The organism is Pseudomonas sp. GW821-FHT01E10, assembly GCF_059422365.1.
On sequence record NZ_JBWKWT010000002.1, the window covers coordinates 232979 to 290649 of the forward strand.

At 60.0% G+C, this 57671-nt stretch carries 38 protein-coding genes and 3 pseudogenes (2 of these 41 running past the window's edge); 10 read left to right on the forward strand and 31 right to left on the reverse strand.

Annotation, left to right across the window (positions count from 1 at the left end):
* The 4 genes from hldE to msbA form a co-directional block, all read right to left on the reverse strand.
* On the reverse strand, positions 1-500 hold the start of the coding sequence (hldE, locus tag AC07V0_RS04820; RefSeq protein WP_086944092.1) for a bifunctional D-glycero-beta-D-manno-heptose-7-phosphate kinase/D-glycero-beta-D-manno-heptose 1-phosphate adenylyltransferase HldE. 931 nt of this gene lie to the left of the window's left edge; the window shows 500 of its 1431 coding nt (coding positions 1-500); the start codon lies at positions 498-500; the stop codon falls past the left edge of the window.
* Between the two features lie 102 nt (positions 501-602).
* Complete coding sequence (gene cysC / locus AC07V0_RS04825; RefSeq protein ID WP_495019452.1) at positions 603-1208, reverse strand: adenylyl-sulfate kinase; 606 nt, start codon at positions 1206-1208, stop codon at positions 603-605.
* Positions 1201-1905: a sulfotransferase family 2 domain-containing protein gene (locus AC07V0_RS04830; protein ID WP_495019453.1), complete on the reverse strand. Its 705-nt coding sequence runs from the start codon at positions 1903-1905 to the stop codon at positions 1201-1203. Before AC07V0_RS04830 ends, cysC begins: the two co-directional genes overlap by 8 nt.
* 185 nt (positions 1906-2090) lie before the next feature.
* Complete coding sequence (gene msbA, locus AC07V0_RS04835; RefSeq protein WP_019020918.1) at positions 2091-3893, reverse strand: lipid A export permease/ATP-binding protein MsbA; 1803 nt, start codon at positions 3891-3893, stop codon at positions 2091-2093.
* Positions 3894-4049: 156 nt separating this feature from the next.
* Here msbA and AC07V0_RS04840 point away from each other — a divergent pair, with 156 nt between their 5' ends.
* The gene (locus tag AC07V0_RS04840; RefSeq protein WP_495019454.1) at positions 4050-5915 is read left to right on the forward strand and encodes an O-antigen ligase family protein; all 1866 of its coding nucleotides are present in this window, start codon (positions 4050-4052) and stop codon (positions 5913-5915) included.
* Between the two features lie 136 nt (positions 5916-6051).
* Here AC07V0_RS04840 and AC07V0_RS04845 read toward each other — a convergent pair whose 3' ends face one another.
* The 16 genes from AC07V0_RS04845 to glnE all read right to left on the reverse strand — a co-directional run bounded on the left by AC07V0_RS04845 (position 6052) and on the right by glnE (position 25113).
* Complete coding sequence (locus AC07V0_RS04845) at positions 6052-6936, reverse strand: glycosyltransferase (RefSeq protein ID WP_064615991.1); 885 nt, start codon at positions 6934-6936, stop codon at positions 6052-6054.
* Positions 6933-8087, reverse strand: a complete 1155-nt coding sequence (locus tag AC07V0_RS04850) for a glycosyltransferase family 4 protein (RefSeq protein WP_064615990.1) — start codon at positions 8085-8087, stop codon at positions 6933-6935. The genes AC07V0_RS04845 and AC07V0_RS04850 overlap by 4 nt, the downstream gene beginning before the upstream one ends.
* Positions 8084-8968: a DUF6625 family protein gene (locus AC07V0_RS04855; protein ID WP_064615989.1), complete on the reverse strand. Its 885-nt coding sequence runs from the start codon at positions 8966-8968 to the stop codon at positions 8084-8086. The genes AC07V0_RS04850 and AC07V0_RS04855 overlap by 4 nt, the downstream gene beginning before the upstream one ends.
* Before the next feature lie 52 nt (positions 8969-9020).
* On the reverse strand, positions 9021-10454 hold the full coding sequence (locus AC07V0_RS04860) for a PIG-L deacetylase family protein (protein ID WP_064615988.1): 1434 nt from the start codon (positions 10452-10454) through the stop codon (positions 9021-9023).
* Between the two features lie 8 nt (positions 10455-10462).
* Complete coding sequence (locus AC07V0_RS04865) at positions 10463-11359, reverse strand: antimicrobial resistance protein Mig-14 (RefSeq protein ID WP_086944096.1); 897 nt, start codon at positions 11357-11359, stop codon at positions 10463-10465.
* Positions 11359-12489, reverse strand: coding sequence for a glycosyltransferase (locus AC07V0_RS04870; RefSeq protein WP_495019455.1), 1131 nt, complete (start codon positions 12487-12489; stop codon positions 11359-11361). Before AC07V0_RS04870 ends, AC07V0_RS04865 begins: the two co-directional genes overlap by 1 nt.
* A complete protein-coding gene (locus tag AC07V0_RS04875; protein ID WP_018928552.1) occupies positions 12473-14230 on the reverse strand; it encodes a carbamoyltransferase family protein in 1758 nt (585 codons plus the stop codon). The genes AC07V0_RS04870 and AC07V0_RS04875 overlap by 17 nt, the downstream gene beginning before the upstream one ends.
* Before the next feature lie 174 nt (positions 14231-14404).
* Positions 14405-14740: a YceK/YidQ family lipoprotein gene (locus AC07V0_RS04880; RefSeq protein WP_081626544.1), complete on the reverse strand. Its 336-nt coding sequence runs from the start codon at positions 14738-14740 to the stop codon at positions 14405-14407.
* A gap of 168 nt (positions 14741-14908) precedes the next feature.
* Positions 14909-16360 carry a lipopolysaccharide kinase InaA family protein gene (locus tag AC07V0_RS04885; protein ID WP_064615985.1) on the reverse strand — a complete coding sequence of 484 codons (1452 nt, stop codon included), beginning with the start codon at positions 16358-16360 and terminating at the stop codon, positions 14909-14911.
* The gene (locus AC07V0_RS04890) at positions 16360-17112 is read right to left on the reverse strand and encodes a lipopolysaccharide kinase InaA family protein (protein WP_064615984.1); all 753 of its coding nucleotides are present in this window, start codon (positions 17110-17112) and stop codon (positions 16360-16362) included. Before AC07V0_RS04890 ends, AC07V0_RS04885 begins: the two co-directional genes overlap by 1 nt.
* Positions 17109-17843: a lipopolysaccharide kinase InaA family protein gene (locus AC07V0_RS04895; protein ID WP_018928556.1), complete on the reverse strand. Its 735-nt coding sequence runs from the start codon at positions 17841-17843 to the stop codon at positions 17109-17111. The genes AC07V0_RS04890 and AC07V0_RS04895 overlap by 4 nt, the downstream gene beginning before the upstream one ends.
* Positions 17843-18649, reverse strand: coding sequence for a lipopolysaccharide core heptose(I) kinase RfaP (gene rfaP, locus AC07V0_RS04900; protein ID WP_018928557.1), 807 nt, complete (start codon positions 18647-18649; stop codon positions 17843-17845). The genes AC07V0_RS04895 and rfaP overlap by 1 nt, the downstream gene beginning before the upstream one ends.
* A complete protein-coding gene (locus tag AC07V0_RS04905; protein WP_018928558.1) occupies positions 18649-19770 on the reverse strand; it encodes a glycosyltransferase family 4 protein in 1122 nt (373 codons plus the stop codon). Before AC07V0_RS04905 ends, rfaP begins: the two co-directional genes overlap by 1 nt.
* A complete protein-coding gene (gene waaC, locus AC07V0_RS04910) occupies positions 19770-20831 on the reverse strand; it encodes a lipopolysaccharide heptosyltransferase I (protein ID WP_007939663.1) in 1062 nt (353 codons plus the stop codon). The genes AC07V0_RS04905 and waaC overlap by 1 nt, the downstream gene beginning before the upstream one ends.
* A gap of 1 nt (position 20832) precedes the next feature.
* Entirely contained in the window at positions 20833-21867 is a 1035-nt protein-coding gene (gene waaF, locus AC07V0_RS04915) for a lipopolysaccharide heptosyltransferase II (protein ID WP_018928560.1), read from the reverse strand.
* Positions 21868-22173: 306 nt separating this feature from the next.
* Positions 22174-25113 (reverse strand): bifunctional [glutamate--ammonia ligase]-adenylyl-L-tyrosine phosphorylase/[glutamate--ammonia-ligase] adenylyltransferase, encoded by a 2940-nt coding sequence (gene glnE, locus AC07V0_RS04920; RefSeq protein WP_018928561.1) that lies wholly within the window; start codon positions 25111-25113, stop codon positions 22174-22176.
* Positions 25114-25496: 383 nt separating this feature from the next.
* On the opposite strand from glnE, the gene aceE reads away from it, so the two are divergent.
* From aceE to msrA, 5 genes are all read left to right on the forward strand, one after another.
* Positions 25497-28142 (forward strand): pyruvate dehydrogenase (acetyl-transferring), homodimeric type, encoded by a 2646-nt coding sequence (gene aceE / locus AC07V0_RS04925; protein WP_018928562.1) that lies wholly within the window; start codon positions 25497-25499, stop codon positions 28140-28142.
* 11 nt (positions 28143-28153) lie between these two features.
* Complete coding sequence (gene aceF / locus AC07V0_RS04930) at positions 28154-30139, forward strand: dihydrolipoyllysine-residue acetyltransferase (protein WP_495019456.1); 1986 nt, start codon at positions 28154-28156, stop codon at positions 30137-30139.
* 347 nt (positions 30140-30486) lie between these two features.
* Positions 30487-31881: an alkaline phosphatase D family protein gene (locus AC07V0_RS04935; protein WP_495019457.1), complete on the forward strand. Its 1395-nt coding sequence runs from the start codon at positions 30487-30489 to the stop codon at positions 31879-31881.
* Positions 31882-32116: 235 nt separating this feature from the next.
* Positions 32117-34810 (forward strand): putative bifunctional diguanylate cyclase/phosphodiesterase, encoded by a 2694-nt coding sequence (locus AC07V0_RS04940; protein ID WP_018928565.1) that lies wholly within the window; start codon positions 32117-32119, stop codon positions 34808-34810.
* Positions 34811-34878: 68 nt separating this feature from the next.
* Positions 34879-35526, forward strand: a complete 648-nt coding sequence (msrA, locus tag AC07V0_RS04945; protein ID WP_305423978.1) for a peptide-methionine (S)-S-oxide reductase MsrA — start codon at positions 34879-34881, stop codon at positions 35524-35526.
* Positions 35527-35639: 113 nt separating this feature from the next.
* Here msrA and AC07V0_RS04950 read toward each other — a convergent pair whose 3' ends face one another.
* The 7 genes and pseudogenes from AC07V0_RS04950 to putP all read right to left on the reverse strand — a co-directional run bounded on the left by AC07V0_RS04950 (position 35640) and on the right by putP (position 47153).
* Positions 35640-36479 (reverse strand): 23S rRNA (adenine(2030)-N(6))-methyltransferase RlmJ, encoded by an 840-nt coding sequence (locus AC07V0_RS04950; protein ID WP_495019458.1) that lies wholly within the window; start codon positions 36477-36479, stop codon positions 35640-35642.
* 323 nt (positions 36480-36802) lie between these two features.
* Positions 36803-37126, reverse strand: coding sequence for a hypothetical protein (locus AC07V0_RS04955; protein WP_258614406.1), 324 nt, complete (start codon positions 37124-37126; stop codon positions 36803-36805).
* Between the two features lie 406 nt (positions 37127-37532).
* The gene (locus AC07V0_RS04960) at positions 37533-37889 is read right to left on the reverse strand and encodes a hypothetical protein (RefSeq protein WP_028940182.1); all 357 of its coding nucleotides are present in this window, start codon (positions 37887-37889) and stop codon (positions 37533-37535) included.
* A 2-nt stretch (positions 37890-37891) separates the two neighbouring features.
* A pseudogene (locus AC07V0_RS04965) lies at positions 37892-42670 on the reverse strand (RHS repeat-associated core domain-containing protein).
* Complete coding sequence (locus AC07V0_RS04970) at positions 42670-43407, reverse strand: DUF4123 domain-containing protein (RefSeq protein WP_495019459.1); 738 nt, start codon at positions 43405-43407, stop codon at positions 42670-42672. The pseudogene AC07V0_RS04965 and the gene AC07V0_RS04970 overlap by 1 nt, the downstream one beginning before the upstream one ends.
* Complete coding sequence (locus tag AC07V0_RS04975) at positions 43397-45415, reverse strand: type VI secretion system Vgr family protein (RefSeq protein ID WP_495019460.1); 2019 nt, start codon at positions 45413-45415, stop codon at positions 43397-43399. The genes AC07V0_RS04970 and AC07V0_RS04975 overlap by 11 nt, the downstream gene beginning before the upstream one ends.
* A 253-nt stretch (positions 45416-45668) precedes the next feature.
* On the reverse strand, positions 45669-47153 hold the full coding sequence (putP, locus tag AC07V0_RS04980) for a sodium/proline symporter PutP (RefSeq protein WP_018928573.1): 1485 nt from the start codon (positions 47151-47153) through the stop codon (positions 45669-45671).
* Positions 47154-47613: 460 nt separating this feature from the next.
* Between putP and putA the strand changes: the two genes are divergently transcribed.
* Positions 47614-51567: a trifunctional transcriptional regulator/proline dehydrogenase/L-glutamate gamma-semialdehyde dehydrogenase gene (gene putA, locus AC07V0_RS04985; RefSeq protein ID WP_495019461.1), complete on the forward strand. Its 3954-nt coding sequence runs from the start codon at positions 47614-47616 to the stop codon at positions 51565-51567.
* A gap of 145 nt (positions 51568-51712) precedes the next feature.
* Positions 51713-53515 (forward strand): acyl-CoA dehydrogenase, encoded by a 1803-nt coding sequence (locus AC07V0_RS04990; protein ID WP_495019462.1) that lies wholly within the window; start codon positions 51713-51715, stop codon positions 53513-53515.
* Positions 53516-53614: 99 nt separating this feature from the next.
* Here AC07V0_RS04990 and AC07V0_RS04995 read toward each other — a convergent pair whose 3' ends face one another.
* The 4 genes and pseudogenes from AC07V0_RS04995 to AC07V0_RS05010 all read right to left on the reverse strand — a co-directional run bounded on the left by AC07V0_RS04995 (position 53615) and on the right by AC07V0_RS05010 (position 56182).
* On the reverse strand, positions 53615-54460 hold the full coding sequence (locus AC07V0_RS04995) for a methyl-accepting chemotaxis protein (protein ID WP_371924305.1): 846 nt from the start codon (positions 54458-54460) through the stop codon (positions 53615-53617).
* 18 nt (positions 54461-54478) lie between these two features.
* Positions 54479-55597: pseudogene (locus tag AC07V0_RS05000) on the reverse strand (HAMP domain-containing protein); the annotation flags it as partial.
* Between the two features lie 55 nt (positions 55598-55652).
* Complete coding sequence (locus tag AC07V0_RS05005) at positions 55653-55955, reverse strand: cell division protein ZapA (protein ID WP_495019463.1); 303 nt, start codon at positions 55953-55955, stop codon at positions 55653-55655.
* Positions 55952-56182, reverse strand: coding sequence for a hypothetical protein (locus tag AC07V0_RS05010; protein ID WP_018928577.1), 231 nt, complete (start codon positions 56180-56182; stop codon positions 55952-55954). Before AC07V0_RS05010 ends, AC07V0_RS05005 begins: the two co-directional genes overlap by 4 nt.
* Positions 56183-56471: 289 nt before the next feature.
* Here AC07V0_RS05010 and AC07V0_RS05015 point away from each other — a divergent pair.
* Both AC07V0_RS05015 and AC07V0_RS05020 read left to right on the forward strand, forming a co-directional pair.
* Positions 56472-57227, forward strand: a pseudogene (locus AC07V0_RS05015) (MCP four helix bundle domain-containing protein); the annotation flags it as partial.
* A protein-coding gene (locus tag AC07V0_RS05020; protein WP_370741086.1) for a methyl-accepting chemotaxis protein crosses the window boundary here: on the forward strand, positions 57219-57671 show its 5' portion. It continues 411 nt past the right edge of the window; only the first 453 of its 864 coding nucleotides appear in the window; it begins with the start codon at positions 57219-57221; the stop codon falls past the right edge of the window. The pseudogene AC07V0_RS05015 and the gene AC07V0_RS05020, both read left to right, overlap by 9 nt.

Sequence of the window (57671 nt, forward strand, 5' to 3'; positions counted from 1 at the left end):
CGGGCGGCCTGGATCAGCACCTGATGGTTTTTCAGCGCGCCTTTGCCATAGTCGGACAGCACCAACACCTTGATGCCTTCGAGCAATTCGTCGACTTGCTCGCCCAGCGCCAGGGCGTCAGTTGCGAAAGGCTCTTCGAAGTCGATACGCAGCAATTGCTGGTGACGGCTCATGACCCGCAGCTTGACGATGGTCGGCTGGTGCGCAATGCGCTGGAACAATGCCCGCACGCCGGCACCCTTGAGGCTATTGACCAGGCTGTCGGCGGCTTCGTCGTCGCCGGTCACGCCGACCAGCGAGGCCGGCGCACCGAGCGCGGCAATGTTCAAGGCAACGTTGGCGGCACCGCCCGGGCGGTCCTCGATGTGCTCGACCTTGACGACCGGTACCGGCGCCTCAGGGGAGATCCGTGAGGTACCACCATGCCAGTAACGGTCGAGCATGACATCGCCGACCACCAAGACAGGGGCTTGATTGAATCGCGGCATGGACAACTTCATGGAGCAACCCACATACAAAATGAACAGGGGCGCGATATTAACACAGGGTTGGCGCTGGCTTGCGGGGCGGCTGCAACCGGATGAATCGGCAGGGAATTCTGTTCATTTATTGAGCAGAAATTGCGATAAACGATGGCAAGCGTCCTCACGTTGCAGCACCTGGGTGTCGATCTCGCACTCCGCCGTCAGCGGTGCCTCATAAGGGCTGTCGATGCCAGTGAAGTTCTTCATCCGCCCTTGGCGGGCCGCTTGATACAAACCTTTGGGGTCCCGTTGCGCGCACACCGCGAACGGCGTGCTCACATATACCTCGATGAAATCGCCCTCAGCGAACAACCGACGAGCGGCATCACGCTCTGCGCGAAACGGCGAGATCGCCGCAACAATCACAATCAAACCGGCGTCGACCATCAGCCGTGCCACCTCGGCCATGCGCCGGATGTTTTCCCGGCGACACTCAGCACTCATTCCCAAGTCACGACACAGGCCATTGCGCACGTTGTCGCCATCGAGCAGGAACGTGTGCAGCCCGTGCCGATTGAGTTGCAACTCCAGTGCATTGGCCAGGGTCGACTTGCCCGCGCCTGACAGGCCCGTCAACCACAGGCAACGCGGGTGCTGGAATTTGATTGCGGCGCGGTCGCGGTTCGACAGTGACAGATCGTAAGGCCTGATCTCTGGAACAGGTATCGACAGGGTCTCATTCATAACCGAGCATTTCGTAATCGCGCTGGTACACCCGTCGCACCAGCCGACGGGTACGCACCGAGCAGAAATCGCGGGCAAGCATCGGACGCCGCTGTTGCGAGCCGTTGACGTGAGGCAACACCGCCCAGTGACCTACCTGTTCGCAGACCAGGCGAAAATCCCGCTCCAGATGCTCCTGGTAGCCAATGAAGTCCAGGGCCAGATGCCCCAGGGAGTCGGTCAGAAAATCCGTTTGCGCGGCAAAATGCATTTGTCGGCTGATGGTCTCCGAATGCAGCCAGCGAGCGACGAAATCATCGAAGTCGCGGTAGTGGCAGACCAGCCTCTGCGCCGCCTGATCGCGCCGGCCCAACTCATTGCCGCGCAAAAAAGCATAAGCCGAGTAGGCCCTTTCCAGCGGATCACGAACGAAGGCGAACTTGAAACTGGCGGCGAACTGCACGGGAAATTGCTGCTCGTACCAGTACAACGGCAAGTGCCCGGGGCTCCACCCATCGAACATCGCCGCACATACGCTGCTCCCGGCACACTTGGGAACATGAATGAATAGACAGGAACGCTGCTCGAAGGCCCGTGGGAAGCTCAGGCTGGCCGACATCGACTTGTTGATCACCTGACGGTCCACGACCGACAGGCGTCCCAGCAGGAAAGCCCGCTGCGGCTTGGGCCAGAGCTTCCAGAGATAACGTTGCAGCATGGCAGTACCCGCGCGAAAGGGTTGCCCCCCTCGATTGAAGTCAAAGTTCGTTCAGGAACCTTAACAAGCGCGTTGCCGAGATTTATTCCGGTTTGGTCAAGAAGCGTAAAGGTCTGGATACAATCCACCGGACGCGTTGCACGCCGGTGAACGCAAGGGTGAGCAGGGCTCACCCTTGCATCGAATCAGGCGATGTCTTCAGCCGGGGCGTCGAGGCCCATGGCGTTCAGGCGGGCGTAGTAGCCATTCTGCGCCAGAAGCTCGGCATGGGTGCCGCGCTCGACGATCCGGCCCTGATCCATGACCAGAATCAGGTCAGCCTTCTCGATGGTCGACAACCGGTGAGCGATGACCAGCGTCGTTCGACCTTTCATGACCTGATCCAGTGCAGCCTGAATATGCCGCTCGGATTCGGTATCGAGGGCCGAAGTGGCTTCGTCGAGAATCAGCAACGGTGCATTCTTCAGCAAGGCCCGGGCAATTGCCAGACGCTGACGTTGACCGCCGGACAGCAGCACGCCGTTCTCACCGACCTGGGTGTCCAGGCCTTCGGGCAACTGCGCAATGAAGTCCATTGCGTAGGCGTCTCTTGCCGCCTTCTCGATGTCTTCGCGGGGAGCCCCAGCCAGATCGCCATACGCAATGTTGTTGGCCACGGTGTCGCTGAACAGCGTCACATGCTGGGTCACCTGGGCGATGTGCCTGCGCAGGTTCAGCAGCTTGTACTGTTCCACTTCAACGCCATCGATCAGGATCTCGCCCTTGTCGTGGTGATAGAAGCGCGGAATCAGGTTGGCCAATGTCGACTTGCCGCTGCCCGAACGCCCCACCAATGCCACCATTTGCCCCGGCTCGACCGAGAAACTGATGTCATCGAGTACCTGGCGATCGGTGCCCGGGTAAGTGAAGCTCAAGTGACGCACATCCAGACGACCGCTGACGGCATCGCGCTCGATGGTGCCGTTATCGACTTCGGGTTCGACGTCCAGTTGCTCGAAGATACTCTCGGCGCCGGCCACACCTTTCTGGATGGTCGAGCTGACTTCAGACAATTGGCGGATCGGCTTCGGCAGCAGGCCTGCCAGAGTGATGTAGGCCACCATGTCACCGGCGGACGCATCTCCGCGCAGGAACAACACCAGGAACATCAGCACCGCCATGGCGGTGTAGATCACCAGCTGCAACAGCGGCGTATAGATGGCGCCGGTGCGAGTCATGCGCAATTGCTTGTCGGTGTTGCCCTGGCTGGCATTGAAGAAACGCCTTTCTTCATAGACTTCGCCGCCGAAGCTGCGCACCACGCGATAGCCCTGGATCGTTTCCGAGGCCACGTGGGTTACGTCCCCCATGGCAGCCTGGATCTTCTTGCTCTGTTTACGGAATTTCTTGCTGGCGGTGCGCACCATCAAGGCGATCAACGGCAGGATCGCAACCATGACCAGCGTCAGGCGCCAGTTCATGAACAGCAGCGAGGCGAACAGGAACGCCACCGTCATGCCTTCACGGATTACGACCTTGATCGCATCTGTAGCCGCCCCCGTGACCATGGTTACGTTGAAGGTGATGCGCGAAATCAGATGACCCGAGTTATGCTTGTCGAAATAACGGTTGGGCAAGACCAGCAGATTGTTGAACAACTGCACACGCAAGTCGTGGACAAGTCCGAGGGAAACCTTGGCCAGAAAGTAGTTGCCCAGATAAGATCCGAGCCCCTGCCACGCTGCAATCAGGATGATCAGCAAAGGCACGGCCTGCAGCAGTTGCAGATCACGCAGGTACGGTACGGTTGGAAAGAGCGCCGCTTCGGGATTGGACAGGCCGTCGACGAAATACTTGAGGATGTACCCGAGCATTGGCTGAGTCGAAGCGAAAATCAGAAAACCGACAATGCTGATCAGGAACAGGCTGATGTACGGCCGGACATAGCTGAGCAGGCGGAAGTAAATTTTCAAGCTCGATGGGCTTGCGGAGAGACTGGAGTCGGTCATATCACGCGAATGTCGATAAAAAGGACGCTGACTTTAGCACAGCTTCTTCAGGGTTCTGGCAATCGCATAAAGGCTGTTATTGTTAAGCGTCAGAATTCAACATCAAATAGCCATCACCCCAAATGGCCGATCAACTTCAGGATTGAATCTCTCAGCATGCAACTCAGTGGCTTCAACAACACATCCAATCGAGTCTTCGATTTTATTTGCCTCTGGATTCTTCCACTCGGCTACTTCCTGCTGCTGTGCGCGATGTTCTTTCTGCCTGGTCGCAGCCTGCATCACAAGATGTTTTATGGCCTGTTCAGCATCCCATCGTTTATTGTCCTGTGCCTGCGCCCCCGCGAACTCAAAGAGTTGCTGCGCGAACCGATCTTCGTCGCGGTGCTGTTGTTCGCCGCCTGGGCCTTGCTCAGCCTGAGCTGGGGGCCGCCGATGGATCAAAGCGTCACCGGTCAGTTCAAACCCGCTTTGCACACCCTGCTGTTGTTCGCTGGCTGCTACCTGCTGGTGCGCTACCGAAGCGAGATCATCCAGCCCCTGCTGTTCAGTGCCGCAATGGTCGGGCTGATCGCGTCGGCCTACAACCTGTTCATGTTTACCCGCCACTACGAGCCGGGCATGCGCCTGATCGGGAGCGGCGCATTCGACAACCCACTGCTCAGCTCCCACGTATTCGGCTTTTTTTGTACCTACTGGCTGAGCGTGAGCATGACCTGCAAGCGTCGCCAGATGCTCTGGCTGAGCATCCCGGCGATGGCGATCATGTTCGCCACGGTGATCGCCACCGGCTCCAGAACCCCGCTGGTTGCTTTGACACTGGCTGCGTTATGGCTGAGTTTCATCAGCTGGAACCGTCGTTCTTTGATATTGCTGGGTACCCTGTTGATCGGTGGCGCAGCGGTTGCCGTACTGTTTTCGCAGATGATCGTCGAGCGCGGCGACTCCTATCGCTTTGAAATCTGGCAGCTGGCCCTGCAAAAAATTGCCGAGCACCCGTGGATCGGTCATGGCTACAACGCCACCCTGACTCTCGACCCCGGTATCGGCTACACCTTGCAGGAGCCTCATAGCTTCGCCTTGGGGGTGCTCTATTACGTTGGTATTTTCGGCTTGCTGCCGTGGCTGTTCTTCCAGGTCCGGTGCTTGCTGAATAGCTGGCGGTATCGCCTGCAGCCGTTGTTCATCATCGCCTCGACCTGGCTGGTATTCGGCATCGGCGCCGGCCTGACCGAAGGCGGCGGTATCATTTCCCGGCCCAAGGAGCACTGGTTTTTGCTGTGGATTCCGCTGGCGCTGATCGCCGCATTAAGCATCAACCAACGGGCCAGGCGCCTATTGGCAATGCCGATCAGGACCTTGACGCCGGCCGCCCTGCAACAGTTGACCGCCAGTGCCCAGGTGATCGAGGAAGACGGGCTGGGGCCAAAAGTCCTGCGCCTGGTCGATGGCAGCTTCCTCAAGCTGTTCCGCCGCCGTCGCTGGTACACCTCGGGTAGCTTCAACCCCTATTCCGAACGGTTTGCCGCCAACAGCGAGCAATTGCGCAACCTGGGTATCCCGACCCCGCAAATTCTGGACCTGTATCGACTCAAGGACGGTAGCAGTGCCGTACACTATTCGCCGCTGCCGGGCAGCACTTTGCGTCAGGTTCTTCAAGGCATCACCGCGCCCGCGGTGCGTCAGGCGCTGGTTGAGCGTTTCGGCAAGTTCATGGCGCAACTGCATGAACAAGGTGTCTATTTCCGGTCACTGCACCTGGGCAATGTACTGGTACTGGATGACGGTGAGTTCGGCCTGATCGATCTGGCGGACATGCGCATCTATCCGTCATCGCTGAGCCTGTCCCTGCGCAAGCGCAATCTGCGCCATATGCAGCGTTACGCCGTGGATCGACGCTGGCTGTTCGAAGACCACTTTGGCGCGCTACTTCAGGGCTACGCCGTGATGGCGTCGAAATCTGCAGTGGATAACCTACACAGGCAAGTACTGACCGGGAGTCATCCCGCCCGGGCTCATTAATAGTCGAAACCAACCCGTTCATTGCGCTGGCGGCCTACCTGCTGGCCATCGTGACCGCCGCCCTGTTCCCGACACCTCAGGCATGCCGGTGAGGGCCGCTATACCGGCATCGATGGCTGCGCGTCTCAGGGTGGGCTCAGTCTTTTTCCAGCGGTGAGAAATACAGCCGCCCCAGGCCGCGCCAGGTCTTCTTGTTCCAGGCCTTGAACGGTATCTGCGCCAGCAGTTCGCGCGCCAGCTTGCGGTCGCGATTGGAGGTTTTCAGGAACATCGAGCTGAGGAATTTGTAGCGCACCTCGTCGTACAGCGGATGATCGCTGAACAGCGCGTAGGAGCGCAGGATGTTGTCGATCATGAAGCGGTTATTCTTGTAGGAGTTGGTGGCGTGCTTGCGATAGCGCGCCATCAGCACATTCAGGCCATCGATGAAGTAGCCGGCGCGGGTCACCTTCAACTCGATCAGCAAGTCCTCCAGGCGAATGTTCGGATCGAAGCCGCCTACCTTGTCCAGCGCTTCACGGCGGATCATCAGGGTCGGCGCCGGCGGATAAGGCTTGCGCTCCAGGAACATGTCATCGAAATCCAGACGACGGAACGGCACATCGCGACGCTGACGATTCTCCGGATAGAGATTGCCGTCGGCGTCGATCAGTTCGATGTTGCCGGCGCAGATCCCGACCTCGGGCTTGCCATCCATATACGCCACCTGGGTGGCGATGCGCTCCGGCAACATGATGTCATCGGACCCGAACGGCACGATCAAACTGCCCTTTGAGCGCGCAATGGCGCCGTTGAGGGTGTTGGTCAGCCCCTGGTTCTGCTGGACCCGGAAATCGAAATCGTGCTGCGCCTGCAAGGCATTGATGCGCTCGACGCTGTCATCGCTGGAGCCGTCATCGATGACCAGCAACTCGATATTCTTGTAGGTCTGGGTGAGGACGCTGAGGATGCTTTCCTCGATATAGCGACCGTGGTTGTACGACGCGATGATGACCGTGACGAGAGGTTGCACGTCGTTCATGGTTGCTCCCTGCGGGCTTGACTCAAGCCGGAGTCGATCAGGTTCAGGTACTCCTGGCGGAATACCTCGATGTCGTGTTGCTCCTGGAGATAGCGGTAGGCCTGTTCACCCTTGGCCTTGAGCTCGTCATCCGACAGCCCCAGGTAGTTCTCCAGCGCTGCGACCAGCGTCGGCACGTCCGCCGGGGTAATTGCCAGACCGCCCGCGCCCTGAATCAGCGGCAACATGGCCGGTACGTTCGAGGCGATTACCGGCAGGTGCCCGCTCATGCCCTCGAGCAATGCCAGCCCCAGGCCTTCAGCCAAGGACGGCATGGTCCAGATGTCGAACGCCCGAACATACTGCAAGGCGTTTTCCTTGAAACCCAGCAAATGCGCACGACCGGTCAACCCAAGGCGCTCGATCTCGGCGGCCAGGCGCGACTCTTCACGCCCCGCACCAATGATTGCCAGTTGGGTGTTCGGGTATTTGTCCTTGAGGGTGGCAAAGGCCTGCAGCAGGTAGGTGTGGCCCTTGACCGGCACCAGCCGGCCCAATGCACCGATCAAGCGCACCGACGGTTCGATGCCCAATAACTCGCGAGCACGCTCGCGGCTGTGCTGCAAACCTTCAGCCTGCTCGATGTCGATGGCGTTGGTGATCGCGTAGGTATTCTGGTCGGTAAAGCCGCAGTCGCAATCGAGCAGGTACTGTTTGACCGCTGGCGACACGCCGACAAAGCGCCAATGGCGATCGATCAGGCGTTGGGTCTGGCGGCGCCGGTAAAACCGGTCGTACTCGCCAAAACCGTGGGAGATGCCGATGCACAGCGGTACTTTCAACCAACGGTTGAGCGCCAGCATCATGTTTACCGGTTTGAAGCGATTGCAAATCACCACGTCGAATTTTTCTGCGCGGCAAAACTTGTACAACTGCCACATGGCGCGCAGGCGCATGCCCTTGAGGGACTTGTCGGAAAACTCGAAATACACCGAACGGTCGGCGCGACTTACGGCCTCGCCAGGCCCGGGCTTGCCACGCAGGAACGCCGCGGTCACTTCATAGCGATCGCTCGGCAGGGCCTTGACGATCTGCTCCGCGAGGTCGGCAAAATCATGGGCTTTGACGTTGTAGTCAGGCTGCAACTGCAGAACCTTTGACCGTTGACTCATAACTCTCCCCGGTGAAAACCAGTCGCATCGATGACCCATGCCGGCTCGGCGGCGAGGCGCCTGATCTCGGCTGGATCGGGTGGGGGCAACCGTGACCATTCGTTGCGTTTCCAGCAGACGAAGTGGAAATACGGATACCGGCGGTCGCCATCGCGATCGTTACTCAAACAGCCATTGCGCCAATACCAGTGCTGCGGAAAATCATCCGTGCCGTCGTGCCACTTGATGCAACCGCCCGGCGTACTGAACGCCTCGATGAATTCGCTGCGGCGGCGCCACGAATTGAGCTTGCCCAACAGAGAGAACAGTGGCTCGGGAAAATTCTTGCGCCAGAGGAAGATCCGACTGAATGCGCCCTCATCCAGCGCGTGATGCGCCTGATCGGTAAAGCGTGTTTGCCAGTCCTTGATCTGCATGAACAACTCACGTTTGCGGGCAGTGTTGCGCATCAGACAGAGATGGCCTGCCACCCGCCGCTCGTGGGTAGAGAACAGGTCATAACTGGCCAACCGATCAGCGGTGAAATAACTTCGCAGGTCACCAAATACCAGATCAATATCTCCGAACGCCCAGAAATCATAGCCTTGCAGGCGGTCGACATGAATATGCCCCAGGGCAGGCTTGATGTCGCAGAGCTTATAAGGCGCGTCCGGCACAAAGTCGATATTCAGCCGCTGTGACACCAGCGCGCAGTACTCGCTGAAACTCATGGCTTCAACAGTCACGTTGGGCGGCAGGTTCTCAGGAGTACCGCAATCACTGAACAGCAACCAGTCGATATCGGCGTTGCGTCGGCAACTCTCGAGGAAAAACGGCATCCAGAACGGCCAATGACCGAAATACGGAATCAGGAACAGGATGCGCGGGCATGGATTGATCACAGAAATACTCACTGCTGCGTGGATACGGCGCCATGCTAGGCCGCGCGATACTTCATTTCTGCCTAACAGATGTTTCACCATGCTTCAGAACCCAGAACAACTCATGCTGCCTGACCGCCTTGCGAAAGAACTCGTTCTCGCCATAGACGGGTGGCACTCTACTGGCCAGAAGCCACTGTATCAACCGTCGTAAACGTCGCTTGAACGGCATGGGCGGTTGCAGGTCGTGCATCATGCCCAACGCCATTGCTTTATCACGCTGACGCGCCAAAGGCATTCGCAGACAGCAGGGCTGCATCGGCGTTGTCGAATCGAACGCCGGTGGCAGGGCGATGCCATGACCCGCATCCCCCATAGGCCAACGATCATTGTCATGCAGATGGTTGGCATAGCCAAGCACGGTGGTCGGCTGCCACTCCAGCCCGCTCAACGCTTCGAGAACCGCTGCCTGGGCACAGATGTGATCCGGGTGCGGGTCGAGGGACGGATGCGGCAATACGATCACTTGCGGACGCGCCCTAAGCAACAGTTCACGCAGATCGGCCAGTAAATTATTCCAGGTCGGCGCACCATCGACATCGCCCGGCAGAGCAAATGGATTCAACTGACGAAATAACCGGGTGTCTCCCAAATCCGCTTCGCGCGAACCTACCGGTGTGGCCGGCGCGGCCTGCATCGCCGCCAGTTGCAGGCAAAAATACCCCAACTGCACGCAATGGGCCTCAGGCACCCCGGCCCAGCGCGGTACGGCGATGCTATCCCAGGCCCGCAAACGGCCTTTGAGACGAGCCGCCTCGACCGTGTTCAGACCCATCTGTTGATAATGTTCGGCTTCAATTTCACCGGCGGTCAGGGTGACGATCCAGGCTTCGTCGGCCTGGCTGTACAAACCGTATGCGGCCAATTCAGCGTCGTCGGCATGGGGTGCAATCACCATCACTCGCTGACGGCGGTAGTCCGGTTGCTCGAACGCCCAGAGCACAGGCTCGCCGAGCAACCGACAGAAACGCCCGCGCAGACGCAACTCGCCTTGCGACAACACGTTTGCCTGACCACTGAGATTGAGGTAACGCAGGCCGTTTACACCGCGCTCGAAGGTTTGCCGGTCGGGGTTATCGCCCCCCAGCAACTCGACCACCGGATCGATAAAGCGCCCCAGCCAAGTACTTTTCACCCGCAGCGCCAGTATCAGCGTGGCGTCATCGACCAGCATGACACCCTCATCCAGCCGTAGCCGTTCACCGTCCAGATGAATCTTGGGTTGCGGGGTATACGGCGGGAAGCTGTATTGGTAATCGTCTTGGGGAGAATAAAACAGATGGTCGGCAAACCACGCCTCGTGGGCGATCCAGCCCAGCACCGCAAGCACCAGCGGCAGCCACCAGGCCACCAGCACGCCGATCGCGATCAGCAGCATCAACGCAATCAACAGGCCGATGCGTTTGTTGCGCCGATGGCGCTTGAGCAGTTGCTGTTTGCGGCTCATGGGTTGGTTCATACCGTGAAGACCGGCACAGAATTGCACCAACGGTCCTTGTACTCACGGTCGGTTCGACCAAAGGAAAACCGTAGGGGTTTATCCAACGCGCGTGCATGTTCCCAGGCGCTTTGGGTGTTGAGGAAGCTCAGCACGCTGCCCGGGCTGAATTCGCGGGTCTCGGGATCGACACCGCCGTTGACGTATTCGATGCTGATCCATTCCGGCGCCTCGACGCGGTACACCAGTTGAGTCGCAATCGGTGCGTCGTTGAGGAAAATCACCGAGCCGATCAGCAACTCGCGCAACAACTCGATCACCTCGCCCATGCGCTCGGCACCGGTGGCCGGAAAGCCCCAGCGACGCTGGAACAGGTCGCAATAGATCGCCGCCAGCTCACTGCTGGAAAACTCGGTAACCGGCCGCACCACGCCGCCCGCCTCTTCCAGCAGACGCAACTCGCGGCGCTGGTTGTAGCGAAACTTTTTCGACAGTTCTTCAGGCGTGCGGGCCAGCGCCAGTTGTTCTGTCTGCAGCTTGATACCGGTAAAACGACCTTCGCTCAGCGCCGACAGGTAACGCCCCCGATGGCGCAACGGTGCCTGGGCATCGGCGGCGGCCGGCAGGATCAGTTCGGCATTGCCGAGGTCGAACAGGCCTTTTTTACCCGTGCGCTTGAGCACGTCCTTGGACAGCGCCAGGTCGCGCCCCCAGGTCGGGATGGCGGCTTTCACTTCGCCGTCCTGCTCCCAAGCCAGGTAACGCACCGGGATGTCGGCCAACTGTGCCAGACGTTCGACCACCAGAGGATGAGTCGCGACGCTGCCGCCAAAACGCTGCCAGGTTTGTGCATAAGTCGAGGCGTCGACCTGCACCCAGCCACGCTCGCGCCAGCCTTGAAATCGGTTGAGCATCAGCCCCTCGGTGCCAGTTCTGTAACGTGCGGCAAATGCCAGAAAGCATCGCGCACCGCGCGATCGGAGAAGCGCTCACGCAAGCGGTCGAACATCAGCTCGGCGCACTGGCGGCGTTGCTGCTCTTCCATCGCGGCCAGATGTTGCAGCCCTTGAGCCAGGTGCCCGGCATCGCCCAGCGGAAATAGAATGCCCACACCTTCGACCACTTCCCTGGCGCCACCACACGCGGTGGCGAGCAACGGCACACCGGCGGCCATGGCCTCCAGCAATACCATGCCGAACGGTTCATGATCGGAACTCAAGGCAAACACATCGAAAGCACGGAAGTAGCGACGCGCCTCGGGCACCTGGCCGAGGAACAGCACGCGATCGCCAATACCCAGTTCACGCGCCAGGGCCTTGAGGTCCTGCTCCAGCCGACCGCTGCCCAGAATCACCAGCTGACTGTTGGCCGGCAACCCCGGCAATGCCGTGGCAAAACCATGCAACAACGTAGTCTGATCCTTGTCCGGATGCAGGCGCCCGACGTTGCCGACAATCCAGGCATCCATCGACAGACCGAGGGTTTCCCGGGCCTCGCGAACCGACACCTGACTGGCCTGTAACGCCTGTACATCAATCCGGTTATAGAGCGTCTGAATCCGCGCCTGCGGCCATTTCGGCAAGCAACGGCGCATGTCGTCACGCACCGCATCGGAGACGCCGAGCAGGCTCAGGCGTTTGCGGAAAATATGCGCGAACAGTTTGCGGGTGCGGCGCTGGTAATCACCAAACGCGTGATGCACGCCAATCACCGGCAACGAAGTGCCGAGCAGGGCGATGTAGATCGGTTTGAAACGGTGAGCGATGCAGAAACTGAAGTTGCGCGATGCGGCGATCTTGCGCAGATCGCCGATGGCGCCCAGCTTCAGGCCACGAATGGCCTTGGAGCTGTACTCCATGAACAGCACCTCGTCGGACGCACAGTTCGCGGCGACTTGGCTATCTGCAGCCCCGGTCAGGAACACCGTGGTCACGCGATAACCGGTCCCCGCGAACAGGCTGGCGTACTGCCGGGCGCAGTCCAGAAACGGCCCGTCATAGCCGTGACAGAACTGCAGCACATGGCGTTCAGCCGAGCGAGTCATAAGCGTCCGCGCCTTCTTTGACCACCAGAATGTCTTCCATGATCAGATACTGCAGGTCGGAACCGAAGAACATGTTCAAGGCGTCGGTCGGCGAGCAGATCATCGGCTCGCCACGACGGTTGAGCGAAGTATTCAGCGACACACCGTTGCCGGTCAGTACTTCCAGCGCCTTCATCATGTCGTAGTAGCGCGGGTTGTATTCGCGCTTGAGCACCTGGGCCCGGGACGTGCCGTCTTCATGGACGACTTCCGGTACGCGGGTTTTCCACTCTTCAGCCACTTCGAAGGTGAAGGTCATGAACGGTGCCGGGTGATCGATCTTGATCATTTGCGGCGCAACGGTGTCGAGCATCGACGGGCAGAAAGGCCTCCAGCGCTCGCGGAACTTGATCTGATGGTTGATACGGTCCGCCACGCCGGCCACGCTCGGACAGCCAATGATCGAACGACCGCCCAAGGCACGCGGACCGAACTCCATGCGACCCTGGAACCAGGCCACCGGGTTGCCATCGACCATGATTTTGGCGATCTGCTCCGGCATATTGTCGAGCTTGCGCCACTTTGGCTTGTCGGCGTGACGGGCGCAGGCCGCGATCACGTCTTCATTGCTGTAGGACGGGCCGAGGTAGACGTGTTCCATCTTCTCGACCGGTACACCACGGGCATGAGACACATAAGCCGCTGCACCCACCGCGGTACCGGCATCGCCGGACGCAGGCTGGACGAACAGTTCTTTGATGTCGTCGCGGGCAATGATCTTCTGGTTCAGCTTGACGTTCAACGCACAACCACCGGCGAAGGCCAGCTTGCCGGTTTCCTTGAGCACATCGCCCAGGTAATGGTCGATCATCTGCAACGCCAGTTTCTCGAACAGCGCTTGCATGCTCGCGGCGTAGTGAATGTAGGGTTCGTCGGCGATGTCGCCTTCACGTTTCGGACCCAGCCACTCGATCAGCTTCGGCGAGAAGTAGAAACCCTTGCCCTTCTCTTTATAACGACGCAGGCCGATGACGTTGGCGTAGTCGGTGTTGATCACCAGTTCGCCGTTTTCGAACGAGGCCAGGCGCGAGAAATCGTATTTGCTGGCGTCGCCGTACGGCGCCATGCCCATGACCTTGAACTCACCGTCGAGCATCTCGAAGCCGAGGAACTCGGTGATCGCGCCGTACAGGCCGCCGAGGGAGTCCGGATCGAAGAATTCCTTGATCTTGTGGATCTTGCCGTTTTCGCCATAACCGAAGAAAGTCGTGGCGTACTCGCCCTTACCGTCAATCCCCAGGATCGCGGTTTTCTCTTTGAAACCGGAGCAGTGGTAGGCGCTGGAGGCGTGGGCCAAGTGGTGCTCGACCGGCTCGATCTTGATCTTTTTCGGATCGAAACCCAATTGCTCGAGGCACCAGACAATCTTGTTGCGATAGCGCTTGTAGCGACGGTTACCCATCAGGATCGCGTCGAGGGCGCGGTCCGGGGCGTACCAGTAGCGCTTGGCGTAGTGCCAGCGAGCCTTGCCGAACAGGCTGATCGGCGCGAATGGAATCGCCACCACGTCAACGTCGGATGGCTTGATGCCCGCCTGCTCGAGGCAGAACTTCGCCGATTCGTAAGGCATGCGGTTCTTTGCATGTTTATCGCGCACGAAACGCTCTTCTTCAGCCGCCGCGACCAGCTTGCCGTCGATGTACAAGGCTGCGGAAGGATCATGGCTAAGGGCGCCGGACAGGCCAAGAATCGTCAATGCCACAGGGGTCTAGCCTCTTTAGTCTGCATGCAGGCGCAACGCGCCTCAAAAATTAATGTGCCCTCGCAAGGGGCGAGAGACAGCTAAAGGGCGGGATTATAGCGTAAACGTGGCGGGAATGACCCTGCCCTTATCGGCGCCGTGAAGATGACGTCGAGCCCAAGCGTTCGCCTTTGCTCATCCGCGACCCGGCCGCCAGTAAATCCTGATGTTTCCGTCGGCAGCTTGCCGGTAAATCGTATAGGGCAAGAAAACCGTGTCGAATACACCCGAAAGGGTCAAGTCCAGCAATACGAACGGCACCAGAATACCCGTGGGATCGGGCGGCGCGTGCAGGAGACAAAAGTCGTGAGCCAGACCGCTGTAGATGCGAGGAATGGACTGACAGTAGGTCTTTTGCTTTCTGAGGCCACGAGCGGCGTCTTCGTCATCCTGCAGCACCGTGACAGCGGTCCCGCAGCCAGACAGCGCCAGTGAAAAAGAGCTCAACATCACAGCCATTTTTATCGTCAAAATCTGCCCTCCGAGAACGTCAGGCAAACTAGCATCGCGGCTATTCAGGGCACAGTTCATGGGTTCTGCAGATCATGTAGGACGATTCACAAGAACTTGTCCGCCAGTTCTCGGGAGACTGATCTGGCGCCATCGCGGGCAAGCCCGCGATGGCGTCGAAGACCCGCGTCAAGCAGCGCTAGAAATATCTTTGGGCAGACGCTGATCAATCACTTGGTACAGCGCACTGCTCTCGGGCCAGTTGCGCATGAACCGCGCCCTATCCCGCGCATACGCGGGGGCAAAGCTGCTGAGCGAACCATGCTGACACATCGAATCCAGGTCGATCAGCGCCCAGCGATCCTGTTGCCAGAACAGGTTATGGCCCTTGAAATCGCCATGGCTGATCCGCTCGCCAATCAGCTCGGCAAACAGGTAATCCAGAGCCTGCAGCTCAGCCTCTGGCGCGTCCCCGCTCTCAACGTACGGCGCGAAGCGCTCGATGATGTCCGGCCCCGGCAAATACTCGGTCACCAGGTACGCCCGGCTGCGCAGCCAGAGAAAACGCTTCTCCAGCAACGCCAATGGTTTTGGCGTGGCAATACCGAGGAACGCCAGGCGATTGCCTTCGCGCCATGAGTGCCAGGCGCGGCTCGGGCGCCAGAAACGCTTGAGCCAGTGGGTAAAGCCTTTGATGTTGTAACGCTTGACCACCAAAGTGCGCCCGGCCACCTCGACCTTGCCGACGCTCGCCGCGCCGCCGGTCTTGTACAGATGCCCCTGATCGAGCAAGGCGTCGGCCTGTGCCAGCACCGGCAGCATCGCCGCCTCTTCCTCACGGCGAATCGCCCGCAAGCCGAACGCACCACGCTGGACGCTGAACAGCGTGCATTCGCGGCCGACCTTGATCAGAAAGTCCTTCAAACGCCAGCGACGGACCTTGTCGATCTGTTTTTGCAACGCCTCCATCGGCAACGCGTGTTCGCCATTACTCAGCAGGTAATACACCAACAACTCTTCGGTGAAGGGTTCCAGCACTTTGGGCAACTGGGCGAAGAACACCCCGAGGTTTTCCAGGACTTTCTGTTGCGACAGCGGCTTGCCCGCCGTCTCGACGCAGATACCGGCGCCATCGATCAAATACAACTGACCGCCATGGCGCAGCAGGTTGTCCAGGTGCAGGTCTTCCTGCCACAGGCCTTTGCTGTGCAGTTGGCCGATGGCGCCCAACGCCTCAGCCAGCACCGCGGATTGTTCATCCGCCAATGCGGGCAAGTGTTCGACCTGCTTCCAGGCATCCCCCAGGCTCTCGGCACCCTCAAGGAAATCGAACAACAGCCAACCGCCCTCGCCGTCCTTGAGGCCATCGGCCAATAACAACGGCGTGGTCAGCCCCTGAGCGGCCAGCAAACGCACACCGTCCAGTTCGCGTTGAAAATGCCGCGCCGCTTTGCCACCGACCAACAACTTGGCCAGCACCGGCCGGCCGCGCCAGACGCCAGCCCCAACATAACGCTGTCCCGGCAACACCCGCAGCAGACTCAGCAACTGCAAATCGGCAGGCCCCGCGGCATCGGCCAGTGGAATACTCAGCGGCAGGCTCGGGCTGCGGCCGGCGTTTTTCAGCTCGGACAAACGCATCAACGCGTCTCCTTGTTACTGCGCCGCGCACTCAGGCGCGATACCCAACGGTCCACCCGCGAACTGTTCAGCGGCTGATCCAGATAAACCGCCAACAATTCGCGCAGCTGGCTGTCGCTCCATTCCGGCGCCCGACGCAGCAGCGGCTCCAGATCCTTGATCCGATCACGCCGGCCGAAAAACAGCGGCCGGGTTTTTTCCAGGTCGATCAATTGCGCCTGATAGCCGTCGCCGGTGGCCTGAAGAAAAATGTGCTTGGGGTAGAAGCAACCGTGGACCTGGCGCCTGCCGTGCAGGCGTCGCGCCAGTTGCCCACAGGCCTTGAGAATGGCCGAGTGCTGTATCGCGCTCAGCTCCGACCAGCGCTGCAACAGCGAATCCAGATCATCCCAACCGTCCAGTGCGTGAGTCAGCAGAATCGCCCGAACTTCGCCGTCGACCTTGCGCTCACCAAAAAACGCCGCCTGCAGCGCCGGAATACCCAGCGCCCGATAACGACTGATGTTGCGAAATTCACGGGCAAAACTCGGCTCGCCAAAGGGCGAATGCCGGGAGCGCGTCAGGTAGTTGCTCTGGCGCTTGAGGTAGTAGCCATGACCGTCCAGATCCAGCCGAAACACACTGCTCCAGCCACCCCGACCGGTATTGGGCTCGTCCACCGCGTCGAGCTGTTTGGCCCAAAGCGCGTCGAAGGTGCCGAGACCATGACGCTCGAACAGCGCGCGGTCTTCAGCAGCCAGAAAATCAGTCATTCGCGCCCCTCAAAAAATCTCACCACGTGCCGAATGCGTTTCTTGTCCGCGGCATCGAGCCGGGCGCATTGGCGGTATTGCAGGTAAAAGCGCAGGCGCTGGGTCGCCGACAGGTGATACTTGGCGACCTTGTCGAGGCAGGCCAGGTCTTTGGTGATGCGGTATTTGAGCCAGAAGCCGCGCCAGAAATCGCCGTTGGGGCAATCGATCAGGAACAGCCGGGCCTCATCGTCGACCAACAGGTTGCGCCACTTCAAATCATTATGAGTGAAACGGTTGTCGTGCATGGTCCGGGTGTAACCGGCCAATTGGCGACTGACGGTATCAACCCAGGCGCGATCCGCCAGTTTCGGATCATGCCGATTAGCCAGGACCGACAAGTCTTCGGTATGCGGCAGTTCGCGGGTGATCATTGCCCCACGGGCGTACGTCACACCGTGCCGCTCCAACCCCCAGGCCACAACCTCTGCGGTGGGAATGCCCCACTTGGCGAAACGCTTGAGGTTCTGCCATTCGGCCTTGACCCGAGGTTTGCCCAGGTAGCGCCGCAGGCCTTTGCCGGCACTGACGTAGCGTTTGACGTAATAGTTGACGCCTTTGCGCTGGACGCGAATAACTTCGGACAGCGGATCATGGGTCAGTTGCTCGCCCTCGAGGGCAAACACCGCATCAAGACTGCCGAAATCTTCTGCCAGATCGCTGTAAGCCGGCTCCAGTGTCCAACCCGACATCAGAGCGCATCCCCGTAGCGCTGTTTACGCTCGTAGAGCTTGTTGGCCTTGCCTTCGAGCCACGCCAGTAACCCGGCTTCCTCAACCAGTATCTGGCGCAGGGGCTGCTGGAAGTACCCCTTGAGGAAACGCAGTTTGTCGCGACGGGTCAGGCCGATCTCCAGCGCCGAAAAATACAGCGCCGCCAGGTCCTTGTTGCGCCAGCGCCGGGTAATCGTCGGGCGGGCCTGGGCGCGGTGCAGGTCGATCACCGACAACTTGAGGTCATCGCAGGTCACCGGCTTATCGGTGTGCAGCAGGAAGTGGCAGATGTAGCAGTCGCGATGGTTGACCCCGGCGCGGTGCATCATGCCGGTCATGCGCGCGACTTCGGCGATCAGGGCGCGCTTGAGCTTTGGCTCCGGCGGGTGCTTGACCCAGTCGATGCTGAAATCTTCAAGGCTGACGGTGGGCGCCAATTCTTCAGTGACGATGAACGAATGCTGATCCGCCGGGTTGCTGCCCTTTTCGCCATAAGCGACGGCAGTCATGGTCGGCACGCCGACTTCTTGCAGGCGCTCAATGGCCTTCCACTCCTGGCCCGCTCCCAGCACCGGCAGCTTGGCGGTCAGCAGGTTCTTGAAAATCTCACCCCAGCCGATGCCCCGGTGGATCTTCACGAAGTACCCGTGGCCGTCCACTTCAGTTCGCAGTGTCCGGCGCGCTTCGAGCTCGCGGTACACCTCGCCCTTGAGGTCCTCGACTTCGGCGAACGGGTCGCGTCCGGCCCAGAGGCTCTTGAACGGTTCAGCCAGCATCAACTTCATTAAGCGTGCTCCGCCAGAATCACATCGGCCGCGTGCTGCGGCATGCTGTAGAGGTCGGCCGTCTCGGCGAAGGCCAGACCGTTGCGGCTCCAGGCCGCCCGTGCATCAGTGTCGTTCAACATGCCGGTCAGGTACTGAGTCAGTTGCGCCTGATCGAAGGGTTCGTCCAGCACCAGACCCGCGTCGGCCTCGGCGATGTAATGGGCATACCCACACACCGCGCTCACCAACACCGGCAAACCGGCTACCAGGGCTTCAAGCAATACCGTCCCGGTGTTTTCGTTGTACGCCGGGTGGATCAGCAGATCGGCACCGAGCAGGAAGCGCGGGATATCGCTGCGGCCCTTGAGGAATTGCACGTTGTCGCCGAGCCCCAATGTGGCGCTCTGCAATTGGAATACTTTGGGGTCGTCCTGGCCAATTACAAACAGCCGGGTGCGTTTTTTCAGCTCGGCGGGCAGCGCGGCCAGTGCCTTGAGGCTACGGTCCACGCCTTTGGTCTTGAACCCGGAACCGATCTGCACCAGCAGCAGCTCATCGTCCTTCAGGTTGAATTCGGCGCGGAACCCGGCGCGAATTTCATCCGCGTTCGCGGGGCGACGACGGTCTTGGGCAATGCCCGGTGGCAGCAAATGGAAGCGCTCCAGCGGTGTGTCGTAATGCTTGATGAACAGCGGCTGCTGGACTTCGGAAATCATCAGCACTTCGGTCTTGGCATCTTTGGCGAACACCGCGCGCTCGTACTCGGCGAAGTGCCGGTAGCGGCCCCAGCGACGGTACAGCGAGTTGCGCAGGTTTTGCGCCTTGTCTTCGAAGCAGCCGTCGGCGGCGTAGTAAACGTCCAGGCCCGGCATTTTATTGAAACCGATCAGGCGATCCACCGGGCGCTTGGCCAGATCGGCCTCCATCCATTCGGTGAGTTTCTCGTTGCGCCGATGATTGAAGAACGCCTTGACCGGCGCCACCAACACTTCGAAGCCCGGCGGGATGTCGCCTTCCCAGATCAACGTGTAGACACGAATTTGATGGCCGCGCTGCTGGCATTCAAGGGCGATGCGCATGAAGTCACGCTGCAAGCCGCCAAAGGGAAAGTACTTGTACAGGACAAATGCCAATTGCATCAGCGCAGCTCCTCAGCCAGTAACAACGTGCTCAGTCGGCTCGCGACACGCTCGGGATTCAGACGCGTGAAGCACAGGGGCCACTCGCGTTTCAGGTCAAACCGACGGGCATCGTCGGCCGTCGGTTGATAGGTGCATTTCTTTTGCAGGCACGGTGCGCAAGGGAAGTCGCTGGCCATGTGAATCTGCGATTTGCCATAGGCGCCGGTCAGGCCCGGATTGGTCGGGCCGAACAGCGACAGGGTCGGCACGTCCAGCGCCGCAGCCAGGTGACCGAGGCCGGTGTCCACCGCCACGCACGCCTGCGCGCCGGCCAGGACTTTGCCGACACCCGCCAGGTTCAGCCTGGGTAGCACTTCGACGTGTTTCATGTCTTTGGCGATGCGCTCGGCGCGGGCTTTTTCGACCGGGTTGCCCCATGGCAGCTTCACCGCCACGCCGAGATAACCCACCCGCTCGGCCAGCTCGCGCCAATAGGCTTCGGGCCAGTGCTTGGTGTCCCAGGTGGTGCCGTGGAGAAACACCACGTACGGATTCTTGCGCGGCAATTCCACCAGCCGCTCGACGTTCAGGCCGTAATCACCCAGGCCTTTGGGCAGGTCGTAACCCAGGGCCACTGCGAACAGCTGACGCACTCGCTCAACCGCGTGCTGCCCACGGGCCACGGCCAGACGCCGGGAATAGAAGCGCGCGGCGATCGGTTCGCGGGCCGAATTCTTGTCCAGCCCGGCCACCGGCGCTTTGGCATAGCGCGTCAGCAACGCACTTTTCAGCAGGCCCTGAGCATCGATCACCAAGTCGTATTTCGTCGCACGAACGCTTTGCTTGAAGCGCTTCCACTCGCCACTCTTGATGGTCTGCCAGATGTTCTTGCGCCAGCGACGGATCGCCACCGGAATCACCTTGCCCACGGCCGGGTGCCAGGTCGGAATCTCGGCGAAACCTTCTTCCACCACCCAGTCGAACTTGATGCCGGGGATCGCCCTCGCCGCATCGGTCAACGCTGGCAACGCGTGAATCACGTCGCCCAGCGAAGAAGTCTTGATCAACAGTACCCGCAAACTATTTGACCTCGACCACAGTGCCCAGCAACCGCTGCAAGGCTTCGTTCACCGCTTTGGGCATGAGCTGGCGCAAGCAGTTGTAATGACCGAAACGGCAGGTGCGATCGAAGCACGGACTGCATTCGATGCCCAGGCGCACGATCTCGACATGCTCGGCCAGCGGTGGCGTGAAACCCGGCGACGTCGAGCCGTACACGGCCACCAACGGGCGGTTCAGCGCGGCAGCCACGTGCATCAGGCCCGAGTCGTTGGAGACCACCGCGTCGGCGCAGGACAGCAGATCGATGGCCTCGGCCAAGGAAGTGCCGCCACTGAGGTTTACCGACTCTTCACGCAGCCCCGGAATCAACCGCCCACGAATGTCTTCGCCCACCGCGTGATCGTTTTTCGAGCCGAACAGCCAGACTTGCCAGCCTTCACGAATCTTCGCCTCGGCGACCTTGGCATAGTGCTCGGACGGCCAGCGCTTGGACTCGCCAAATTCGGCGCCAGGGCACAGCGCCAACACTGGACGGTCAAGGGCCAGGCCGAACTTGGCCAGTGCGCCGTCGCGAGTCACCGGATCGATCTGCAAGCTCGGCCGTGGATAAGGTTTCGGCAGCTCGATGCCAGGCTCAAAGGCCAGGGCCATGAAGCGCTCGATCATCAACGGATAACGCTCTTTGTCGAGCGTGCGCACATCATTGAGCAGGCCGTAGCGGAACTCGCCACGCCAGCCGGTGCGTTTCGGGATGCCGGCAAAAAACGGCACCAGGGCCGATTTCAGCGAATTGGGCAGCAGGATGGCCTGGTCGTACTGACCGGCCAGGGATTTACCGATGCGCCGACGCGTCGCCAGTTCCAGCACGCCGTGGCCGAGCGGGAAGCTCAAGGCCTGGCGTACTTCGGGCATGCGCTCGAGGATCGGCCGGCTCCACTCGGGGGCCAGCACGTCGATTTCGCACTGCGGGTGGCGTTGTTTGAGACACTGAAAAAGTGTCTGCGCCATCACCATGTCACCGACCCAACTGGGCCCAACGATCAGAATTTTCATGTGGTTTCCAAAAACGAACCGGGGAGGCATACGCCTCCCCGCCTCGAGAATCCAGCACCTGCGGGGTGAGCCACCAGGTCATTTGGACGAGCCGGCTGGGGCTCGTCGAATAAATTTAATACACATCCATGTTAGTTAGCATAACCCTCTGTGGCGAGGGAGCTTGCTCCCGCTGGGCTGCGAAGCAGCACCAAAACTGCCACTGCGTTTTAATCTGGCGGACCGCACAATCTGATATGGGAGTGCTTCGCACTCCAGCGGGAGCAAGCTCCCTCGCCACAAAAGCCTGCCACACTCTTGTCAGCTTCAGCTTAACCCCAGCTCACGCCAGATCCGCATGACCTGCCGTCGCTCATCCACGAACTGATCGCCCGGTATTACCCCGGAGTCCTTCTGCAAGGCCTCCCGGTGAGCGGCGGAGCGGTAGGCTTTATAAGCCTCACGCAACAGGCTGGCGTCTTCGGCGGGTATCAACCCTTCCTCCTCCAGCCCTTCCAGAATGCGGATATTGTCGGTATAGCGCAGCAATGACGGATGTGTTTCAGACCACGCCAGAGCCGCGTATTGCACCATAAATTCAATATCGACGATACCTCCAGCGTCCTGCTTGAGATCGAACGGCGCCGTGGCTTCGAAGGCATTTGCCGCCGTGCCTGCCGCCGTGCTCTTGCTGCCGAGGTTATCGCGCATCTTGGCGCGCATCTCGCTGACCTCCTGGCGCAAGGTCGACAGGTCCCGCGATTTGGCCAATACCGTCGCGCGAACCTTCTCGAATGCCTGGCCGACATCCTGACTACCCACCAGCACCCGCGCCCGCACCAGCGCCTGGTGCTCCCAGGTCCAGGCCTCGTTCTCCTGATACCGGGCAAACGCGCCCAATGAACTCACCAGCAAACCGGAAGCACCGGACGGCCGCAGGCGCATGTCCACTTCATATAGCTGACCGGAGTTGGTCTGAGCCGTCAGCAAGTGAATGATCCGCTGCCCGAGCCGGGTAAAGAACTGTGCACCGTCGATGGGTTTCGGGCCGTCGGTTTCCGCTTGCGGATCCGCGTCATGGATGAACACCAGGTCCAGGTCCGAACTGTGCCCCAATTCCAGGCCGCCGACTTTCCCGTAACCGACAATGATGAATCCAGGGTCGCACACGCTGCCATCGGTGCGCAGCGGTGTACCGTACTTGGCCACCGTCTGGCGCCAGGCCAGGGCCAGCACTTGTTCGAGGATCGCTTCGGCAAGCCAGGTCAGGTAATCGCTGACTTTCATCAACGGCAGGCTACCGGCAATTTCCGAAGCTGCGACACGCAAGCGGTGCGCCAGTTTGAAATGCCGCAGGGCTTCCATTTGTTGTTCGAGGTCGTCTTCGGGAATCCGCGTCAAACGCTCGCGCAACTCGGCCGCCAGTTCCGGCGCCAGCGGCGGCTTGAACAGCCGGCCTTCGTTGAGCAATTCGTCGAGCAGCAACGGGAAGCGCGTGATCTGTTCGGCAATCCACGGGCTCGCCGCGCACAGTGTCAGCAGACGGCGCAGCGCACCGGGGTTTTCGGTCAGCAGCACCAGATAGGCGGAACGCCGCGCCACCGCTTCAACCAGTGGCAGCACGCGCTCCAGCACCAGATCGGGATTGGCGTGCTCCACGGCCTGGGCCAGCAAGCGCGGTATAAAAGCATCGAGGCGTTCCCGCCCCAGGCGCTGCATGGCACGCAATTGCGGACTGCTGCGCAGACTGGCCAATGCTTTCAGCGCCTTGGCGGCATCGGCGAAACCGCCCTCTTCGAGCTGGCGGCACGCGGCTTCTTCGTCCTGGGCTTCTTCCCACAGCGGCAGCCATTCCCCGCCGACCACCACTTCGCTCTCGGTGCCCTGCTCTTCATCGGGATCGGCAATCACCTGACCAAAGTGCCAGGCCACCCGGCCACGCCAGTACATCAGTTGTTCGTGGAATGCCGTCCAGTTGGCAAACCCGAGCATGAAGGCAATGCGCGCCTGATCCTGCGGGCCGTCCGGCAACATCTGGGTCTGGCGGTCGGCAATTGCCTGAATCGCGTGCTCGGTGTAACGCAGGAATTCGTAGCCTTGGCGCAGTTCGCTGACCACCGCCGGCGGCAGATAGCCCTGCCCCTCCAGGGTGCTCAGTACTTTTAATAGAGGACGCTGCTGCAGGCTCAGGTCGCGACCACCGTGAATCAGCTGGAAGGCCTGGGCGATAAACTCGACTTCACGGATGCCGCCGGAGCCAAGCTTGATGTTGTCGGCCATACCCTTGCGCCGGACTTCCTGCTGGATCAACTGCTTCATGGTGCGCAGCGCTTCGATGGCCGAGAAGTCCAGGTAACGCCGGTAAACGAACGGCCGCAGCATCTCGAGCAACTGGGCGCCAGCCACTTGATCACCAGCCACCACCCGCGCCTTGATCATCGCGTAGCGTTCCCAGTCACGGCCCTGATCCTGGTAATACTGCTCCAGCGCATTGAAGCTCAGCACCAGAGCGCCGGACGAACCATAAGGCCGCAGGCGCATGTCGACGCGGAACACAAAACCGTCGACAGTCATCGGGTCCAGCGCCTTGATCAAACGCTGGCCGAGGCGAATGAAAAACTCCTGGTTATCCAGCGAACGCTTCACGCCGACGGTTTCGCCGCCCTCGGGGTAGGCAAAGATCAGGTCGATGTCCGACGACAGGTTCAACTCCACCGCGCCGAGCTTGCCCATGCCGAGGATGACCATCTGCTGCGGCTCGCCGCTGCGCCGCCCGGTGGGCACACCGAACTGCTGGCAATGCCGCGAGTACAACCACTGATAGGCCTGATCGATGCTGGCATCGGCCATGTCCGAGAGGTCGCGACAGGTCTGCACCAGATCGGCCTGGCGAGTCAGGTCGCGCCAGATGATCCGCACCTGGTGACGATTACGCTGGCGGCGCAGGGCACGGCCTAGCTGGTCGTCGGTTTCGGCGGCGCTCACCGCCATGGCGATCTGTGCGCACAACTCGCCCGGTGCCAAGGCGCGGTCCAGTTCGCCGGACTGCACCAGTTCCAGCAACATCAAAGGGTCACGCAGACTCTGCTCAATCACAAAGTCGCTGGCAGCGGCGACGCGGGCAAATTGCGCCCAGCGCTCAGGCGTCCAGGCAGACAGGCCATGGTCATCGGGAAGAACCCCGACTGTCGTACGAAACGACTGTTCGGCGCGGGTGACTAACGGCAGGAGCCCATCGGGTAGTTCGGCAAGCGAAGGGAGGCTCATGGTCTATCCTTGATCGGCGTGTGAAGGGCTGCATGTAGTGATTCGTGAAAACACACTACGTGACTGACTGTCGAACAAAGGTTAGAAATAGCTGAAATTTCTTTATTTTTGGCAGCGATCATCAAGCTTCCACCTTTTTCGATTGGCAAAAGACCAACCTTAACGATTATTCTCACAACGCAGCCGGAGGCCACAAGCCAATCATCTGTAGTTTTACTACTCGTCTATACATTCGAAAGGCTGAAATGCCCGAAGATTTGTAGTAAAACTACACGCCGCCGGAACAACCTATCGGCAATCCAAGAATTTATATCGTCTGCCCACAAGGCCAGTCGCAAACTCAGGCAACCGATTCTGGAAGCCTTTCCGCCCTGGAGCAAGCCATGCAAGACCTCGATCCCGTCGAAACCCAGGAATGGCTGGACGCCCTGGAATCGGTTCTCGACAAAGAAGGCGAAGACCGTGCTCACTATCTGATGACCCGTATGGGCGAACTCGCAACCCGTAGCGGTTCGCAATTGCCTTACGCCATCACCACGCCATACCGCAACACCATTCCCGTTACCCACGAAGCACGCATGCCTGGCGACCTGTTCATGGAACGCCGCATTCGCTCGCTGGTACGCTGGAACGCGATGGCCATGGTGATGCGCACGAACCTGAAAGATTCTGACCTGGGCGGTCACATCTCCAGCTTCGCCTCCAGCGCAACCCTGTACGACATCGGCTTCAACTATTTCTTCCAGGCCCCGACCGACGAACACGGCGGCGACCTGATCTACTTCCAGGGCCACACCTCGCCAGGCGTTTACGCCCGTGCATTCATGGAAGGCCGCATCACCGAAGACCAGATGAACAACTTCCGCCAGGAAGTCGACGGTCAGGGCCTGTCGTCCTACCCACACCCATGGCTGATGCCTGACTTCTGGCAGTTCCCGACCGTATCCATGGGTCTGGGCCCGATCCAGGCGATCTACCAGGCACGCTTCATGAAGTACCTGGAACACCGTGGCTTCATCCAGCCAGGCAAACAGAAAGTCTGGTGCTTCCTGGGCGACGGCGAGTGCGACGAGCCGGAATCCCTGGGCGCGATCTCCCTGGCCGGCCGCGAAAAGCTGGACAACCTGATCTTCGTCATCAACTGCAACCTGCAGCGCCTCGACGGCCCGGTTCGCGGCAACGGCAAGATCATCCAGGAACTCGAAGGCGTGTTCCGCGGTGCTCAGTGGAACGTGACCAAAGTCATCTGGGGCCGCTTCTGGGACCCACTGCTGGCCAAGGACGTCGACGGCATCCTGCAACGCCGCATGGACGAAGTCATCGACGGCGAGTACCAGAACTACAAAGCCAAAGACGGCGCGTTCGTGCGTGAACACTTCTTCAACTCGCCAGAACTCAAGGCGATGGTTGCCGATCTGTCCGACGACGAGATCTGGAAGCTCAACCGTGGCGGCCACGACCCGTACAAGGTCTACGCGGCATACCACGAAGCGGTCAACCACAAGGAACAACCAACTGTCATCCTGGCCAAGACCATCAAAGGTTATGGCACCGGTGCCGGCGAAGCGAAAAACACTGCGCACAACACCAAGAAAGTCGATGTCGACAGCCTGAAGTTGTTCCGCGATCGTTTCGATATTCCGGTCAGGGACGAAGAGCTGGAGAACCTGCCATTCTTCAAACCGGAAGAAGGCAGCGCCGAAGCCCGCTACCTGGCCGAGCGCCGTACCGCACTGGGCGGTTTCGTGCCTCAGCGTCGCGCCAAGAGCTTCAACATCCCGACCCCTCCACTGGACACCCTCAAGGCGATCCTGGACGGCTCGGGCGACCGCGAAATCTCCACCACCATGGCCTTCGTGCGGATCCTCGCGCAACTGGTCAAGGACAAGGAAATCGGCCCGCGCATCGTACCGATCATCCCGGACGAAGCCCGTACCTTCGGTATGGAAGGCATGTTCCGTCAGTTGGGCATCTACTCCTCCGTCGGCCAGCTCTACGAGCCAGTCGATAAAGACCAGGTGATGTTCTACAAGGAAGACCAGAAGGGCCAGATCCTCGAGGAAGGCATCAACGAAGCGGGCGCCATGAGCTCCTTCATCGCTGCCGGTACTTCGTACTCCAGCCACAACCAGCCGATGCTGCCGTTCTACATCTTCTACTCGATGTTCGGCTTCCAGCGTATTGGCGACCTGGCCTGGGCCGCTGGCGACAGCCGTACCCGTGGCTTCCTGATCGGCGGCACCGCCGGCCGTACCACCCTGAACGGTGAAGGCCTGCAACACGAAGACGGTCACAGCCACCTGCTGGCCGCGACCATCCCGAACTGCCGCACCTACGATCCAACCTACGGCTACGAGCTGGCGGTGATCATTCAGGACGGCATGAAGAAGATGACCGAAGAGCAACAGGACGTCTTCTACTACATCACCGTAATGAACGAGTCCTACCAGCAGCCAGCCATGCCGGCCGGTGCCGAAGAAGGCATCAAGAAAGGCATGTACCTGCTCGAGGAAGACACCCGCGAAGCGGCGCACCACGTTCAGCTGATGGGCTCCGGCACCATCCTGCGTGAAGTCCGTGAAGCGGCGAAGATCCTGCGTGAAGAGTTCAACGTCGGCGCCGACGTATGGAGCGTTACCAGCTTCAACGAACTGCGTCGCGATGGCCTGGCCGTTGAACGCACTAACCGTCTGCACCCTGGCCAGAAGCCTAAGCTGAGCTACGTCGAAGAGTGCCTGAACGGCCGTAAAGGTCCGGTCATTGCCTCTACCGACTACATGAAGCTGTTCGCTGAACAAATTCGTCAGTGGGTCCCGTCCAAGGAATTCAAAGTCCTGGGCACCGATGGTTTCGGCCGCAGTGACAGCCGCAAGAAGCTGCGTCACTTCTTCGAAGTAGACCGTCATTTCGTGGTGTTGGCAGCCCTGGAAGCCTTGGCTGACCGTGGTGACATCGAACCTAAAGTGGTGGCTGAAGCCATCGCCAAGTTCGGCATCAACCCGGAAAAACGCAACCCACTGGACTGCTGAGGAGACACTCTGTGAGCGAACTCATTCGCGTACCTGACATCGGCAGCGGTGAAGGTGAAGTAATTGAACTGTTTGTGAAGGTCGGCGACCGTATCGAAGCCGATCAGAGCATCCTGACGCTGGAATCGGACAAGGCGAGCATGGAAGTGCCTGCGCCTAAGGCCGGCATCATCAAGAGCCTGAAAGTGAAGCTGGGCGATCGCCTGAAAGAAGGCGACGAACTGCTGGAACTGGAAGTCGAAGGTGCCGCTGCGCCAGCCCCTGCGGCTGCTGCGGCTGCTGCGGCTGCTGCGGCTGCTGCGCCAGCTGCCAAAGCTGAAGCCAAACCGGCTGCCGCACCTGCGCCAGCGGCGCCTGCTGCCGCGCCGGCTGCTGCCAGCATCCAGCAAGTGCACGTGCCGGACATCGGTTCGTCGGGCAAGGCCCAGATCATCGAGATCCAGGTCAAGGTCGGCGACACCGTCGAGGCTGATCAGTCGCTGATCACCCTGGAATCCGACAAGGCCAGCATGGAAATCCCTTCGCCCGCTGCTGGCGTGGTCAAGGCCATCAGCGTCAAGCTCAACGACGAAGTCGGCACGGGCGACCTGATTCTGGATCTGGAAGTGGCGGGTGCTGCGGCCCCTGCTGCTGCCGCTCCTGCCCAGGCTGCTGCGCCTGCTGCCGCTGCTCCGGCGCCAGCCGCCGCGGCTCCGGCTGCACCGGTTGCCGACAGCGTTCAGGACATTCACGTCCCGGACATCGGTTCGGCGGGCAAGGCCAAGATCATCGAAGTACTGGTCAAGGCTGGCGACACTGTTGCCGCCGATCAGTCGCTGATCACCCTGGAATCCGACAAGGCGAGCATGGAAATCCCATCGCCTGCCGCTGGCGTGGTGGAAAGCATTTCCATCAAGCTGGATGACGAAGTCGGTACCGGCGACCTGATCCTGAAGCTGAAAGTCAAAGGCGCGGCACCTGCTGCAGCCCCGGCTCCGACTGCCGCTGCCGCGCCGAGTGCTCCAGCGCCTGCCGCTGCCGCTCCGGCTGCCGCCGCTCCTGCTGCTGCCCCGGCTGCTGCTCCTGCCAAGCCTGGCGCGAAAGTTCACGCCGGCCCTGCCGTGCGTCAACTGGCTCGCGAGTTCGGCGTCGAGCTGAGCGCTGTCGGCGCCAGCGGTCCGCACGGTCGCATCCTGAAGGAAGACGTTCAGGTTTACGTCAAGGCCATGATGCAGAAGGCCAAGGAAGCTCCGGCCGCTGCAGCTGGTGCAACCGGCGGCGCGGGCATCCCGCCGATTCCGGTCGTGGACTTCAGCCGCTTCGGCGAAATCGAAGAAGTGCCGATGACACGCCTGATGCAGGTCGGCGCTGCCAACCTGCACCGCAGCTGGCTGAACGTGCCGCACGTGACGCAATTCGACTCGGCGGATATCACCGAGCTGGAAGCGTTCCGTAACGCCCAGAAAGCCGTTGCAGAGAAGGCCGGCGTCAAGCTGACCATCCTGCCGCTGCTGCTCAAGTCCTGCGCACACCTGCTCAAGGAACTGCCGGACTTCAACAGCTCGCTGGCACCAAGCGGCAAAGCGATCATCCGCAAGAAATACGTGAACATCGGCTTCGCCGTCGACACCCCGGATGGCCTGCTGGTACCGGTCATCAAGAACGTCGACCAGAAGAGCCTCCTGCAACTGGCCGCCGAAGCTGCTTCCCTGGCTGAGAAAGCCCGGACCAAGAAGCTTTCGTCGGACGAGATGCAAGGCGCCTGCTTCACCATTTCCAGCCTCGGCCACATTGGCGGCACCGGCTTCACGCCGATCGTCAACGCGCCGGAAGTGGCGATCCTCGGTGTTTCCAAGGCAACCATCCAGCCAGTCTGGGACGGCAAAGCCTTCCAGCCGAAACTGATGCTACCGCTGTCGCTGTCCTACGATCACCGTGTGATCAACGGCGCCGCTGCTGCACGCTTCACCAAGCGTCTGAGCGACCTGCTGGCAGACATCCGCACCATCCTGCTGTAACACCGACTGGCCCTCCCCTGGCGGAGGGCCAATCGCGTTCCACGTTTTCCGAGCGCCACGCTCGTACCTCAACCCCGTCGATTTGGCGGGGCTTTTTTTTGCCCTGAAGAAAGCCCTCCGCGTTTCAGCATCCTATGTAGCAGCTGTCGAGCTTGCGAGGCTGCTGCTACGGGATTGACCCTCTTCGTGCCTTATTCCTACATCTAAGGCTTACGCCACCTACAACCCCAGTCCACTTCTGCCCGATATTTTTCTCCAGCCAATAACTAGGCTTAGTTCGGAGATTTCTAATAGAAACCTCGATGACTTAATTTGCTTAGTTAGCATTACCTCGAATGGATTCGAACATGTTCAAACCAACTGTCGGCCCAATTATCGGCCATACCACAACTAACCATGCGCGTATTTTCTTGCGCGGTGAATTACAGAACGACGCCTTGGTATTTGCGGGCATCCGTTATCGACGCACAGGCGAGAAACTCTGGTCCAAAGGCGCATTTGCAAAACTGTCCGTCTTGCGCGACATGTCCGATGTCATTGCACTCAATGACCTGGTCACCGACACCGACTATGAGTACCAGGCAGGCTGGTTCAGCCCCATGAGCCCGGTGCATACCGTGGAGACAGTTCAGGAACTGCCGCTGCAATGGCCACGGGAGATTTACCGCTTTCGCACGCAGTCCAGCAAAATCAGCCAGCCACGGGCCTATATCGTCGGCTCGTGTCGTTACCTGCGAATGACCGCCGGCATTGCGTCGGCCCCACAGTTGGGCGACCGGATTTTTGCCTCGATCAACAGCCTGGCGGACAGCGCCGAACCGCCCGTCAGTGCCATGCTGATGACTGGCGATCAGATTTACGTCGACGACTTGAACCTCGTGGCCCCCGACCGGGAATACAAGGACATTCTCAAAAAATACCGCACAGCCTTTTCGCAGCCTCATATTTCCAAGTTAATGTCGGGCATGCCGACTTACATGATCCTCGACGACCATGAAATAGAAGACAACTGGCCCGCCAACAAAAGTAACGCCGATGATTACTTATACAAAAACGCCATTGCAGCATATGAGTTATATCAAGCCAGTCACAGCCCCACGTATGAGCTGCTGGCCAATGGGCAAGTAAGCAAAAGACTGGAAAAGTATTGCTATCAGTTCTCCGAGGGTGATATCGGGTGGTTTGTCACCGACAGTCGAACCCGACGCAATCTGTCGGCCAACGACCGGCGCATCCTTGACGAAGAACAGGAACAGGCGCTGCTCAAATGGCTGATCAATAACCCGGCCCGGGTCAAATTCGTGGTCACCAGTGTCATGTTCTATCCCGACCGTAAACTTCACGGCGATGACGCTTGGAAAGCTTTCCCGGAGCAACGCCTACGGCTGCTGGAGACGATTCGTACACGCGGTATCAAGAACGTCTTGTTCATCTCCGGCGATGTTCACGGCTCCCTCACCAGTCGCCTGACCCACAGCGAGGACCCGGATTTTGAAGTCCACACCATCGTGTCTTCACCGTTGTGCAACAGCAAACTGCTGCCGTACGCCAAGGCATCGACCTTCATCCTCGATCAGGCCCTGGCCCGAACAGCGGCAGGCGACTATCGGCATGAACTGACCAGCGAGGTGATCAGCCAGGACAACTTCGCGCATCTGATCGTCGAGGCCGAGCAGGTTCGCGTCAATTATCACGATCGGGATGGCAAGCCATTGCAGTCGATCAGCATCAAATTTCGTTGATCCCTCGAAAAGATCACAGCCTTCGGCAGCCCCTACGGGCTGCAATCTTTTGGCCCACAACATTACTTTTTGACGCCTCGCTGGAGAAAACTGTGCGCCTGCCGACATATTCTTATAGCACTTGGCCTTCATGTCTCTTGTCAGTCGGTGTCGCAATGATGCAACCTTGCCGCAGGCAACAGTAAAGAGGGCGAGAGCCCGGCGCGATCAGCATATTCGAAGCGAGTTTCCTTCAATGAAAAGCCAACCCGATGCCGCCAGCCGTATGGTGGCCGAGGTAGTGACGCAGTTGCCTGTGCCCTCGCGGCTCGGCATGCTGCGTTTCGAACGGCTGAATGAACCAAGCTGGGCGCTGCTGTTTCTCGATCCTAATTGCGAACGACAGTTCGGCCTGCCGGCGGTGGAGCTTTGTGCTCTGGTCGGCTCGCCCTACGCCAGCCTGATGGAGCCCGAAGCGCGCTATCAACTGCATGACACGATCCAGCAGCAACTCACCGAAAGCCCGCATTACCTGATCCGCTACACCTTGCACACCGCCGCCGGCGTTCTGAGCCTGCTGGAACTGGGCGAAGCCTACAAACAACACAATCGGCACCTGCTGCGCGGCTACCTGATGGTGGTGGACGGCCTGTTCGACGGCGAACCCTTGCTGCCGGCGCTGGATCTGGAAACCCAGAACTCACGCCTGCAAATCGCCCTGGAACTCAATCAACGTGCCCAGCAGGAACAACTGCAGCACCTGGACCGGGTGCGCGCCCAGCAAGACCTGATCCTGCTGCTGACCCGCCAGCGCTATAGCACCAACAACTCCCTGCAAGAAGCCGCCGAACTGATCACCCGCAGCGCCTGCGACATCTATGAAATCGACTGCGCCAGCCTGTGGAACCTCGATGGCTCGCTACTGACGCCAATCTCGGCCTATCACCGTGCCACCCGCAATCACCAACTGCCGAAGCCGATCGACGCCAGTGGTTTTCCCGATTACCTCGAGGCCTTGCACACCGGCCGCGCCATCGACGCCCACAACGCCATGCGCGACCCGCGCACCCGGGAAATCGCCGAGTACCTGCGCCCGCGCGACGTCAACGCCATGCTCGACGCCAGCATCCGTGTCGATGGCCAGGTGGTCGGCGTGCTCTGCCTGGAACAGATCGGGGCGACCCGCGCCTGGCAATCGGACGAAATCGCCTTTGCCGGCGAACTGGCGGATCAATTCGCCCAAGTCATCAACAACCACAACCGCCGTACCGCCACCAGCGCCCTGCACCTGTTCCAGCGTGCAGTGGAGCAAAGCGCCAACGCCTTTCTGCTGGTCAATTGCGACGGCGTGGTGGAGTACGTCAACCCAAGCTTCACCGCGATCACCCAGTACACCACCGAGGAAGTCCACGGTCAGCGGCTGTCGGAACTGCCGGCGCTGGAAAACCTCAGCGAACTGCTGTTCGACGCTCCGTCGGCGCTGGCCAAAAGCAACAGCTGGCAGGGCGAGTTCAAGAGCCGGCGTAAAAACCTCGAACCCTACTGGGGCCAGTTGTCGATTTCCAAGGTCTACGGCGACAACCGTGAGCTGACGCACTACATCGGCATCTACGAAGACATCACCCAGACCAAGCTCGCCCAGCAACGAATCGAGCGCCTGGCTTACACCGATAACCTGACCAACCTCGGCAACCGCCCGGCGTTCATCCGCAACCTCGATGAGCGCTTCGCCCGAGACAGCGATACACCCATCAGCCTGCTGCTGGTGGACATCGACAACTTCAAGCGGATCAACGACAGCCTCGGCCACCAGACCGGCGACAAACTGCTGATCAGCCTGGCGCGGCGCCTGCGCAACAGCCTGAGTTCGAGCGGCAGTCTGGCGCGGTTTGCCAGTAACGAATTCGCGGTGCTGCTGGACGACACTGACCTCTCGGCGGGCCAGCAGGTTGCCAATCAATTGCTGGCAACCCTCGACAAACCGATGTTCGTCGACAACCAGTTGATCAGCGTCACCGGCTCCGTGGGCCTGGCCTGCGCGCCGCTGCACGGTCGCGACCCACAGACGCTGATGCGCAACGCCGGCCTGGCACTGCACAAGGCCAAGGCCAACGGCAAACACCAGGTGCAAGTGTTCACCGAAGCGCTGAACGCCGAGGCCAGCTACAAACTGTTCGTCGAAAACAACCTGCGCCGCGCCCTGACCCAGAACGAGCTGGACGTGTTCTACCAGCCCAAGCTGTGCCTGCGCAGCGGCCGGTTGCTGGGGATGGAGGCGCTGTTGCGCTGGAACCATCCGGAAAAAGGCATGATCCGTCCGGACCAATTCATCAGCGTGGCCGAAGAAACCGGGCTGATCATCCCGATCGGCAAATGGATCGCCCGTCAGGCCTGCCGCATGAGCAAAGACCTGACCGCCGCTGGCCTGGGCAACCTGCAAGTGGCGATCAACCTGTCGCCCAAGCAGTTCTCCGACCCGGACCTGGTGGCGTCCATCGCCAACATCCTCAAGGAAGAAGCGCTGCCGGCGAACCTGCTGGAGTTGGAACTGACCGAAGGCCTGCTGCTGGAAGCCACCGAAGACACGCACTTGCAGCTCGATCAGCTCAAGCGTCTGGGCCTGACCCTGGCGATGGACGACTTCGGCACCGGTTACTCGTCGCTCAGTTACTTGAAAAAATTCCCGATCGACATCATCAAGATCGATCGAAGCTTCATCCACGAAATCCCGGACAACCAGGACGACATGGAAATCACCTCCGCCGTGATTGCCATGGCCCACAACCTGAAACTCAAGGTCGTGGCTGAAGGCATCGAGACTGCCGAGCAACTGGCCTTCCTGCGCCGCCACCGCTGCGACGTCGGCCAGGGCTACCTGTTCGACCGACCGATCCCGGGCTCCGAGCTGATCGAAAAGCTCAAACGCTACCCGCGCGGCCCAATCGCCTGACAGCGACGTAACACTCGGGCAAACTGGCAGTCTGTATTTACATCTCAACCTGACTGAGAGGACTGATCATGGTTCTGCGCTCGGAAATTCTGGTGAACAAAAACGTGCTCCCGACTAAAGAACAAGCTCTGCCTGGCCGCGAAACCCCGATCAAGGTTCCGGAGAAACACTTCGTCAACGGCAACCCGCTGCTGGGTCCGTTTCCGGGCAACGTAGAATTCGCAATCTTCGGCCTGGGTTGCTTCTGGGGCGCGGAACGCAAATTCTGGCAGCGCGAAGGCGTGTTCAGCACCTCGGTCGGTTATGCCGGCGGCTTCACGCCGAACCCGACCTACGAAGAAGTCTGCTCGGGCCTGACCGGGCACACCGAAGTGGTGCTCGTGGTCTATGAGCCGGAAAAAGTCAGCTACGAACAGCTGCTGAAAATGTTCTGGGAACTGCACAACCCGACCCAGGGCATGCGCCAGGGCAACGACATCGGCACCCAGTACCGCTCGGTGATCTACTGCACCAAACCGGAACAACTGGAAGCGGCGAAGAACAGCGCGAAAGTGTTCCAGGCGGAACTGACCAAAGCGGGCAAAGGCACCATCACCACTGAAATCGACGAAGCCCCGACGTTCTACTACGCCGAGGCGTATCACCAGCAGTACCTGGCCAAGAATCCTGAGGGGTATTGCGGGATTGGCGGTACTGGCGTGACGTGCCCGATCTAAATTTCGGACGCTGAAAAGCTTCGCGGGCAAGCCTCGCTCCTACGGTCACACCGACCTGTAGGAGCGAGGCTTGCCCGCGAAGGCGTCCGACTAGACGCCACACATGCAACTGATTAACTCTCGGCAATCAACCAATCCATCTGCCAGCCACCCTGGGTCTGCCCCAACTTCTTAGACAACCACGGCAGCAACTCACGCAACTCCTCTTCCAGCCCCCACGGCGGATTGGCAATCGCCAACCCCGAACCGTTCAAGCTGTTCGGCGTATCCAGCGGATGCACCAGCAACTCCACCCGCAACAACTTCGGCGCGCCCGTGCCGGCCAGATCCTGATAGAAGCGCCGCAACGCCCGCTGATCCTTCACCGGATACCAGATCGCCGCCACCGTCTGGCGCATCCGGCCAATCGCCTCTTTCAGCGATGCCGCACAACGCTGCATCTCATCGAGCTGCTCAAATGGCGGATCGATCAACATCACCGCCCGCTTCTCCGGCACCGGCAGCAATGCGCGCGGCACATGCCAGCCTTCACCCAGGTGAACCTTCACCCGACGATCACCCTTCATGTTGTCCTTGAGCAACAGACCGTCTTCCGGGTGCTTCTCATTGAGCAACACGCGATCCTGCGGCCGGGTCAGGCGCCGCGCCAACTCCGGCGACCCCGGGTAATAGCGCAACTGGCCATCCGGGTTCATCTCATGCAACACCTTCATGTAATCGGCGGTCAGCGCCGGCAAATCCGGCTGATCCCACAACCGCGCGATGCCTTCCAGGTACTCACCGGTACGACTGGCCTGATCGCCCTGCAGGTCATACAGACCGATGCCGGCGTGAGTGTCGAGATAGGCAAACGGCTGCTCCTTGCGCGACATCAAGGCGATGAGGCGGGTCAAAGTCAGGTGTTTGAACACATCGGCATGATTGCCGGCATGGAAGGCGTGACGATAATTCATGGCTGCTCCTGCGAAGGCCGGGAAGTTTACCTTGTACGGCGCAGAACGTCAGGGGCTCGCGGCCGAGCGGGCAAGTACAACCCCAATACCGCGCCAATCCATAAACCCTGTGGCGAGGGGGCTTGCCCCCGTTGGGCTGCAAAGCAGCCCCAAAATATCCAGACCACCCCATAACCTGTGGCGAGGGAGCTTGCTCCCGCTCGACTGCGAAGCAGTCGCCAAACCAAACCACTCGGTACAGCTGACAAAACGGGATTGCAGGTTTTGGGGCTGCTACGCAGCCCAACGGGAGCAAGCTCCCTCGCCACAAAAGCCACTCGACGTTATTCCGAAGGCCGCGCCCGCAACCGCCGCCCCACCACATCCAGCACATCACACCCATCACGCAATGAAATGGCACAGAGCAAGGCAAAATCACTAAGAATGAAAGATTCACACTCGACCGAACCGCGCATGGACATGTTTTCCAGCACCTGAGTGACGGCGCGAATTCGGTAGCTGGCAGTGTCGGTCAAAATATCCAGCGGCGCGTGGGTATCGACGAATAGCGTGGGCATGTCGGTGCAGTTGCCGGTTAGGGCCATGAAGCGGCTTTTGGGGTGGGGAATTGGTTTTTCGTAGGGTGGGTCGGGGTGAAGATTTTTCATTTTCAAGTTCCAGAGGCAGTAAACAGGAACTGCCATCAGCCTTCCTACAGGCTGGGGTGGCAGCTATGCGCGGGGTAGGAATATCGAGGCCTTTGGAAAACTCGACCACGCCGAAGCGTGCCCGCGCACAACCGCCGCAACTGATATTACGGACGCACGTTAACGGCCGCAAACCAAGCTTCAACGCTAATACATTTCCAACGACTTTGAAGGGTTCCTACACCCCGCCACTGAGTCTTCAGTGACCACCAAAGACTATCGATGGAAAACACTCCACACCAGTTCATGGAAACCGATACGAGTTGAAGGAAACTTCCGACGACCTTGCCCAGAAATTCCGCCAAAAGCATGACAGATTATCAACCCGATAACGTTCGCCTAAGATTTATATCAACAAGACCCAACATTAGAGCTTTACAATTTCAGCTTGATATCGCAACAAACACTCCAAAAGAACCTGCATAAATTTCCGCCGATCCTCAACCTCATCATCAAAGTAAGTAGTTATCTTATCGAAGATCGAATCAAAGCTCTCACCAACCCCCAAATAATAAGTTAACGTATCGATATACCACTCGCGATCACTAGCACTATAGGAAACGAACTCAGGCCTCATAAGTATGTCGAACAGCTCAGCGAGCTCCCCCTCATTATTAACATCCTTAGATACTATGACCTCTTCTCTTTCATCGCTATCTACATTGTCGATATCAAATAGAAAAAGCAGGCCGCGCAAAATTGAAAGCTTTGGGGGACGCTTCATTTTCAAAAATCCGCATAAGTAGTTATTGGAGCACCAGCTCCATTCAATATGGCAACCGCATCTGTTTGCTCCCCAAAACTCCAATCCGCCTCGCTTGTATCCTTCACCAATTTTCTTACCCATATTCATTGGCTCCTTAGATGCCGCGTGACCATTTCGCCTGAATATTAGCTGAGCACGATGAATAGCGTTCAACTGATCTCTATAGCTAATAAAACGTGTTGCGGCACTAGGGATTTTGGGCTGACCAGCCTTCCTTCCGCGTGTGTACCTTTCAATAACGCCAGTTGTGGGGTTCCTTCCCGTCATCACCCGCTGACGTTGAGACTCCAAGCTGGTCTGCTTGCCATGCTTCTCTAGAAAATGAGCACCTTCTGTGGCCTGTTCCATCTCATATAAACGCCGATAAGCATTCGACTCCGCCAGCTCATCAATCCGCGCCCTCCGCTGATCACCTGTCAGCTTCGGCAGCGGCGGCTCACCTTCATCAACCTTAGCGCCAGTCGTATCATCCGGCGCCCCACACCCTGGCTTATTGGGCGGCGGACAATTCCCGCTCAACCCCAACGGATCAACCCAACCCGTTGGATTCGGGGTGTACTGATACTGATTCAGCCCACCCGCCAGCTTGATCGGGTCCGACGTCAGGTACCGACCAACGTCCGGATCATAGTACCGATGCCGGTTGTAGTGCAGACCGCTCTCGGCGTCGAAATACTGCCCCTGGAAACGTAGTGGCTGGTCAAGCTGCTCGCCTCCACCGAGTGCCAGGTCCGTGACTTTGCCGTAGGCGTTGTACTTCGCCGACCAGACAATCTCGCCGCCAAAATCCGTCAGTTCCTGCGGTGTGCCCAGGTGATCGAGCTGGTAGTAGAACGGGCAGGCCTTTTTCGGGCCTTTGCCGTCGAGCATGGCCAGCGGGCGGAAGGTGCCGGGTTCGTAGACGTAGCTGCGGTAATGCTCGCGGCCGCTTTCGGCGACGAGGTTGTCGCCTTGCCAGAAGAATTCGGTGGTGTGGCCGTCAACGGTTTTGGCAATACGACGGCCGAAGGCGTCGTAGCGGTAATTTGAGCAACGACCGTCCGGGGTGGTGACACCGATGAGCCGATGCTGGCAGTCGTAGCGGTATTCGGTGACGAGTTTTTGCGCGGTGCCACGGCGTTCGCGGATCAGGTTACCGAAGGCGTCGTAGTCGTAATGGCGGTCGCCTTGCATCAGCAGGCGATTGCCTTTGACGGTCGTCGGGCCGGGGCGGTCCTGCATCAGCAGGTTGCCGGCGGGGTCGTGGGCGAAGCTTTCCGGTGGGTCGTCGCGGGTGTGGCGGACGCGGGTCAGCCGGTTCAGCGGGTCGTACTGGTAACTGCGCTGGCCGTGGCGGGTGTCGGCGATGTGGTCGAGATTGCCGTTGAGGCTGTAGGCATAGTCGCGGCGGTACAGGCTTTTTTGCTGTTGACTGACGGCGTGGGCCTTTAGCCGGCCCTGTTCGTCGTAGGCATATTCGCTGAGCAGCAGGCCTTGCTGGCGCTGTAGTTCTCGACCGGATTTGTACGTGTGGTTTGTAAGACGTGTGCCATTAAGGTCGATAGCCGTCAGCGCACCACCCTTGGCGTGGTGGTAGTCGAGTTTGCTGCCGTCCGGCAGGCGCAGGCGGTTGAGCTGGCCGCAGGCGTCGTAGCCATAGCGCAGCGTTCCCCAGCCCTGATGCTCGGTGATCAGGCGGTCCTGTTGGTCGTACTCGAACTCCAGCGGGTGATCGTGACCGTCGTCGACGCTGACCAATCGGCCGAGGCTGTCGTAGCGGTATTCGACCTTGATGCCGTCGGGCAAGGTTTTGACTAACAGCCGTCCTTCCGCATCCCGCTCGTACCCGGTAACCAGCTGCGAGCCGTCATCGCCGAATTCGGTTTTCTCCAGCAGATGGCCGTTGAGGTCGTAGACGTAGGCGGTGCGGCGGCCGTCGAAACCGGTTTCCTGTCGGATCAAGCCGTTGGGTGTGTAGTCCAGCCGATAGTGTTCGCCGGATTCGTTTTCGATTTCCGTGAGCAGCAGCTGCGCATTGTCATAGCGGTACTGGAGCTGGGTGCCGTCGGGATTGATCCGGCGGCTGACCAGATGCAGATCGTCGACGTATTCGTAGCGGGTGACGCGACCCAGTTCATCGCGTTCGGCGGTGATCTTGCCGTAGGCGTTGTAACTGAACGCCCGGGTGGCCCCGGTCGGCAATGTCGCCTGGACCAGTCGGCCGACGGCATCCCATTGATACTGGGTGAGCGCACCGTGTTCGTCCTGACGAGTCGTCTGCCGTCCCAGCGCATCGTAGGAAAACGTTCGCTGCCCACCATCTGTTAGTGTTTCCTCAAGCAACTGACCCAAGGCATTCCAGACAAAGACATGCCGACTGGTGTCCGGGTAGCGGACCGACAGCAACCGGCCCTGAGGGTCGTAGTGGTAATGGGTGACCTGACCGTCGGGATCGGTCGCCTCGGTGACATCACCCTGGGCATTGCGCTGGTATTTCCACACCGCCTGACCGCGATAGCGCGCATGCAGGAAACCGTTGCGATACTCGTAGGCCGTCGGTTCGTCTTGCGGTGGAATCAGCGCCACCAGCCGTCCGACGTCGTCGTAACGGTATTCGGTGACGGCCCCCAACGGATCCTGCTCGGCCACCATTCGGCCCTGCTCGTCGTAGGCCTTGAGCTGTTCGCCGCCATCCAGCCCAACCCGGCGCACCAGCCGCGCCCGGTCGTCATGGACGTAAACCTCTTCACTGCCGTCGATGTTCCGGACCGTGACGCTGCCCTGGTCATCCCAGACATAGCGCGTGTCCATCTGCGCAAACGACGCCCAGTGGCGAATACATCTGGCCGCCTTGCCAGACCGTTCCCACTCCCAGAAGAAACTTGCGCCACCGGCCAGTTGCCGCTGCAAAATTACGTGCTGGTCGTCGTAGTCGTAACGCTCGCTTTCCCCGGCGGCGTTGCTCGCTTCGATCAGTTGATCGCGTTCGTCGTAGTGGTAACTGACTAAGGTTTGTTCGGTGTGCCACGCCTCGGCGAGGGCCTGGGCCGGGCGGAAACATTGGTAGTCGACGGCAATCAGGTGGGCGCGGTCGTAGCGCAACAGCAAGGCACGGCCGGCACCGTTGTCGAGGCGCTGGATGCGTTCCTGGCGGTCGCGGGTGATGCGCAATCGGTTGTCGTACGCGTCGCTGATGGCCGTCAGTCGACCGTTGTAAAAGTGGTAGAACCGCACTTCATCACCGGCCTGGGCGAGGATCAGTTCCTCGGGGTCATCGCCGAGGTAAATCGCCGCGCGCGACAGGCTGTTGTGGATCGCCGGGCGTTCGCTGCTCGGCAGCGGGAACGTGGTGCGGCGGTTTTCGTGGTCGATCCAGATGACCTGGTCGCCGTCGATTTCCAGCCGATGGGCGAGCGAATGACTCCAGCCAAAGCCGAGGCCGCAGTCGATCTCGGCGGCGCTGGTGCGATAGAGTCGGGTGAAGTCGAACGGCAGGATGCCGTCCAGCGCACCGTCGGTGAGGGTCAGCAGTTCTTCGCCGGTGACCATCGACACTGGGCAGCCATTTTTGCAGGTCGACGGTGCACAGGTGGCGCTGTCGCCGTTGGGGTTTTTCGCCTGATCCGGGGAGTCGTCGTGGTGTTCGTTTTTTTCAGTGTGGTGTTGCGTTTGGCATCCCAGCGCAGTTGCATCCGGCCTTTTTTCAGGCCCGCCGCAATGCCACGGGCGGCGACTTTTTTGTAGCGGTCGACATAGCCGATGAAGTTATTGATGATCGTGAAAATCGCCTTCACGAGACGCACAACGGCACTGATCAACTGCGCAGCTCGATCAGCCAAACGCATCGTCAGATAGGCGATGCCGGCGCCCGCCCCGGCGAACGTCAGGACGAGGCCAATCAGGATATCGATCAGCAGCTGCACCACCACCATCGACACCGCTTCGGCGGTTTTGCCGGCAATTTCGCTGGGTGGCAGCATGTCCAGCCAGAGGCTGGCGCAGCGCACCAGCAGGCACAGCGCTGCTTCGTCACTGACTAGCAACTGCGCTTTTTCCATGACATCCGGCGCGGTTTTGGCGAGCTTTTCCAGCTCTGCGGCGCTTTCGCCCAACCGCTCTCCAAACTTCGCCGGATCCTTGAGAATGTCTGACAGCAGGCCGATGCTGTCCCACACGCCCTCGATCGCTGCCCAACTGCCCGCTAGCATTCCATTGCCTACAGCCACCGAAGACGATTGCGACCACTTCGGCTTGAACGTCTGCCATTCCTCACGCAGCCAGCTGTCGAGCTCCTTCGTCAGGCCATCGTAGGAAGAGAAAAGATCTTCAACGTGCTGCGGTGTGACTTCGTTGTGAATGTGAATACGGTAGAACTTGCCGGGTGTACCGGTGAACTGTCCCTTACCGTGTTCATCGAGCGTGACCGGCGTCGATTCCCCGCCCTCAACCGCAATCACATCGACCTGAATGTTCCCCACGGGAATGTCATAAACCGATTCGAACTTGCTCTCGATTTCGAGCTTTCCGCCTTTCGGGCACTGCACGACGGTGGAGAGAAAGTCGTCGTCGCCACTGCTCACTACGGTGCTGGTATTGCCGAATCTGATGATCCGTTCCATGCCCATCAGCGACGGCAGATCCACCACATGGCTGGCCTTGTCGGCGGCCTGGTTGAACCAGTGCTTTAGTTGTTCACGGTAGAGGGACAGGGTGTCCGGAAAACTGTCGAGCTCCTGCTCGATGCGCACAATCTGATCCATCAGTCCAGCTCCGTCATCAGGTAATCCACCAACGCTTGTTTCGGTGCATGGGGCAGGTCCGGCGCCTCAAGAAAACTCGCGACCTTGTGCCGCAAAACACTTTCGGAAAACGCTGCGAACAGGTCTGGACGGTCCTCGCTCAACCACTTCAGCAGGTTGTTGATATTCGTTGTCGCGGACTTGGTGGCGAGGTGGTTGAGCAGCGATTCAGATACTTCCCACCAGGGGAAAACCCTGGCGGTTTTCAGCGCACTACCACCGATATCCAGCGGTTGGCCATTGATCAGGCAACGCCCGATCACCGGCATCAGTTGCGCAGCGTTAACCTCGGCAGATTGCAGAATCGGCAGCACATAGCGCCCATCCCAATAGCGGAAAAACACCGCGTTGCCGTTGGGCATCAGAACTTGTGTGAGGCTGCGCAAATGCTCGACCAACGCCTCTTGAGTGGCGCAAGACACCGCCAGCCAACCCCAATCGCGGGACTCAGTGACGGCGACCCAATCCAGAAACTCACTGTCAGCGGTGACGATTCCGACATAGGGCATCACCGCTTCCCACTCGGCGTAGGCAGTGCCGGCCCAGATCGGGCTCGGCGCTTGTGCAGTGATCGAGCGTTGCCAGGTTTTGAACGGTTCAGCGGCACTGGCGCTGCTGAAAATCGCGAACAGTTGCTCCGACGGTTGCAGTGGCTGGCGCTCCAGCCAGGCGCGAGGCGACAAAACATCAGGCAGCACAGACACCGCCCTTGCAGCGCTCGCACTCTTCGCAGAACGGCGCATCGCTTTGCAGGCTGAGAATCTGCGCGGCACTGAGCAGCGCCGCCGGGGCTGCTGCAAGTTTCAACGGCATATCCGGCAAGCTCGGCGCGGAAGCCATGGCCGCCATCGGTGCCCCACCGACCTGAATCGGCACGCTGCTGAAAATCCCGCCGGGGCCGATGTTGATCCACTGCCCGCCCGCCTGAATGGTCGCGCTGGCGCCGCCGTCGATGACCACTTGTTGGCCGGCGCTGACGTGGAATTGCTGACTGGCATTGAGGGCTTGATTGCTCACGCGAATGTGCCGATCGCCGACCACCACCAGGTGATCGTCCAACCGCACTTCGGTCTGTCGCTGGCCATGGGTGATGCGCTTTTCGTCGGCCTTCAACTCATGGCGGGCGGTGCCGGTGACGACGATGCTGCGCTGGTTATCAACCTGCACCTGTTGATCGTTAAGGACGTGCTGAGTCCAGTTGCGCTGGGCGCGTAGGTAGATTTCCTCGGCCCCTTTGCGATCCTCGATGCGCAATTCGTTGTAACCGCCGCCACCGGGACTGCTTTGGCTGCGGAAAATACTGCGGGTCTTGTCCGCCGGCAGATCGAGGGGCACAGGCGTCGCGGCGTTGGGCAGGCAGCCCATCACCAGTGGCTTGTCGGCATCGGCATCGATAAACCCCACCAGCACTTCCATGCCGACGCGCGGAATCATCACGCTGCCGTAACGGTCATGAGCCCAGCCAGTGGCGACGCGAAGCCAACAACTGGAGTGTTCGTTGAGCTGACCGTCACGGTCCCAGGCGAGCTGAACCTTGACCCGACCGTACTCGTCGCAATGGATTTCGCTGTCCGTCGGGCCGGTGATTACGCCGGGTTGATAGCCGAGCATCCGTGGCTTTTCCGGGCCCAGCGGTGGGCGAAAAGAAACGTCCCACGGCGTCGCCAGAAACGTATTGCGATAGCCCTGGAAATCATCCGGGCTGTCGCTGGTGGCTGACTCCTCCAGTACCTGCGGTTGACGGCCGCGGTGTTCTATTTCGGTGATCAACCACAGGTCATTCCACGCCTGACGCGGGTGTTCGGCCAGGTATAGGAAATGCCCGCTGACCAATGCGGATTCATCGCCGCGACCTTCGGCCTGACGGTAATCCGCGCTGTGCCGCTCCAGCGCTCGCTGAGTCAGGTGTTTGCCGTGTTCACGGTCGGTGAATTGACCGGGAAAGTGGTAGTCCTCCAGCGCCGGCCGCTGTTCGCTGTCGAGGCGGCTTTCGAGTTGCAAACGCGGTTTCTGGAAGTCGTAGTCGCGACGGGTGACTGCGGTGGTCCGGGTTTCCAGCCGTACATTGAAACGCTTGATCGCCGGCGCATCCGCAGCCATCCCGCTGCCCGGCAGGTACAGCGTCGGTTCGGGCAGACGGGGGAAAACCGTCTGATCATCGCCGAACACCAACAGGTGCCCGTCGGGGCTGTGCTGGAAGTGATAGTGAATGCCGACCTCGGCACACAGGCGCTGGATGAACGCCAGATCGCTTTCAGCGTATTGCACGCAGTACTCGCGATCGGGGTAGTCACTGCCGAGCCGGAACTCGAAGGCGTCGCGCTGGATGCCGTGGTCCTTGAGGATTTGCGTGATGATCGTCGGCACACTTTTGTGCTGGAAGATCCGCTGATTGATACGCCGGTCGAGATACGCCAGACGCGGTACGAGACTGATCTGGTAACCCGTCAGACGGTGCCCGGAATCGCTTTGGCCGACGCGAAAGATCTGACCATGAATACCGGAACCTTGCGCATCGAAACTCAGAAACGCCTGACGATGCAGCAGGCTTTCGAGCTCTATGTCGGGTCGCTCACTGACCAGTTCCAGGTCAAAACGGTAGGGTTGGCTGATGGCTTCCTTGCCCGTGAACTCAAGCACCTTGAGCTCATTCTGGACGCCGTCGAGGGTCAACGTGAAACGCGGTTGATTGGCAGGCGCGAACATCCGATGTGTCTCTGCAGAATGAAGGCGGGCGATTCTGCATGAGCGACAAGGGGTGTTGATGGAGGGACAAGGAAATCAGATTTACCCTGCTTTTTTAGGGATTTTTCCTTCAAAAAACTGGATAAAGCACTACAGACATTCCTGTCAGAAGCACCACCAAACAAATGTGGGAGCGCAAAAAAACGGCCCGCCTCCAAAAGGAAGCGGGCCGTTTTCATGTTCGGCGAAAGGTCAGAGCATCAGCTCATCCCCCTCACTGGTTCAGGCGGAAATCCTTTTCGGCTGCAGCGAAGCGCGAAAGCATGCCGCTGGTCGGTGCGCCCATTTTGCTGACGATGTAGATCGCCAGGCTGGCGAAGATGAAACCAGGGATGATTTCGTACAGGCCCAGCAGTTCGAAGTGTTTCCAGACGATCACAGTGGTCGCGCCGACCAGGATGCCGGCCAGTGCGCCGTTGCGGGTCATGTTTTTCCAGATCACGGAGATCAGGACAACTGGACCGAACGCAGCACCGAAACCTGCCCAGGCGTAGCTGACCAGGCCCAGTACACGGTTTTGCGGGTTAGCCGCCAGAGCGATAGCGATCAGCGCAACCAGCAGCACCATGGCACGGCCGACCCAGACCAGCTCAACCTGGGAAGCACTTTTACGCAGGAAGGTTTTGTAGAAATCTTCGGTCAGGGCGCTCGAGCACACCAGCAGTTGGCAGCTCAGGGTACTCATCACCGCCGCCAGAATGGCCGACAGCAACACACCGGCAACCCATGGATTGAACAGGATTTTTGCCAGTTCGATGAACACACGCTCGTGGTTTTCGCTCACCGGCAAGGCCAGGGCTGGGTTTGCCGAGAAGTAAGCAATGCCGAAGAAACCTACGGCGACGGTGCCGCCCAGGCACAGGATCATCCAGGTCATGGAGATGCGACGAGCGTTGGCGATCGACTTGACCGAATCCGCCGCCATGAAACGCGCCAGGATGTGCGGCTGGCCGAAGTAGCCAAGCCCCCAGCCCATCAGCGAAATCACGCCGATGAAGGTGGTGTTTTTCAGCATGTCGAAGTTGCTTGGGTCTTGCGCTTCAATGGCCAGGAACGTGGTGTCGATGCCGCCAGTGGCCAGCAGCACGATGATCGGCGTCAGCAACAGGGCGAAGATCATCAACGTGGCTTGTACGGTGTCGGTCCAGCTCACCGCCAGGAAACCACCAACGAAGGTGTAGGCAATCGTCGCCGCTGCACCGGCCCACAGCGCTGTCTCGTAGGACATGCCGAAGGTGCTTTCGAACAGACGGGCACCGGCCACGATGCCGGAAGCGCAGTAGATGGTGAAGAACACCAGGATCACGACCGCGGAGATGATCCGCAGCAGGCCGCTTTTATCTTCGAAACGGCTGGAGAAGTAGTCCGGCAGGGTCAGCGCATCGCCGTTGTGCTCGGTCTGCACACGCAGACGGCCGGCGACGAACAGCCAGTTCAGGTAAGCACCGACGATCAGGCCGATGGCGATCCAGCTTTCGGAAAGACCGGACATGTAGATAGCGCCCGGCAGGCCCATCAACAACCAGCCGCTCATGTCGGAAGCACCGGCAGAGAGTGCGGTCACGACGCTGCCCAGGCTACGGCCGCCCAGAATGTAGTCAGAAAGGTTGTTGGTGGAGCGATAGGCCATGAAGCCGATCAGCACCATTGCTGCGATGTAGATCACGAACGTGATCAGGGTTGGATTGCTTACGCTCATTGAGTTACGCCCTGGCATTGTTTTTATGTAGCGGCGGCTGGTGAACCGCTCGCAAACGATGACGTTTGACAGACGATTCGGGGGCCCGCGCATTTATGACTGATGTTTCCCCAGGAAAGCCATCAGCCGGTGCTCCGATTTTTTGACCGGTTGCACCTTGGCCGCGAATGCTATTCAACAATGCAAATAAGGTGCAACCAGTTTCGTTCGAATAAGTTGCACCTAATCGGATTTACCTGAAAACAGTTGGTTTTTGCTCCTTTTTAGGGCGTTTTCCGGATTGCGCTAGAAGTAAAAGCACCAAGCAGGAGCGGTCCGGGTGTACCAGAATTTATTTCCTGACGAGCTGCTTATTATTCCGGCAAAAAAAGGGTTGCACCCGGTTGCACCTCAACCAGCGCACAGCTAATCTTGCCGTCAGCTGATGCCACGCGGTCGTGGCAAACATGAGGATAAAAATATGGCTACCACCACCCTTGGGGTCAAACTTGACGACCCGACCCGCGAACGCCTCAAGGCCGCCGCGACCTCGATTGATCGCACACCGCACTGGCTGATCAAGCAGGCAATTTTCAATTACCTGGAAAAACTCGAGGGTGGTGCAACCCTGTCCGAGCTGAACGGTTTGAACGGCAAGGAAGTTGACGAGGCGGGCGAGGTCCACGTCGATCACGCGCACCAATGCTTCCTGGAATTCGCTGAAAGCATCCTGCCGCAATCGGTGCTGCGCGCTTCGATCACCGCCGCCTACCGTCGCCCGGAACCCGAAGTGGTGCCGATGCTGATCGAGCAGGCGCGCCTGTCGGCACCGATGGCCGAGGCCACCAACAAGCTCGCCGCCTCGATTGCCGAGAAACTGCGCAATCAGAAGAGCGCCGGCGGCCGTGCGGGGATTGTTCAGGGCCTGTTGCAGGAGTTTTCCCTGTCGTCCCAGGAAGGCGTAGCGCTGATGTGCCTCGCCGAAGCGCTGCTGCGCATCCCGGACAAAGGCACTCGCGATGCCTTGATCCGCGACAAGATCAGCACCGGCAACTGGCAGCCACATCTGGGCAACAGCCCGTCGCTGTTCGTCAACGCCGCCACTTGGGGCCTGTTGCTGACCGGCAAACTGGTCGCCACCCACAATGAAGCCGGACTGACCTCCTCCCTGAGCCGCATCATCGGCAAGAGCGGCGAGCCGATGATCCGCAAGGGCGTCGACATGGCCATGCGCCTGATGGGCGAGCAGTTCGTCACCGGCGAAACCATCGCCGAAGCCCTGGCCAACGCCAGCAAGTTCGAAGCCAAAGGCTTCCGCTATTCCTACGACATGCTGGGTGAAGCCGCCCTCACCGAACATGACGCCCAGAAGTACCTGGCCTCGTACGAACAAGCCATCCATGCGATCGGCAAAGCCTCCCACGGTCGCGGGATTTACGAAGGCCCGGGCATTTCGATCAAGCTGTCCGCCTTGCACCCGCGTTACAGCCGCGCCCAGTACGAGCGCGTGATGGACGAGCTGTACCCGCGCCTGCTGTCGCTGACCCTGCTGGCCAAGCAATACGATATCGGCCTGAACATCGACGCCGAAGAAGCCGACCGCCTCGAGTTGTCGCTGGATCTGCTGGAGCGCCTGTGCTTCGAGCCGCAACTGACCGGCTGGAACGGTATCGGCTTCGTGATCCAGGCTTACCAGAAGCGCTGCCCTTACGTGATCGACTACGTGATCGACCTGGCTCGCCGCAGCCGTCATCGCCTGATGATCCGCCTGGTGAAAGGCGCGTACTGGGACAGCGAAATCAAACGCGCCCAGGTCGAAGGCCTGGAAGGCTATCCGGTGTACACCCGCAAGGTGTACACCGACGTGTCCTACATCGCCTGCGCGCGCAAACTGCTGTCGGTGCCGGAAGTCATCTACCCGCAATTCGCCACGCACAACGCCCACACGCTGTCGGCCATTTACCACATCGCTGGCCAGAACTATTACCCCGGCCAGTACGAGTTCCAGTGCCTGCACGGCATGGGCGAACCACTGTACGAACAGGTTGTAGGCAAAGTGTCCGAAGGCAAGCTGAACCGTCCGTGCCGCGTGTACGCTCCGGTCGGCACCCACGAAACCCTGCTGGCGTATCTGGTGCGTCGTCTGCTGGAAAACGGCGCGAACACCTCGTTCGTTAACCGCATTGCCGACCAGTCGATTTCGATTCAGGAACTGGTGGCCGATCCGGTGGCCAGCATCGAGCAGATGGCCACGCTGGAAGGCGGTTTCGGCCTGCCGCACCCGCGCATCCCGCTGCCACGTGACCTGTACGGTGCCGAGCGCGCCAACTCCAGTGGCATCGACATGGCCAACGAACACCGTTTGGCATCCCTGTCGTGCGCCCTGCTGGCCACCGCGCACAACAACTGGAAAGCCGCGCCGATGCTCGGTTGCGCCTCCAGCACTGAAAGCCCTGCGCCAGTCCTGAACCCTTCCGATCTGCGTGACGTGGTGGGCCATGTGCAGGAAGCCACCGTCGAAGACGTCGACAACGCGATCCAGTGCGCCTTGAATGCTGCGCCGATCTGGCAGGCCACGCCGCCGGCCGAACGCGCCGCGATTCTGGAACGTGCCGCCGATTTGATGGAAGGCGAGATCCAGCCGCTGATGGGCCTGTTGGCTCGCGAAGCCGGCAAGACCTTCGCCAACGCCATCGCCGAAGTGCGTGAAGCGGTGGACTTCCTGCGTTATTACGCGGTGCAGGCGCGCAACGATTTCACCAACGACGCCCACCGCCCGTTGGGCCCAGTGGTGTGCATCAGCCCGTGGAACTTCCCGCTGGCAATCTTCAGCGGCCAAGTCGCTGCCGCACTGGCCGCTGGCAATCCGGTACTGGCCAAGCCTGCCGAACAAACCCCGCTGGTCGCCGCTCAAGCCGTGCGTCTGCTGCTCGAAGCCGGGATTCCGGAAGGCGTGCTGCAACTGCTGCCGGGCCGTGGCGAAACCGTCGGTGCCCGCCTGGTCGGCGACGATCGGGTCAAAGGCGTGATGTTCACCGGCTCCACCGAAGTCGCGCGCCTGCTGCAACGCAACATCGCCGGTCGCCTGGATGCCCAGGGCCGTCCGATCCCGCTGATCGCCGAAACCGGCGGCCAGAACGCGATGATCGTCGACTCCTCGGCACTGACCGAACAAGTCGTCATCGACGTGGTGTCGTCGGCGTTCGACAGCGCCGGTCAACGCTGCTCGGCGCTGCGGGTGCTGTGCTTGCAGGAAGATTCCGCTGATCGTGTCATCGAAATGCTCAAGGGCGCCATGGCGGAATGCCGTCTCGGTAACCCGGAGCGCCTGTCCGTGGACATTGGCCCGGTGATCGACGCCGAAGCCAAGGCCGGCATCGAGAAGCACATCCAGGCCATGCGCGACAAAGGTCGCAACGTGTACCAGGTGGCGATCGCCAACAGCGAAGAAGTCAAACGCGGCACCTTCGTCATACCGACCCTGATCGAGCTGGAAAGCTTCGACGAGCTGCAACGGGAAATCTTTGGCCCGGTGCTGCACGTGGTGCGCTACAAGCGCAAAGACATCGACCAACTGATCGGCCAGATCAACGCATCCGGCTACGGTCTGACCCTCGGCGTGCACACTCGCATCGACGAAACCATCGCCAAGGTGATCGACAACGTCAACGCCGGTAACGTCTACGTCAACCGCAACATCGTTGGTGCCGTGGTCGGCGTGCAACCGTTCGGCGGCGAAGGCCTGTCGGGTACCGGTCCGAAGGCCGGTGGTCCGCTGTACCTGTACCGCCTGCTGTCGACGCGTCCTACCGATGCGATCGTACAATCCTTCGCTCGCGGCGACGCTATCGCAGCGCCGGACGTGCGTCTGCGTGATGCCATGAGCAAACCGCTGACCGCGCTGCAAGCCTGGGCCGACAGCAACAAGCTCACGGACCTGAGCGCCCTGTGCGTGCAGTTCGCGGCGCAATCGCAAAGCGGGATCACCCGCGTGCTGGCCGGCCCGACCGGCGAGCGCAACAGCTACGCCATCCTGCCGCGCGAACACGTGCTGTGCCTGGCGGACGTCGAAGGCGATCTGCTGACTCAACTGGCGGCGGTATTGGCCGTCGGCGGCTCGGCGGTGTGGCCGGACGCGGAACCGGGCAAGGCCTTGTTCGCACGTCTGCCGAAAGAAGTGCAGGCACGGATCAAGCGGGTGGCCGACTGGACCAAGGACGAAGTGGTGGTTGATGCCGTTCTGCATCATGGCCATTCCGATCAGCTGCGCGCGGTGTGCCAGCAAGTGGCCAAGCGGGCGGGGGCGATTGTCGGGGTTCATGGTTTGTCCCAGGGTGAAACCAACATTGCGCTGGAGCGCCTGGTGATCGAACGGGCGTTGAGCGTAAACACCGCCGCGGCGGGTGGTAATGCCAGCTTGATGACTATCGGTTAAACCGTAATAAAGCCGGGCGCCTGCAATGGGCGTCCGGTTTTTTTGAAGCAAGATCTTTTGCTTCTCCATCACCAAGATCAATCATCCTGTTCAGCCTCTATTCCCACGCCTAGACTCGGTCCATCCCAAATAAAGGTAGGCCGCCATGTCCGAGACGTTGCTCAGTTCCCGCAATCTGGCTTTCGAGCTGTACGAAGTCCTTGATGCCGAGGGCCTGACCCAACGTGAGCGTTTCGCCGAGCACAATCGCGAGACCTTTGATGCCGCCATCGGCACCGCCCGCAACATCGCCGAGAAGTTCTTCGCCCCGCACAACCGCAAGGGCGATGAGAACGAGCCGCGCTATGAGGACGGTCAGGCGATTCTGATTCCGGAAGTGAAACCGGCGGTGGATGCCTTCCTCGAAGCCGGTTTCCTCAACGCCGCGCGCAGTTTCGACGCGGGGGGCATGCAACTTCCTACGCTGCTGTCCCAGGCTTGCTTCGCGCACTTTCAATCGGCCAACGCGGCATCGACCTCCTACCCGTTCCTGACCATGGGCGCGGCCAACCTGATTGAAAGCTTCGGCACCGATGAGCAGAAGCAGCGTTTTTTGCAACCGATGATCGACGGTCGCTTCTTCGGCACCATGGCGCTGACCGAGCCCCACGCCGGCTCGTCACTGTCGGATATTCGTACCCGCGCCGAGCCGGCGTCCGACGGCACCTATCGACTCAAGGGCAACAAGATCTTCATTTCCGGTGGCGATCACCCGCTGTCGGAAAACATCGTGCACATGGTGTTGGCCAAGTTGCCGGACGCTCCGGCCGGGGTGAAGGGGATTTCGCTGTTTATCGTGCCCAAGTTTTTGGTCAACGATGACGGCAGTCTCGGCAAGCGCAACGATGTGCTGCTGGCCGGGCTGTTCCACAAGATGGGCTGGCGCGGCACCACCTCCACTGCGCTGAACTTCGGCGATAACGGCGAGTGCGTCGGCTATCTGGTGGGCAAGCCGCACCATGGCTTGAGCTACATGTTCCAGATGATGAACGAAGCGCGGATCGGCGTCGGCATGGGCGCGGTGATGCTGGGTTACGCCGGGTATCTGTATTCCCTGGAATACGCCCGCGAGCGTCCGCAAGGTCGGGTGCCGGACAGCAAGGATCCGACCACCGCACCGGTTGCGATCATTCAGCACGCCGACGTCAAACGCATGCTGCTGACCCAGAAAGCCTACGTCGAAGGCGCATTCGACCTCGGTTTGTATGCGGCGCGGCTGTTCGACGACACCACGACGCTTGAAAGCGAAGCCGAGCGCAAACAGGCCCACGAGCTATTGGATCTGCTGACGCCGATCGTCAAATCCTGGCCGTCGGAGTTTTGCCTGAAGGCCAACGAACTGGCGATCCAGATTCTCGGCGGTCACGGCTACACCCGCGAGTATCCGGTGGAGCAGTATTACCGCGACAACCGCCTGAACCCGATCCATGAAGGCACCCACGGCATTCAGTCCCTGGACTTGCTGGGGCGCAAACTGGCGCAGAACGGTGGCGCGGGGCTCAAGCAACTGATCCGCCTGATCGCCGACACCGCTGAGCGGGCGCAGGCGCATGAGTCGCTGACTCCATTGCGTGAACCGCTGGAAAAACTGGTGGCTCGCCTGCAAACCGTGACCATCGGCCTGCTGACTGATCTGGCCCAGGGCAAGGTCAACAGCAGCCTGGCGAACTCGGCGCTGTACCTGAAAGTGTTCGGTCATACGGTGATCGGCTGGCGCTGGCTGGAACAGGCGATTCGTGCCGAGGAAGGGTTGGCCAAGGGTAATGCGGTGGATGTGAGCTTCTATAAAGGCAAGCTACAGGCGGCGCGGTATTTCCTGACGTGGGAAGTGCCGGGTTGCCACCATGAACTGGCGATTTTTGAGGCGCGGGATGATGTGTGTCTGAGCATGCAGGATGAGTGGTTCTGACCCGCTGACACCGATCGTTCCCACGCTCTGCGTCACGGCCGCGGAAGGGACGCGGAGCGTCCCGGGCTGCATTCCCACGCAGAGCGTGGGAATGATCAGTTAGCTCAACTTGAACCCACCCATCTGCCGCGCCAAATCATCGGCCAGACGCTGCAACGTCTGACAGTCTTCACGACAAGCCCTGACCTCCCCCGCCGTGGCCCGTGCCAAATCGGAAATCCCCTGCACGTTGCGGTTGATCTCTTCCGTCACCGCCGATTGCTCTTCCGTCGCTGTGGCCACCTGATGGTTCATGTCGCTGATGCGCTCGACCTGCCCGGTAATCGCCGTCAACGAAGCCCCGGTGCGCTGACTCGACTCAACCCCCGTGCCAGTCGCCGCTTGCCCGGCGTGCATTGAAGACACCGCATTTTCCGCGCCCTGCTTGAGGCTGCCGATCATTTGCTGAATTTCGTCGGTGGACGACTGAGTCCGCCGCGCCAGGGTCCGCACTTCATCGGCCACTACCGCAAAGCCGCGCCCCATGTCCCCGGCCCGCGCCGCTTCGATGGCGGCGTTGAGCGCCAGCAGATTGGTCTGCTCGGAAATCCCGCGAATCACCGCCAACACTTGATCGATCGACGCCACCTGCTGGGCCAACTCACCCACCGCTCCGGCGGCGACGCCAATTTCATCGGACATACTTTCGATGTGCCGGATCGACCCGCCCACCACTTCCCGCGCCTGCAGCGCTTCATCCCGCGCGGTTTGCGAAGCGACCGCCGCATTGCCGGCGTTCTGGGCGATTTCCTGCACGGTCAGCCCCATCTCATGAACGGCGGTGGCAACCATATCGGTCATTTCCTGCTGACGTCCGGAACGTTCAGCGGTGTTGTCCACCACCCGCGCCACCTGGCCGACCGCCGTGCGTAAACGTTCACTGGTGGCCAGCACTTCGCCGATCATCTCGCGCTGACTTTCCAGGAACCGATTAAAGCCGCGAGCCAGGTCACCCAGCTCATCGGCGCGGCTGGAATCTAACCGGTGGGTCAAATCTCCACCACCGCTACCGATGGCAACCAACGCCGCTGTTACCTGACGAATCGGTCGCACCAATCCACGAGCCAGCAACACCACCAATAAAAGACAAACCAACGCCACCGCCAGACCAATGCCGCCGCTCATCCACATCGCCCGGCGAGCCTCGGCGTAGATCTGCGACTGCGGCACTTCGGCCACCAGGGTCCAGCCCAGATCACGCAGCGGCAGGCTCAAGGCCAGAAACTCTTCGCCATCGCGGGCAAAACTGCTGCTGCCAGACGCGGCGGAGGTCATCACCGCTTGCGCCGCCGAGGCGCCGATCTGTTCGACCAGCGTACGTTTGCCGCTGAACTGCGCCTCGGGATGAACCTGGATCAAACCGTCGGAGCGCACGAGATAGACCTTGCCGCGCTCACCAAAGTTGAAGTTGTGGATCAGCTCCGACAGCTCTCTCATGCTCAGGCCCAGCCCGGCCACGCCCACGACTTTGCCGGCCTGCTCGACCTTGAGGTCGATGAACAGCGCCAACTCGCCGGTGGCAGTGTCATGGTCGATATTGAGGGTGCGCGATTGATTACTGTCGAGGAACGAATAGAACCAGGCGTCATTGGGATTGGAGCGGCTGAGCGTACGGTCCAGGCCCTTTTCGGTGAAGTAATGGTTTGAAGCGGTGCCGATGATCAACGCGGTAAAGGCTTTGTGCTCGGTCCGGATGCCTTCCAGGTAACTGACGAAGGCCGCGGTCTGGGCAGTGTTTTCGCCTCCGGCCAACCAGTCGCGCACCATGCTGTTACTGGCGATGTCCTTGGCGGCGGTGAGGGGTTGGACGAGGATGCGCTCGATGTCGTTGCGCATCGCTTCGATGCTCGACGGCAACGCCTGCTCGACCAGATAGCGCTGGGCGAGGCGGTTGACCACGAGGGTATAAATGCCAACCACGATCAGAATACTGACCAGCAGGGCGGTGCCCATGCTCAGGATCAACTGCCATTGAATACTGCGTCGCCAGAACTGCATGGAGCACCCCCAAAGAATAAAGGGCTGAAACACTGCAACAGCCATGCCGATTGTATACAACTAAATCGACAATTTATTCTTTGGTTGTGCGCAAAGCCGCTCAGGCCTGGTTGATCGTCTTGGCGATCACTTCAACCGTGGCGCTGACTTGCTCTTGGTAACGGTCGAGTTCCTGCTGGTGACGCTTTTGCATTTCGATCTGCTGCGAGCACAGATTCATCGCCGCCAGCACCAGCAAGCGGTCACCGATCAGCGCCGGGTATTTCTTTTTGGTCTCGGCCAAAGCGGCCTTCAACATTAAAGCGGCGTCCAGCAGGGTCTGCTCTTCCCCGGCCGGCGCCTTGATTGAATAGTCTTCACCCAGAATCGAGACGACTTTTACCCCTGCGGTGCCGTAACTCATGCGCTGACAGGGCCGGCGCTGACGCGCTCAACCAAGGCCTGAATGCGTGCAACGGTGGCGCCTTGTTTCTCTTCCTGTTCCATCAGGCTCAGTTGCAAGCTTTCGTTTTCATCCTTGACCTGGGCCAGCTCCGCACTCAGGGATTGATTGGTGCCGAGCAGCGCCTGGTTCTGTTGCACCAGGTCGCTGACCAGTTGTTCCAATTGGCTTAGGGTTGCTTCTAACATTTTGATTTCCGGGCATTTTCAAAGGGCGCGTACGATAAAGAAAAGTCACTGTGGAAGCCAGGGCTATGCAGGCGCAAGGCCTTGATTTTCCTGGCGGTCGACCTTCCTCGCGAACTTTAAAGACTGTGATTGGCGGTTCTGGTTCCTGCACTTCGTCGTCGCGGCCCTTCTGCGACAAATGCGCGCAGCGACTCAAGACTTTAGTCGCATGACCGATAAGTCATCCATACAACAGTCTCAGCCTCGCACGGAGGCGCTTTTTTCGGTGAACACCATGTCCCTAAGAAATATGAATATCGCACCGCGGGCGTTCCTCGGTTTCACCCTGATTGGCGCCATGATGCTGATCCTGGGTGTGTTCGCCCTGAACCAGATGAGCAAGATTCGCGGCGCCGCCGAGGAGATCACCTCAAACAGCGTACCGAGCATTAAAAGCCTCGACGAATTCACCCAGCTGACCCTGCGCCTGCGTGTGCTGGCCTATCGTCTGCTCGTGAATCGTGAGCCGGACGTCCAGCAGAAAACCATTGAGCTGCTGGAAACCCGAAACCAGCAGATCCGAGCGGCTCAGGCCGGCTACGAAAAACTGATCGCCAGCCCGCAGGAGCGTGCAGCCTATGATCAGTATGTGCAGTTGCTGGGGCAGTACCGCCAGATCGAAGACCGGATGAAAAGTCTGTCGCGCAACAATCAGGTCGACGAACAGCGCACGCTGGTCAACACCGATTTGCTGAACAACTCTGAAGCCATGAACACCGTGCTCAATCGCTTGCTGGAGATCAACACCCAGCAGACCATCGACACCAACCAGCAAGCCGCCGACCAGTACTCCTCGGCGTTCAACCTGGTGGTGACCCTGCTGGTCATCGCCACTGGCCTGACTCTGCTGTTCGCCTGGCTGCTGACCAACAGCATCACCAAGCCGATCGCCAACGCCCTGAGCGCCGCCGAAGAAATCGCCGAAGGCAACTTGACGCGCCCGATCACGGTTGACGGTGCAGACGAAGCCGGTCGTCTATTGGCCGCCATGGAGAAGATGCAGGACAAACTGCGCGACACCCTGCAACGGATTTCCGGTTCAGCCACGCAACTGGCATCCGCCGCGGAAGAGCTCAACAGTGTCACCGACGAAAGCGCCCGCGGCCTGACCCAGCAGAACAACGAAATCGAACAGGCCGCCACCGCCGTCAACGAAATGACCAGCGCCGTGGAAGAAGTCGCGCGCAATGCCGTGAGCACTTCCGAAGCCTCGAAAAACGCCACCACCTCGGCGGGAGACGGTCGTGACCTGGTACAGGAGACCGTCAGCGCCATCGAACGCATGAGCGCCGATGTGCAGAGCACCGCCACCCTGATCGGCGATCTGGCCAACGAGTCGCGAGACATCGGCAAAGTGCTGGACGTGATTCGCGGCCTGGCCGACCAGACCAACCTGCTGGCGCTGAACGCAGCCATCGAAGCGGCCCGTGCCGGTGAAGCCGGTCGTGGT

Bases quoted from the DNA above. Each gene is read 5' to 3' on its own strand.
- cysC (WP_495019452.1), bottom strand. From the start codon at position 1,208: ATGAATGAGACCCTGTCGATACCTGTTCCAGAGATCAGGCCTTACGAT.
- AC07V0_RS04830 (WP_495019453.1), bottom strand. From the start codon at position 1,905: ATGCTGCAACGTTATCTCTGGAAGCTCTGGCCCAAGCCGCAGCGGGCT.
- msbA (WP_019020918.1), bottom strand. From the start codon at position 3,893: ATGACCGACTCCAGTCTCTCCGCAAGCCCATCGAGCTTGAAAATTTAC.
- AC07V0_RS04840 (WP_495019454.1), top strand. From the start codon at position 4,050: ATGCAACTCAGTGGCTTCAACAACACATCCAATCGAGTCTTCGATTTT.
- AC07V0_RS04845 (WP_064615991.1), bottom strand. From the start codon at position 6,936: ATGAACGACGTGCAACCTCTCGTCACGGTCATCATCGCGTCGTACAAC.
- AC07V0_RS04850 (WP_064615990.1), bottom strand. From the start codon at position 8,087: ATGAGTCAACGGTCAAAGGTTCTGCAGTTGCAGCCTGACTACAACGTC.
- AC07V0_RS04860 (WP_064615988.1), bottom strand. From the start codon at position 10,454: ATGAGCCGCAAACAGCAACTGCTCAAGCGCCATCGGCGCAACAAACGC.
- AC07V0_RS04865 (WP_086944096.1), bottom strand. From the start codon at position 11,359: ATGCTCAACCGATTTCAAGGCTGGCGCGAGCGTGGCTGGGTGCAGGTC.
- AC07V0_RS04870 (WP_495019455.1), bottom strand. From the start codon at position 12,489: ATGACTCGCTCGGCTGAACGCCATGTGCTGCAGTTCTGTCACGGCTAT.
- AC07V0_RS04885 (WP_064615985.1), bottom strand. From the start codon at position 16,360: ATGCGTTTGTCCGAGCTGAAAAACGCCGGCCGCAGCCCGAGCCTGCCG.
- AC07V0_RS04890 (WP_064615984.1), bottom strand. From the start codon at position 17,112: ATGACTGATTTTCTGGCTGCTGAAGACCGCGCGCTGTTCGAGCGTCAT.
- AC07V0_RS04895 (WP_018928556.1), bottom strand. From the start codon at position 17,843: ATGTCGGGTTGGACACTGGAGCCGGCTTACAGCGATCTGGCAGAAGAT.
- rfaP (WP_018928557.1), bottom strand. From the start codon at position 18,649: ATGAAGTTGATGCTGGCTGAACCGTTCAAGAGCCTCTGGGCCGGACGC.
- AC07V0_RS04905 (WP_018928558.1), bottom strand. From the start codon at position 19,770: ATGCAATTGGCATTTGTCCTGTACAAGTACTTTCCCTTTGGCGGCTTG.
- waaF (WP_018928560.1), bottom strand. From the start codon at position 21,867: ATGAAAATTCTGATCGTTGGGCCCAGTTGGGTCGGTGACATGGTGATG.
- glnE (WP_018928561.1), bottom strand. From the start codon at position 25,113: ATGAGCCTCCCTTCGCTTGCCGAACTACCCGATGGGCTCCTGCCGTTA.
- aceE (WP_018928562.1), top strand. From the start codon at position 25,497: ATGCAAGACCTCGATCCCGTCGAAACCCAGGAATGGCTGGACGCCCTG.
- AC07V0_RS04935 (WP_495019457.1), top strand. From the start codon at position 30,487: ATGTTCAAACCAACTGTCGGCCCAATTATCGGCCATACCACAACTAAC.
- AC07V0_RS04940 (WP_018928565.1), top strand. From the start codon at position 32,117: ATGAAAAGCCAACCCGATGCCGCCAGCCGTATGGTGGCCGAGGTAGTG.
- msrA (WP_305423978.1), top strand. From the start codon at position 34,879: ATGGTTCTGCGCTCGGAAATTCTGGTGAACAAAAACGTGCTCCCGACT.
- AC07V0_RS04950 (WP_495019458.1), bottom strand. From the start codon at position 36,479: ATGAATTATCGTCACGCCTTCCATGCCGGCAATCATGCCGATGTGTTC.
- AC07V0_RS04955 (WP_258614406.1), bottom strand. From the start codon at position 37,126: ATGAAAAATCTTCACCCCGACCCACCCTACGAAAAACCAATTCCCCAC.
- AC07V0_RS04960 (WP_028940182.1), bottom strand. From the start codon at position 37,889: ATGAAGCGTCCCCCAAAGCTTTCAATTTTGCGCGGCCTGCTTTTTCTA.
- AC07V0_RS04975 (WP_495019460.1), bottom strand. From the start codon at position 45,415: ATGTTCGCGCCTGCCAATCAACCGCGTTTCACGTTGACCCTCGACGGC.
- putP (WP_018928573.1), bottom strand. From the start codon at position 47,153: ATGAGCGTAAGCAATCCAACCCTGATCACGTTCGTGATCTACATCGCA.
- putA (WP_495019461.1), top strand. From the start codon at position 47,614: ATGGCTACCACCACCCTTGGGGTCAAACTTGACGACCCGACCCGCGAA.
- AC07V0_RS04990 (WP_495019462.1), top strand. From the start codon at position 51,713: ATGTCCGAGACGTTGCTCAGTTCCCGCAATCTGGCTTTCGAGCTGTAC.
- AC07V0_RS04995 (WP_371924305.1), bottom strand. From the start codon at position 54,460: ATGATCGGCGAAGTGCTGGCCACCAGTGAACGTTTACGCACGGCGGTC.
- AC07V0_RS05005 (WP_495019463.1), bottom strand. From the start codon at position 55,955: ATGAGTTACGGCACCGCAGGGGTAAAAGTCGTCTCGATTCTGGGTGAA.
- AC07V0_RS05010 (WP_018928577.1), bottom strand. From the start codon at position 56,182: ATGTTAGAAGCAACCCTAAGCCAATTGGAACAACTGGTCAGCGACCTG.